Annotated in this window: 35 protein-coding genes and 1 pseudogene; 22 read left to right on the plus strand and 14 right to left on the minus strand. The window is 64.1% G+C overall.

Annotated elements, in window-relative coordinates:
• Nucleotides 1-75: 75 nt before the first annotated feature.
• The 4 genes and pseudogenes from P1T08_10550 to P1T08_10565 all read left to right on the plus strand — a co-directional run bounded on the left by P1T08_10550 (nucleotide 76) and on the right by P1T08_10565 (nucleotide 4497).
• Nucleotides 76-378, plus strand: a pseudogene (locus P1T08_10550) (rhodanese-like domain-containing protein).
• A 42-nt stretch (nucleotides 379-420) separates the two neighbouring features.
• Nucleotides 421-1503, plus strand: a complete 1083-nt coding sequence (locus P1T08_10555) for an AI-2E family transporter (protein MDF1596516.1) — start codon at nucleotides 421-423, stop codon at nucleotides 1501-1503.
• A gap of 2 nt (nucleotides 1504-1505) precedes the next feature.
• On the plus strand, nucleotides 1506-2633 hold the full coding sequence (locus tag P1T08_10560; GenBank protein MDF1596517.1) for a CaiB/BaiF CoA-transferase family protein: 1128 nt from the start codon (nucleotides 1506-1508) through the stop codon (nucleotides 2631-2633).
• A 79-nt stretch (nucleotides 2634-2712) separates the two neighbouring features.
• A complete protein-coding gene (locus P1T08_10565; GenBank protein MDF1596518.1) occupies nucleotides 2713-4497 on the plus strand; it encodes a long-chain fatty acid--CoA ligase in 1785 nt (594 codons plus the stop codon).
• On the opposite strand, the gene P1T08_10570 is transcribed toward P1T08_10565, so the two are convergent.
• Nucleotides 4490-4744: a hypothetical protein gene (locus tag P1T08_10570; protein MDF1596519.1), complete on the minus strand. Its 255-nt coding sequence runs from the start codon at nucleotides 4742-4744 to the stop codon at nucleotides 4490-4492. The genes P1T08_10565 and P1T08_10570 overlap by 8 nt on opposite strands.
• Before the next feature lie 7 nt (nucleotides 4745-4751).
• Between P1T08_10570 and P1T08_10575 the strand changes: the two genes are divergently transcribed.
• Together P1T08_10575 and P1T08_10580 are read left to right on the plus strand one after the other, a co-directional pair.
• Nucleotides 4752-5843, plus strand: coding sequence for a glycoside hydrolase family 3 protein (locus P1T08_10575; protein ID MDF1596520.1), 1092 nt, complete (start codon nucleotides 4752-4754; stop codon nucleotides 5841-5843).
• A 115-nt stretch (nucleotides 5844-5958) separates the two neighbouring features.
• On the plus strand, nucleotides 5959-6867 hold the full coding sequence (locus tag P1T08_10580; protein MDF1596521.1) for an SDR family NAD(P)-dependent oxidoreductase: 909 nt from the start codon (nucleotides 5959-5961) through the stop codon (nucleotides 6865-6867).
• Nucleotides 6868-6953: 86 nt separating this feature from the next.
• Here the strand turns inward: P1T08_10580 and P1T08_10585 are convergent, their stop codons facing one another.
• Entirely contained in the window at nucleotides 6954-8993 is a 2040-nt protein-coding gene (locus tag P1T08_10585; GenBank protein MDF1596522.1) for a prolyl oligopeptidase family serine peptidase, read from the minus strand.
• Between the two features lie 33 nt (nucleotides 8994-9026).
• Between P1T08_10585 and P1T08_10590 the strand changes: the two genes are divergently transcribed.
• Nucleotides 9027-10004, plus strand: coding sequence for a D-glycerate dehydrogenase (locus P1T08_10590; protein ID MDF1596523.1), 978 nt, complete (start codon nucleotides 9027-9029; stop codon nucleotides 10002-10004).
• Nucleotides 10005-10026: 22 nt separating this feature from the next.
• Here P1T08_10590 and P1T08_10595 read toward each other — a convergent pair whose 3' ends face one another.
• From P1T08_10595 to P1T08_10620, 6 genes are all read right to left on the minus strand, one after another.
• The gene (locus tag P1T08_10595; protein ID MDF1596524.1) at nucleotides 10027-10674 is read right to left on the minus strand and encodes a thiamine diphosphokinase; all 648 of its coding nucleotides are present in this window, start codon (nucleotides 10672-10674) and stop codon (nucleotides 10027-10029) included.
• Nucleotides 10675-10838: 164 nt separating this feature from the next.
• The gene (locus P1T08_10600; protein MDF1596525.1) at nucleotides 10839-12803 is read right to left on the minus strand and encodes a S9 family peptidase; all 1965 of its coding nucleotides are present in this window, start codon (nucleotides 12801-12803) and stop codon (nucleotides 10839-10841) included.
• A gap of 42 nt (nucleotides 12804-12845) precedes the next feature.
• Nucleotides 12846-14444 carry a 4-alpha-glucanotransferase gene (gene malQ, locus P1T08_10605; protein MDF1596526.1) on the minus strand — a complete coding sequence of 533 codons (1599 nt, stop codon included), beginning with the start codon at nucleotides 14442-14444 and terminating at the stop codon, nucleotides 12846-12848.
• On the minus strand, nucleotides 14434-17670 hold the full coding sequence (locus tag P1T08_10610; protein ID MDF1596527.1) for a BMP family ABC transporter substrate-binding protein: 3237 nt from the start codon (nucleotides 17668-17670) through the stop codon (nucleotides 14434-14436). The genes malQ and P1T08_10610 overlap by 11 nt, the downstream gene beginning before the upstream one ends.
• A gap of 97 nt (nucleotides 17671-17767) precedes the next feature.
• Entirely contained in the window at nucleotides 17768-18316 is a 549-nt protein-coding gene (locus P1T08_10615; GenBank protein ID MDF1596528.1) for a hypothetical protein, read from the minus strand.
• Nucleotides 18317-18547: 231 nt separating this feature from the next.
• Entirely contained in the window at nucleotides 18548-19768 is a 1221-nt protein-coding gene (locus P1T08_10620; protein MDF1596529.1) for an ATP-grasp domain-containing protein, read from the minus strand.
• Between the two features lie 73 nt (nucleotides 19769-19841).
• Here P1T08_10620 and P1T08_10625 point away from each other — a divergent pair, with 73 nt between their 5' ends.
• The 3 genes from P1T08_10625 to P1T08_10635 all read left to right on the plus strand — a co-directional run bounded on the left by P1T08_10625 (nucleotide 19842) and on the right by P1T08_10635 (nucleotide 23450).
• Nucleotides 19842-20468 carry a NifU family protein gene (locus P1T08_10625; protein MDF1596530.1) on the plus strand — a complete coding sequence of 209 codons (627 nt, stop codon included), beginning with the start codon at nucleotides 19842-19844 and terminating at the stop codon, nucleotides 20466-20468.
• A 219-nt stretch (nucleotides 20469-20687) separates the two neighbouring features.
• A complete protein-coding gene (locus P1T08_10630) occupies nucleotides 20688-21176 on the plus strand; it encodes a hypothetical protein (GenBank protein MDF1596531.1) in 489 nt (162 codons plus the stop codon).
• Between the two features lie 78 nt (nucleotides 21177-21254).
• On the plus strand, nucleotides 21255-23450 hold the full coding sequence (locus P1T08_10635; GenBank protein ID MDF1596532.1) for an APC family permease: 2196 nt from the start codon (nucleotides 21255-21257) through the stop codon (nucleotides 23448-23450).
• A gap of 103 nt (nucleotides 23451-23553) precedes the next feature.
• Here the strand turns inward: P1T08_10635 and polX are convergent, their stop codons facing one another.
• From polX to P1T08_10655, 4 genes are read right to left on the minus strand one after another with little or no spacing between them, the layout of a single operon-like run.
• Complete coding sequence (gene polX, locus P1T08_10640) at nucleotides 23554-25287, minus strand: DNA polymerase/3'-5' exonuclease PolX (protein ID MDF1596533.1); 1734 nt, start codon at nucleotides 25285-25287, stop codon at nucleotides 23554-23556.
• A gap of 13 nt (nucleotides 25288-25300) precedes the next feature.
• A complete protein-coding gene (locus P1T08_10645; GenBank protein ID MDF1596534.1) occupies nucleotides 25301-27373 on the minus strand; it encodes a transglutaminaseTgpA domain-containing protein in 2073 nt (690 codons plus the stop codon).
• Complete coding sequence (locus P1T08_10650) at nucleotides 27370-28314, minus strand: DUF58 domain-containing protein (protein ID MDF1596535.1); 945 nt, start codon at nucleotides 28312-28314, stop codon at nucleotides 27370-27372. Before P1T08_10650 ends, P1T08_10645 begins: the two co-directional genes overlap by 4 nt.
• A 1-nt stretch (nucleotide 28315) precedes the next feature.
• Nucleotides 28316-29284: a MoxR family ATPase gene (locus tag P1T08_10655; GenBank protein ID MDF1596536.1), complete on the minus strand. Its 969-nt coding sequence runs from the start codon at nucleotides 29282-29284 to the stop codon at nucleotides 28316-28318.
• 146 nt (nucleotides 29285-29430) lie between these two features.
• On the opposite strand from P1T08_10655, the gene P1T08_10660 reads away from it, so the two are divergent.
• Complete coding sequence (locus tag P1T08_10660) at nucleotides 29431-29607, plus strand: hypothetical protein (protein MDF1596537.1); 177 nt, start codon at nucleotides 29431-29433, stop codon at nucleotides 29605-29607.
• Nucleotides 29608-29626: 19 nt separating this feature from the next.
• Complete coding sequence (locus P1T08_10665) at nucleotides 29627-30568, plus strand: hypothetical protein (protein ID MDF1596538.1); 942 nt, start codon at nucleotides 29627-29629, stop codon at nucleotides 30566-30568.
• On the opposite strand, the gene aceE is transcribed toward P1T08_10665, so the two are convergent.
• Complete coding sequence (gene aceE, locus P1T08_10670) at nucleotides 30558-33245, minus strand: pyruvate dehydrogenase (acetyl-transferring), homodimeric type (protein MDF1596539.1); 2688 nt, start codon at nucleotides 33243-33245, stop codon at nucleotides 30558-30560. The genes P1T08_10665 and aceE overlap by 11 nt on opposite strands.
• Before the next feature lie 120 nt (nucleotides 33246-33365).
• On the opposite strand from aceE, the gene P1T08_10675 reads away from it, so the two are divergent.
• From P1T08_10675 to P1T08_10705, 7 genes are all read left to right on the plus strand, one after another.
• Complete coding sequence (locus P1T08_10675) at nucleotides 33366-33758, plus strand: DUF2237 domain-containing protein (GenBank protein ID MDF1596540.1); 393 nt, start codon at nucleotides 33366-33368, stop codon at nucleotides 33756-33758.
• A gap of 69 nt (nucleotides 33759-33827) precedes the next feature.
• Complete coding sequence (locus P1T08_10680; GenBank protein ID MDF1596541.1) at nucleotides 33828-34760, plus strand: pyridoxal-phosphate dependent enzyme; 933 nt, start codon at nucleotides 33828-33830, stop codon at nucleotides 34758-34760.
• A 91-nt stretch (nucleotides 34761-34851) separates the two neighbouring features.
• Nucleotides 34852-36747: a molybdopterin-dependent oxidoreductase gene (locus P1T08_10685; GenBank protein MDF1596542.1), complete on the plus strand. Its 1896-nt coding sequence runs from the start codon at nucleotides 34852-34854 to the stop codon at nucleotides 36745-36747.
• A gap of 1 nt (nucleotide 36748) precedes the next feature.
• Nucleotides 36749-38566, plus strand: a complete 1818-nt coding sequence (locus tag P1T08_10690) for an NAD(P)H-dependent oxidoreductase subunit E (protein MDF1596543.1) — start codon at nucleotides 36749-36751, stop codon at nucleotides 38564-38566.
• Complete coding sequence (locus tag P1T08_10695; protein MDF1596544.1) at nucleotides 38563-39468, plus strand: 2Fe-2S iron-sulfur cluster-binding protein; 906 nt, start codon at nucleotides 38563-38565, stop codon at nucleotides 39466-39468. The genes P1T08_10690 and P1T08_10695 overlap by 4 nt, the downstream gene beginning before the upstream one ends.
• Nucleotides 39469-39516: 48 nt before the next feature.
• Nucleotides 39517-40902, plus strand: a complete 1386-nt coding sequence (locus tag P1T08_10700; GenBank protein ID MDF1596545.1) for a GAF domain-containing sensor histidine kinase — start codon at nucleotides 39517-39519, stop codon at nucleotides 40900-40902.
• A gap of 29 nt (nucleotides 40903-40931) precedes the next feature.
• Nucleotides 40932-42236, plus strand: coding sequence for a radical SAM protein (locus P1T08_10705; GenBank protein MDF1596546.1), 1305 nt, complete (start codon nucleotides 40932-40934; stop codon nucleotides 42234-42236).
• A gap of 170 nt (nucleotides 42237-42406) precedes the next feature.
• On the opposite strand, the gene P1T08_10710 is transcribed toward P1T08_10705, so the two are convergent.
• Nucleotides 42407-43033 (minus strand): phosphoribosyltransferase family protein, encoded by a 627-nt coding sequence (locus P1T08_10710; GenBank protein MDF1596547.1) that lies wholly within the window; start codon nucleotides 43031-43033, stop codon nucleotides 42407-42409.
• Between the two features lie 136 nt (nucleotides 43034-43169).
• Here P1T08_10710 and P1T08_10715 point away from each other — a divergent pair, with 136 nt between their 5' ends.
• Genes P1T08_10715 through P1T08_10725 form a run of 3 tightly spaced genes read left to right on the plus strand, consistent with a single transcriptional unit; the run spans nucleotide 43170 to nucleotide 45887 of the window.
• Entirely contained in the window at nucleotides 43170-44117 is a 948-nt protein-coding gene (locus P1T08_10715; GenBank protein ID MDF1596548.1) for an ABC transporter ATP-binding protein, read from the plus strand.
• A 1-nt stretch (nucleotide 44118) separates the two neighbouring features.
• A complete protein-coding gene (locus tag P1T08_10720) occupies nucleotides 44119-45300 on the plus strand; it encodes an ABC transporter permease (protein ID MDF1596549.1) in 1182 nt (393 codons plus the stop codon).
• On the plus strand, nucleotides 45297-45887 hold the full coding sequence (locus P1T08_10725) for an ABC transporter permease (protein ID MDF1596550.1): 591 nt from the start codon (nucleotides 45297-45299) through the stop codon (nucleotides 45885-45887). The genes P1T08_10720 and P1T08_10725 overlap by 4 nt, the downstream gene beginning before the upstream one ends.
• Nucleotides 45888-45922: the final 35 nt, after the last annotated feature.

A 45922-nucleotide genomic window follows, 5' to 3' on the forward strand; every position in this document is an offset into this window, starting at 1 on the left:
GGCGTAGTAACCATCAGATTGGCAGAGCCCTCCTAATCAACCGGGAACCCCTACACCCCGCTCAATTCCGAAGCGCCCGATTACCCCCAGGAGGGCGCGTTGCGCGGCGGGCACATACCGGGCGCGGCCAGTGTCCCTTGGAAGCGGGCCGTCCATGAGGACGGCACCTTCAAATCGGCGATTGAGCTGCGTGCGATCTACGAAGGGGAACTCGGGATGAGTTCGGCCGATGACGTGGTCGCCTATTGCCGGATCGGCGAACGTTCGAGCCACACCTGGTTCGTGCTCAGGTACCTGCTCGGGTATCCCTCTGTTCGCAACTACGACGGATCGTGGACCGAATGGGGAAACCTGGTCGGAGCGCCGATCGAGAAGTGAATCCCCGACGCGGCCCGTCGCGGGTCGTATCCTGCGCCCTGCATGACCTATCCCGAACGCACTCCAGTTCCCGGTTGGTTTCGCCGGGCCGTGTGGTACGTGCTGTTTTCTCTGGCCGTGGCTGCCGGGATCTTCTGGCTGTTGTCCCGGATCACGGGTCTGATCCTCGCACTTCTGCTGGCCGTGTTCATTTCGTTCGCGCTCGAGCCGGGGGTCAAGTACCTCGCCGCCCGCGGTTGGCGAAGAGGAGTGGCAACGGCCTTCGTGTTCGTCGTCTCCGCCCTCGTGCTTGTGGCGTTCATCGCCATCATGGTCCCGGCCACCGTTGATCAGGGGAGCGCCATCGCCGCGGATCTCCCGAAGTACATCGATGCATTCACCGCTTCGCTCGACGATTGGCTCAACCTGGATATCTCGGACTCGATGTTCGAAGGGGGATCCCCGGACTTCCAGCAATTGCTCTCCGATTACGGTTCAAACGTTGCCTCGGGTGTGCTCGGCTTTGGGTCGGCGCTGCTGGGTGTAGTGATCAGTGGCCTGACCGTCGCCTTTTTCGCCTTCTACATGGTGGCTGAGGGTCCGAAGTTCAGGCGCGTGGTCTTGCGGGTGTTCCGCCCCGACCGCCAGCGAGAGATGCTCCGCATCTGGGAGATTGCCGTACAGAAGACCGGCGGATACGTGTACTCGCGGCTCCTGCTGGCAGCCGCCTCCGCTCTCTTCACCTGGGTGGCCCTGCGGATAATCGACGTTCCCAACGCGCTGGCACTGGCCATCTGGGTCGGCCTGGTCTCACAACTCGTTCCTGCCGTCGGTGCATACATCGCCGCCTTCCTCCCCGTACTGGCCGGCTTCTTCCAGTCGCCTGCCCAGGCCTTCTGGGTGGTTGTCGTGCTAGTTGCATATCAGCAATTCGAGAACTACCTCCTCGCTCCGCGGATCACGGCCAGAACGATGTCACTTCACCCCGCCGTGGCCTTCGGTTCCGCGCTAACCGGAATCGGTGTGCTGGGCCCGATCGGTGCGATCATCGCCCTTCCGGCTGCCGCCATCATTCAGGCGGTGATCTCTGGCTACCTCGAGATCCACCCGGTCGTCGGTGAAGAGCAGGAAGAAGTTCCGGCCTGACCATGGGACCGCTGGCCGGCGTGAGGGTCGTCGAGCTGGCCGGTATCGGTCCCGGCCCATTCACCGGAATGCTCCTGGCCGACCTGGGTGCCGACGTCGTCCAGATCGAGCGGACGGCGCAGGCTTCGACCTGGATCCCCGGCTTCATGGCCAGGGGCCGCCGCTCGATGGCGGTGGACCTCAAACACCCCGACGGACTCGACGTGGTTTTGCGGCTGGTGGACCGGGCCGACATCCTGATCGAGGGCTTCCGGCCGGGCGTCGCAGAGCGTCTAGGGGTCGGACCCGACGAGTGCTTCCGTCGAAATCAGGCCCTAGTCTACGGACGAATGACGGGGTGGGGCCAAGATGGCCCCCTCGCCAAGACTGCCGGCCACGACATCGACTACCTGGCCATGTCGGGAGCTCTCTGGCCCATTGGTCCCGACGACCGGCCACCACCTCCACCCCTCAACCTCATCGGTGACTTTGGCGGGGGAGCCATGTTCCTGGCCGTCGGTGTGCTGGCCGCACTTCACGAAGCGCGCACCTCAGGGGTCGGGCAGATCGTCGATGCAGCCATGGTCGATGGCTCCGCCCTCCTCACCACGATGTTTCACGAGATGCGGGCGGCTGGTCTCTGGGACGATGTGCGCGGCGGCAACCTCCTCGATGGTGGTGCTCCGTTCTACGACACGTACCAGACCGGCGACGGTCGCTATGTGGCGGTCGGAGCGCTCGAACCGCAGTTCTATGCGGCCCTCCTCGAAGGCCTAGGGCTGGCGGAGGCAGATCTGCCGGCTCAGATGGATAGGTCCGGATGGCCGGAACTGCGAGAACGGTTCTCCTCGGCTTTCGCCACGAAGTCGAGGGACGAATGGGAAGAGGTCTTCCGGGGGACCGACGCTTGCGTCAGCCCGGTCTTGACCTGGTCGGAAGCTTCCAGTCATCCGCACAACGTTGCCAGGGCGACCTTCGTCGAGGTGGCGGGGACGATGATGCCGGCACCGGCTCCGCGCTTCTCCAGAACACCCGCCGGGGAACCGGCCGCCCAGCCGCCACCGGGCGCCAACACCGATGAAGTGCTCACTGGACTCGGGTACGCGCCGGATCGAATTGCGGGGCTGCGGGCCGGCGGCGCCGTCGCTTGATTGGGCGCAGTTCCTCGGTCGCTACCATTCGGACATAGCGGGGTTTGCGGATCCCGGTCCCTGTCCCAGGAGGACGGTCATGCAGAAGTACACGAGCCCAGGTGAGACGAAGATCGCGTCGACTGACAACGCGGTGTCGGCGTTCATCAGTCGGGCGGAGTCGCATCCGGACTCCCCGGCCCTGGCCTATCGGGACGGCGATCGATTCGTGAACGTCTCGACCAAAGAGATGCTCGAAAAGGTCGAAACGCTGGCGGCGGGATTGATTGCCGACGGGCTAGAACGAGGTGATCGGGTAGCCATCTACTCGGCGACCCGGATGGAGTTCACCTTCGCCCAGTACGCCGTGTGGATGGCGGGTGGGGTGCCCGTCACCGTATACGAGACGTCCTCGGTCGACCAGCTGAAATGGATCGTGAGCGACAGCGGATCGAAGATGATCTTCTGCGAAAACGATGCCCTGAAAGCGAACTTCGATTCCGTGGCCGGCGACCTCCCCGGCTGCCGGTCGGTGTATGTGATCGACTCCGGTGGCCTGGACACGCTGGCGGCGGCCGGCGGTGAGGCGCGCGACCAGGTGGCCGGACGAGTCGCCGGAATCAGCCACGACGATCTCGCACTACTCATCTACACCTCGGGAACCACCGGAATGCCGAAGGGGTGCATGCTCACCCACTACAACTTCATTTGGGATCTCCGCCAGGTGGTCCAGGAACTTCATGACCTCTTTGCCGACGGCAACTCGAACCTCATGTTCTTGCCATTGGCACACAGCTTTGCCCAGGTCGTGCAGGTCGGGTGCATCACCACAGGTGTGACGATCGGTTATTCGACCGGTACTGCTCAGCTCGTCGAGGAACTTGAGATGTTCAAGCCTCGCTGGGTGTTCTCCGTGCCGCGGGTATTCGAAAAGGTGTTCAACTCCGCAAAGGCAAAGGCAGACGCCGACGGTAAAGGAAAGATCTTCGATTTGGCCGCCAAAGTGGCGATCTCCTATGCAAGGCAGGAGCAAGAGGGGTCCGTCAGATTCACAACGCGCCTGGCGCACGGCCTGTTCGACAAACTGGTCTACGGCAAGGTGCGCCACGTGTTCGGGGGGCGTCTCGTTTACGCGGTGTCCGGGGGAGCGGCGCTCGGCGAACGTCTCGGCTACTTCTACAAGGGCATCGGGGTGACCGTGCTGGAGGGGTATGGGCTCACCGAGACCACGGCCGCCACTTTCTTCAACCGGCCGGACGATGCTCGCATCGGGACCGTCGGGCGCCCCGCCTCCGGCGGCAGCGTTGCGATCGCCGACGACGGCGAAGTGCTGATCAAGGGTGGGTGCGTGTTCCGCGGCTACTGGAAGAACGAGCGGGCAACGGCAGAGGTGTTCGACGATGACGGCTGGTTCCATTCCGGCGATGTCGGCGAGATCGATTCCGACGGCTACCTCCGTATCACCGGCCGCAAGAAGGAGTTGATCGTCACGTCGGGCGGCAAGAACGTTGCGCCGGCGGTGCTGGAGGACCGGATGCGGGCACACCCGTTGATCAGCCAGTGCATGGTGGTCGGCGATGGGCAGCCGTTCATTTCTGCACTGGTCACGATCGATCCCGATGTCTATCCGGTCTGGGCCACCGAGCACGACAAGTCCGCCAATGTCATGGAGGTACTCGACGATGAGGATCTGCGGGGGGAGATTCAGAACGCTATCGACGACGCCAACAAGGCGGTCTCGAAGGCGGAGTCGGTGCGTACCTTCCGTATTCTCCCCGACGACTTCACGATTGAAGGTGGCGAACTGACGCCGACACTCAAGGTGAAGCGTGGCGTTGTCAACGAGAAGTACGCCGACGTCATTGAGGGCATGTACGTCAAATAGCAGGCATGCCCGGTAGCCAGCGCCCTCTGTGGCGGTCGGCGCGGTTGGTCTCGTTTGTCGCGGCGTCGTTGGTGCTGGCCGGATGCACCGCAGCCCAGAGTCCGGCCTCCAGCGCTGGTCCCACGCCGATTCCCGATGCCCGGACCACTACTACGCGCCCGGTGGCGGCGACCACCACCTCGGTGGCGCCTCTTCCATCTACCACGACCAGTCGGGACGCACGGGCATCTTTCGTCGAGGAGGCCATCGCCTCGATGAGCCTGGAGGAAAGGGCCGCCCAGTTGATGCTGGTGGAGTTCTCGGGAAGCGACGCCACTGCCGCGCTTGGACTCCTCAACGACTTCCCGCTGGGCGGGGTTCTCCTGAAGTCGGCCAACGGGAATTTCGTGTCCTCGGGCCAGGTGCAGAACCTGACGGCTCGCCTCCAGGAGGCCAGTGCCGTTCCCCTCCTCATTGCAGTCGACCAAGAGGGTGGGCGGATCGATCGGATCCAGTTCGCCGACGTTCAGCGGTTTCCGTCTGCCGCGGTGTTCGGCGCGCTCAACGATCGTGAACTCACCGAAGCTGCCGCCTGGGCGACCGGTGTTCAACTGGCTGCGCTCGGTATCAACGTCGACTTCGCCCCGGTGGCCGACGTGAACGTGCTCGGCGCAGGCAACCCGGCCATCGGGGACCGTTCCTACGGAAGCGATCCAGAGCTCGTGGCGGCCATGACCGTGGCCGCACTGCGGGGGTTCGAATCGGCAGGAGTGGCGGCCGCGGTGAAGCATTTCCCCGGCCACGGCAATACGGCGGTGGATAGCCACCTCGGCCTACCGGTGGTGATGACGGAGCGCGACGAGTGGGCGGCGACCGACCTGGTTCCCTTCGCCGCCGCGGTCGAGGCCGGTGCCCCGCTGGTGATGGTGGCCCACGTCGCCTATCCGGCTCTCGATCCGTCGGGACTCCCGGCTTCCATGTCGAGGGCAATCACCTACGACCAACTGCGGGTGGGCCTCGGGTTCGTCGGTGTCATTGTCACCGACGACCTGGCCAACATGCAGGCGGTGGCGGCCTGGGGACCGGGGGAGCGGGCTGTGCAGGCGCTGATGGCCGGATCCGACCTCCTCTTGAATCCCGGCGACGTGGAAGCGGCGGTATCGGCCATTCTGGCCTCGGTTGCCGATGGAGCGATTCCCGAGCAGACCATCGATGATGCCCTCTCCCGCATACTTGGCCTCAAGTTCGATCTCGGACTCGCCGACCGGCCGGATCCACCAGCGGTCGACGCGGCGATGCTCGACGCCATTGGAATGGTCGCCAACCGCGTGGCGGACGCCTGCCGGCGCGCCGGTCTCGACTGCTGAGGATGCGGTTGCATCCGGTACTGTGGAGTCGATTCTATCGGGGAGTCATCAGGTTTCGTTTTGGGGGAACTCTCATGAAGGCAACCGTGGGACCTGGTCCCGGAGAGGAACAACCGTGAGCGACATCACGTTCGACAACCGGGTGGCGATCGTCACCGGTGCCGGGGGCGGGCTCGGCAAGACCTATGCACTCGAACTGGCCCGGCGTGGGGCCAGGGTCGTCGTCAACGATCTAGGTGGCGGCGTCGATGGATCCGGTGGCGCGTCGGCCGCCGCCGACGCAACAGTGGCCGAAATCATCGCGGCCGGCGGTGAGGCGGTTGCGAACTACGACTCGGTGGCAACGCCGGAGGGTGGTGCGGCCATCGTGCAATCTGCGCTCGAGGCGTTCGACACCGTCGACATTCTCATCAACAACGCCGGAATCTTGCGGGACACGAGCTTCGCCAAACTCACTCCAGAGCATCTCAACCCGGTCATCGATGTTCATTTGAAGGGTGCGTTCTACGTGACGCAACCTGCTTTCGTGGTCATGAAGGACAAGGGGTACGGGCGGCTGGTGTTCACCTCATCTCCCTCCGGCATCTTCGGCAATTTTGGACAAACCAACTACGGCGCCGCCAAGGGTGGCCTGGTCGGGTTGTCCAACGTGCTCGCCATCGAGGGCGCAAAGTACAACATCAAATCCAACGTCATCGCCCCGGTCGCCAGGACCCGGATGACCGAAGATCTCCTCGGCCCGTTCGCCGACCTGGTCGCTCCAGAGCAGGTCATGCCGATCGTGGTCTACCTCGCCTCGGAGCAGTGTGAGCTGACCCATGAGGTCTTCTCAGTCGGCGGCGGCCGTTTTGCCAGGATCTTCACCGGCGTCAACGCCGGTTGGTTTGCCGGGCAGGGTGTAGTTCCGTCCATCGAAGACATCCGTGATCACCTCGACGAGATTCGCGACATCAGCGAATACACCATCCCGCTCAACAACCAGGAGGAGATGGGGTATCTGGCCGAGGCCTTTCAGCCGAAGTAGGCACGAGGCCATAGGCCATAGGGCAGTAGGCAGTAGACGGTAGGCAGCGGGACGTCCCTCCCGCTTGTGCGCCTACGGCGTTCGCCCTAACGCAGGTGGTGCAGGAAAAACGCGTAGATATCGGCGGCTTCTTCGATCACCTTGGCGGTCGGTTTCCCGAGTCCGTGTCCTGCGCGGGTCTCGACCCGTAGCAGCAAGGGCGAGGACGGATCCGCCTGCGCCTGCATGGTGGCAGTGAACTTGTAGGCATGCATTGGCACCACCCGATCGTCGGTGTCGGCGGTCGTAATCAGGGTGGGCGGATAGGTGACGCCTGCTTCGACATTGTGAAGAGGTGAGTACTCGATCAGGAACTCGAAGTGCTCTCTGCTCTCCTCAGCGTTGCCGTACTCCGGTATCCAGTAGCGACCGGCCGTGAAGCGGTGGTAGCGCAACATGTCGGTAACGGGGACGACCGGCACAACGGCCCCGAACAGCTCCGGCCTCTGCAGTTCGACGGCCGAGACGAGCAGACCTCCGTTGGAACCGCCGAGAATGCCGAGATGATCGGCGGAGGTGATACCTTCCTCGATCAGGTACTCGGCACAGGCAATGAAGTCGTCGAATACGTTCTGCTTGTTGACGAGCATCCCGGCCTGGTGCCAGGCCTGTCCATATTCGGAGCCTCCCCGCAGATTGGCGACGGCGAAGAGGCCGCCTGCTTCGAGGAAGGCGAGGCGGGCGGGCTGGTACGTCGGCGTGAGGCTGATGTCGAAGCCCCCGTAGCCGTACAGAATGGTGGGGGTTGCGCCGTCCGGTTCGAGATCGGCCAGGCCGATCAGGAACATCGGCACCCTGGTCCCGTCGGGGGAAGTGGCGAAGCCCTGGCGGGTGCGGAAGCGGTCGTCGTCGCGGCCGGATGCGGTCCACATCGTCCCCAGCGTTCCGGTTTCGAAGTCGTAGCGCAGCACGGTCGGCGGCTGGGTGAACGACTGATAGCCGATGAACAGGTCCCGGTCGCCGGGGCGGCCGGTGAGCTCGACGACGCTGCCGAGGCCGGGCAGCGGAGGTTCATCCACGAAGGCGCCCGAGGCGTCGTGAATCCGGATCAGGTGATGAGCGTGGTGCATCCACATCGTGATGAGCCGGCCGCCCGTCAGCGCTCCGTGTACCAGGGCATCTTCACCCTGGGGGACGATCTCGACCCAGTCGTCTCGGTCTGGATGGTTGAGATCGATCGCAACTATTCTGCCGAGCGGAGCGTCGAGGTCGGTGAGGATCAGGAACCGGCCATCGAGGTGCTCGATGAACTCGTACCGGGCGTCGAACTCGTCGAGGAGGAGCACGAAGTCGCCGTCACCGTCGAGCGGACGGTAGTAGAGACGATTGCGGCTGTCGGTGCCCTCCCAAACATGGAGTACGAGATAGCGACCGTCGTCCGACACGAACGGCATGAACCCGAGGTCGGGGGCGTCGGGGCGTGCATATACCAGCTCGTCCTGATCCTGGGCGGTTCCGATCAGGTGGGAGTACACGCGCTGATGCGTACTCGGTGGAGCGTCCGGTATCTCGTCCTCGGTCGGGAAGCGAGAGTAGAAGAAGCCGCGGCCATCGGGCAGCCAGGCAATCGAGGTGAACTTCACGTTGCGCAGGCGGTCGGGGAGTTCGGTGCCGGTCTCGACATCGAGGATGCTGATGGTTTGCCAGTCGCTGCCCGACTCGGCGATGCTGATAGCGAGCAGCGACCCGTCGTCACTCGCAGATGAATCAACGAGGGCGGTGGTGCCGTCCTCGGTGAGCGTGTTGGGGTCGAGGAGGACTACGGGTTCTCCTTTCAACCCGTCCTGCCGGTAGAGGACCGGCTGGTTCTGCAGGCCGTCGTTCTTGGTGAAGAACAAGCGCCGACCGCGCCGCACCGGCGCAGTCCAGCGCGGGAAGTCCCACAGCTCTTCCATGCGGCTCCGGAGGGCGGAACGGGCAGGCAGCCCTCGGAGGTGGGCGAAGGTGACTTCGTTCTGAGCGTCGACCCACGCCTGCGTTTCGGGGGAGTCGGGGTCTTCGAGCCAGCGGTAGGGGTCGGCAACCTGATTGCCCCAGAAGTCGTCCGTATCGTCGCCTCGTCTGGTGGTGGGGTAGGAGTAGGTCATGGGCGGCGAGTCTACGGGGCTACGATCGCTTGCATGACTGATCAGCCGGGAATCGTGGTGACCCGCCGCCCGCCGGGACGGGCGCGGGAAATGCTCGAGGAATCGTGCCGCGTAGTCCTCTGGGATGAGGATCGGGTCATGCCCCGGGACGAGCTGCTCACTGCGATCGCCCGGGCCGATGGCCTGTACTCGATGCTCACCGATGTGGTCGACGCGGAGTTGTTTGCAGCAGCGCCGGCGCTGCGGGCGGTCAGCCAGATGGCCGTCGGCCTCGACAATGTGGACCTGGCCGCCGCGACCATCCGGGGCATTCCGGTGGGTCACACGCCGGAGGTTCTCAACGAGACGACGGCCGACACGGTGTTCGCACTCCTGCTCGCCCTGGTCCGGCGGGTGGTCGAGGGGGCCGCCTACGTCAAGGAGGGACGCTGGGGGCCATGGCAGCCGGATCTATTGCTCGGAGGTGATCTGCACCACACGACCCTCGGGATCATCGGTATGGGCCGAATCGGATCGGCCGTTGCCCGGCGGGCCGGCGGGTTCGAGATGCGGATCCTCTATCACAATCGACGGCCGGACGAACAGGCCGCGGATCTGAACGCCTACTATCGGTCGTTCGAGGATCTGCTGGCCGAGTCCGACCATGTGGTCGTCATGGCGCCGCTGACCGACGAGACGTACCACCTGATCGATCGTCGTGCATTGGGGTTGATGAAACCGACGGCCACGCTGGTGAACGGCAGCCGGGGAGGCCTGGTCGACCCCGGGGCCCTCGAGGAGGCGCTCCGGGAGGGCTGGATCGCCGGGGCGGCCCTCGATGTGACCGAACCGGAGCCCATCCCGGCCGATCATCCGCTGCTGGCCCTCCAGAACTGCTTGATCATTCCGCACCTCGGTTCGGCGAGTGTGGCAACCCGCGCCGCCATGGCCGAGCTGGCCGCCGAGAACCTGATCGCCGCCCTGACGGGCCGCCGGATGCCGGTCTGCGCCAACCCGGAGGTGTACGAGTAGACGGATGGGGCACGGCATGCCGCTACACCGAGGCGTCACCCGTCAGGATTGCAAGCAAGGTTCCCTCCCGCACGCTCACCGTCGCCACCGGTTGTTCGAAGATGTTGCTCACGCCGCGGGTGGCACCCGGCAGCAGATCTTCGTCCTTGAGCTCCCAGCGGAGCCCCTCGGTCCGGATCCCACGTACCGGGCCGTGTACGGCCAGGAGCGAGATGTGGCAACCGGGAGCGCTATGAATCCGGGTCGTGCCGTGCACGACGTGGAGGCGGGCATCGCCGGTGAGCCACTCGACGTCGACATCTGAGAAATCGGCCGACGACACGAGCAGCGCATTGGCGAGAAAGTGGTCGAGCCTTCCTCCGGAGCCTCCCACGATGATGATGCGGTCGACGCCCATACGCATTGCGGCCCGCAGGGCGAGTTCGAGGTCCGTGTGGTCCTTCTCGGTCGGGTGCCGTTCGACGGGAGTCTCGCGGTAGGCGGACAGCGCATCCGCCGACACCGAGTCCATGTCGCCGACGAGGAGATCGACTTCGAGGCCGAGTCCCAGGGCCCGATCGAGTCCGGAATCGGCGGCCACGATGAACGCGTCGTCGGGGAGGTCCTCGATGACGTCCGGATTGACGATGTCGCCGCCGGCCAGGACGATTGCCGTTGTTGGTTCATCCATCGTGCGCTCAGCCTACGCCTCGTTCAGAGGCGGCGCCGTTCCGGGGTGTGCTGCCAATCTCCAATCGAGCAAGGCCCTGCCTGCCCATTTCGGGGTTCTTGACCACTCTCGGCGGTATTTGCGAATGACAAAACCGTCTTACGCGCGTAATCGCGAGTAAGACGTCACTCAGCGAGCCAACGAGCCAACCAATCGTGCACTTCCTTGTACCAGACCAGCGAGTTCTGCGGTTTGAGGATCCAGTGGTTCTCATCCGGGAAGTAGACGAGTCGGGCTGGAACGCCCTTGGCCTTCAATACGCCGTAAAGTTCGAGACTCTGCGTCACCGGCACCCGGAAATCCTGCTCGCTGTGGATCACCAGCGTCGGGGTGCCGTAGCCGGCCGCGTGGGCCGATGGGCTCCAGCGGTCGACCTGCTCTCGGTCTTCCCAGACCTCCGCTCCGCGGGAGCGGCCGAACCCGTAGGTCATGTCGGTGGCGTACATCCCAGCCAGGTTCGTCACGGCGGCGTGGGCGACGGCACAGGAGAACCGGTCGGTCTGGCTCATCAGCCAGGCGACCAGGTAGCCGCCGTACGATCCGCCGGTGATTGCCATCCGGTCGGCGTCCACGAAACCGCGCTCGATGAGGGCGTCGGTGGCTGCCATTACGTCGGTGGCCGGCTGGTCGCCCCAGCGGGCGTGAATCGACCTGGTGAACGCGTCACCGAACGATGTGGAACCGTGGAAGTTGACCATGGCGACCACGTAGCCGGGAGCAGCGAAGGCCTGTGCATTCCAGCGGAAGTGCCACATGTCGCCGAACGTGCCGTGCGGGCCGCCGTGGATCAGGTGAACGAGCGGCATGCGACGGGCAGGATCGAAATCCGGCGGGAAGACGATCAACACCTGCACGTCATCGCCGTCCGCGCCCTGGATCGTCATTTCTTCGGTGGCACCGAGGGTCAGACCGACCAGGATCTCGTCGGTGAAATGAGTGACGCGATTGAGGGAACCGTCCGCGCCGTCGATTCGTACGATCTCCGGCGGCTGCGAGAGGCTCTGGTGGCGGGCATAGATCGAACCGTCCGAGAGTGGGACCGGATTCGTCAGCGTCCCGGATCTGGCGATCACGTCGGGAGTACCACCTTCGAACCCGATGCGATACAGCGCAACCTGCCCCGCCTCCTCTGCCGTGATGACCAGGTCGTTCGAAGTCAGACTCGGAGCGATCGTGCCGATCGACGAATCCCACTCCTCGGTGAGGACGTGGTGCTCTCCCGTTGCCCGCTCGATCACGGCCAGCCGCTGCCGGTCGGCGTAGAAATCCGGTTGGCGCTGGAAGAGGTAGGCCAGGTGGCCTCCGTCCGGCGTGTAGCGGGGTGAGGTCGCATCACCGGTGAGTTCGGGGGTCAGGCAGCTCACCTCGCCCGTATCGAGTCTGGCGGCGTAGAGCCGCCAGATGGGCAACTCGTCGAGGTCGTCGACCTCCCAGGCGGAGAACGTGATCTCGGTGCCGTCGGGAGCCACGTCGTAGGCGCCGGCAGGCTCACCCTGGGTCGGGAGGCGCCACCACCAGTGCCGGCCGGGGGTGAGATCGGTCAATTCGCCTGAGGCGGGATCCATGACGAATGGGTGCCACATTTCTCCGCCGGTGAACCAGGTGTCCCAGAAGCGGTACACCCGCCGCTCGGTGGACCGGACCGACGACTTCGTCTTCTTGCGCTGCTCGACCAGAACCCGGGTGCCGGCGATGGTCGGGGCCTCGCGCAGCAGCTTGACGACGATTACCAGCCGGCCGTCGGGAAGCCAGCGTGGTCCCGTGGCGCCGAGTGGCAGTTGCGTCGGGCGAATGGCCTCGCCTCCGTCCAGGCGCAGGAGGTGGACCTGAGGGTTTCCGTCTGTTTCCTTGCGAACGAACGCGATCGACTTTCCGCCCGTGCTGATGGCGGGTGAGGTGGCGCTCTGCCCCGGATCCGTCAGCGGGCGGGGATCGCCGCTACCCAACAGATAGAGGACCGTATGGCCCTCGTTGGCGTCGAGGTCGTAGTGGGTGACCGGAACAACGACGGTGGATCCGTCCGGCGTAACTGCCGGGGGCTCGACCCGGGGGAGTCTCCAGAGATCTTCAGCGGTGATGGGACGGCTCATGGCATCGAAGGTAGCAGCGCCGGCGCCGGAGTTGGTAGCTGATCAGTCGCCAGACGCCGAACGTCCGGCGGTCTCGTTCAGTTGACGGAACCGGGCCCGAAGCTCCGGGCTGAAGGAACCTTCGGTCATTCGCCATCGCCAGTTGCCGGCCGGGACGCTCGGGAAGTTCATGCGTGCTTCGGTCCCGAGATCGAGAACGTCTTGCATGGTGGTCACCGCCCACGCCGCTCTCGATTCCCAGGCAGCCCGAATGAGGTCCCAGGCATAGTTCTGTCCGTCGACGCCGAGATACTCGAGGGCGAATGCCTTGTCGTCGTCACCGGCCGACTCGAACCAACCACGGGTGGTGTCGTTGTCGTGGGTGCCCGTGTAGACGACGCAGTGCTCGGGATACCGGTGGGGGAGGAAATCGTTCGTCTCGCCTGAGTCGAACGCGAACTGGAGGATCTTCATACCGGGCAGCTCGAAGCGGTCGCGCAGTTCGATCACGTCGGGGGTGATCTCGCCGAGGTCCTCGGCGATGATCGGCGGCTGTCCGAACTCGGCGGCCACCGCCTCCAGGAATCCGGCTCCGGGGCCCTCGACCCAGCGGCCGGTCTCTGCCGTGTCCTCACCGCCGGGCACTTCCCAGTAGGCGGCGAATCCGCGGAAGTGATCGAGGCGGACGACATCGACGAGATCGAGGACGGCTCGCAGTCGATCGAGCCACCAGGCGTATCCGGTTTCCTTGTGCACCTCCCACCGGTAGAGCGGATTGCCCCACAGCTGGCCTGTCGGGGAGAAATAGTCGGGAGGCACCCCGGCAATCACGGTCGGTCGGCCTTCGTCGTCGAGGGCGAACAGGTGGCGGTGCGACCAGACGTCTGCCGAATCCTCTGCAACGAAGATCGGGAGGTCGCCGATGATCCGGACGTTGCACCGGGCGGCCTTCTCCCGGATTTGCTCCCACTGGCGAAAGAACAAGAACTGGCGAAAGATGTGACGATGGATCAGGTCGGTGTATCGGGATCTGGTCCGGTCGAGGGCGGCCTGTTTTCGATCGCGCAGGTCGGCCTCCCAGGTCCACCACGGCTCGCCATCGTGAATGTCTTTGAGGGCCATGAACAGTCCGAAGTCGGTGAGCCAGCCGGCGTGTCGTTCCCGGAAGCGTTGCAGATCGTCTTCGAGATCCAGGTCGGAGCTCCGCGCGAAGGCGCGATCCAGGAGGCCGAGCTTGAAGGGGATCACCGTCCCGTAGTCGACGGCTTCGTTGCGCAAGTCGGGCAGTTCGGCGAGATCGGCCGCTATCAGCAGCCCGTCGGTCAGCAGCAGATCGGGGCTGACCAGATATGGATTGCCGGCGAACGCCGAAAAGCACTGATAGGGCGAATCGCCGTACCCGGTCGGCCCGAGCGGCAGCAGCTGCCACAAGCCGGTGCCGGTCTCGGCGAGGGCCTCGATCCAGTCGTGGGCGGCGGGCCCGAGGTCACCGATGCCGTACCGGCCGGGAAGGCTGGTGGGATGCAGGAGAATGCCGGATGACCTGGTGAGTTGCATGATCCGATTCTGCCCGCTCTCACACCCGGCGGACAAATGGACCCTGGTGTGTTCCGGTTTTTGGAGCTTCTCGCGGCAGGAGTCGCATCTGGGGTCAACCCCCACCAACCTCGAACTCGGCGGCGGGATATACCATTGGTGCCTCTTCGAAAGTCGTCAGGCACACCACCCGGTAGGTTCCCTCCACCATCGTGCCGTTGGTCGACCAGGTTTGCCCCGGCTCCAGAAAGAACGTTGCCTGGTTATCGGGGTCGGCGTAGGCCGGCATCGGGGCGGCCGCTGCGGGTGTCGGATCGAAGGGGACCTCCTCGAGCAACCGAAACACCGCAACCAGAATCGGTGCGTCGTGATGGTTGGCCAACCTCAGTCCCATCAACTCGTTGGCGAAGAGGGGTTCGGGCTCCTCGAAGCGGCAGCCTTCGGGTCCGAACACGACCGAACCGACCTTGTCGGCGTCGGCGATGTCGAACGGTGGGATCACAGTGCTCTCGCCGGAGGGCGCGGTCGGGACCTCGATGGCGCCGTTGATGATGGCCGTTCGTGCTTCCTCCAATCGAGGAAGGTGCTCAGTCAGAAATCCCCCGCTCTGGGAGTAGCCGACTCCTCCGTCTTTCAGCCCCAGGACCGTCCGCCCGGCTGTGAGCGTTCCGTCGAGGAACCCGGACACCGTACGAAAGATCGCTTCGTCGGTGCGTTTCATCATCGAGGTGAGCACATGGGGACGCGACTCGGCCGAGCCCGCCCAGTATTCGTCCTCGTCGGATCCGATCATCCACAAGTGGGTTCCCGTCTCCTTGCTCAATTCCACCGCGGCGCGATGTACCCCTACTCCCGACAGTCCGGCCGCGTGGTACACGACATCGGCGCCCTGCTCGTACAGACGGCGAGCGGCCGCTTCGCCGCCGTCGGGGTCGGCGAACCCTTCAAATAATCGATCGGAAACCCAGGTGACGAGAATCTCGATGTCTGGGTCGACCGACCTGGCCCCTGCCTCGTAGCCGGCCTGGAATTCCCAAAGCAACCTCACCGGGCCTCCTCCCACATACCCGATGGTCCCCGTTGTGGAGGTGAGGGCCGCGGCAACACCTACCAGATACGAACCTTCGGCCTCGGCGAATTCCAGATCCACGATGTTGGGCTGCTCGAGGAAGCTCGGATCGGTCCAGTCGCCGCCGTCGATCATCGCAAACCACACGGAGGGGTATTCGGGAGCCAGCGCCAAGGGGTCGCTGTAGGTAGCGCCACTGAGGATGACGAGATCAAAGCCGGATTCGATCAGCGAACGCGTCTCTTCCAGCGGATCGACCAGCGGAAGTAGGTCGAAGGCTTCGATGTCGAATTCCAAGGCGGCCCGATCGAGGCCGGCTGCCTCGAGATCCCCCCAGCCCCGGTCGCCCCTTCCCTCGAACACGAGGGCCACCTGTGGTGTCTCACCGCCCAACAGCACGATCGTCGCCAGAGCGGCCCCGGCCGCGATCGTCACAAACAATGAAATCAGAGAAGTGAGTCGCCTCCGGGCTCGCCGCACGAGCCTTCGCTCGGCTTCTCTTCGTGCCTCCTCGGCCAGTTGGCGTTCATCACGTCTGGCGATGCTCTCCATGAGGAATGCGCGTTCCAGGGCGGTGAGGCGCATCGAACTGCCGAGTTCCCATTGCTCGTACTGCTCGAGGCGGTTACCCGACAGCAAGTAGTCGACCTGGCGGTCCGCCGACACCCACTCGTCGACGGCGGCGGCAAACGCGCCGTGCCGGCGCAGGTCGTCCCGGCTGGAATCGATCCACTCGCGCAGCCGGTCCCACTCCCGCAGCAACGCTTCGTGGGCGACCTCCAGCGTGGGAGCGCCCGTGAGCGGGTCGCGATCGAACGTGATGAGCCGGTGGGTGGCAAACAGTTCGATGGCCGTTTCCACCGCCGCCGGGTCGACCTCGACCGACATCACTTCGCCGGCCGGAACCCGGCGCCGGGTTTCTTCCATGGATTCGCTGAGTGTCACCAGGCGGAGGAACACCTGGCGGGCCGCTTCCTGCTCATCCGGGCGGAGCCGGCCATACAGTTCTTCTGAGCGTCGGGTGAGGGCACCGTCGAGGCCGCCGATCTGACGGTAGGCGTCGAGGGTGAGCGTGCCGCCTTCCCGGCGTTCGAACAGCTCCGTGAGTGCGTACTGAAAAAGCGGCAAGCCGCCCGGCTGATGGGTGACGTCGGCGACCAACTGGGCGAGCAGGGCCGGCTCGAACGAAATACCGACGCTCGCCGCCGGACGAATCGCCGCCCGTTCCAGCTCCTCGGCAGTCAACGGCATCACATTGACGACGGTCCGGGTGAAGAGACTTCCAAACTCGGGATAGAGCAGCGGCCGGTCGTAGAAGTCGGCTCGCAGCGTGAGCACCACTCGCAAGCGGGAGTGGGGATCTGTCAGGGTGGTGACCAGGTCGTCGAGGAAACGCCGGCGGTTGGCCTCGTCGTCGACCAACGAGAACAGCTCTTCGAACTGGTCAAGCATCAGCACCAGTTGGGTCGACTCATCCGGAAGAACTCGCAGCACTGCTCGCAGCAGACCCAGGTCGTCGCTCTGGAGCTGATCCATCAAGCTGTCCGGGGGATGAGGGGCGGCCCGGAGCAGGGCTGCTTCCAGCTCTGCGTAGGGGTGGGCGCCCGGCATCATGCGGGCGATCAGCCAGCGCTCGGAGCCTGCGATTGCTCCGCGGCGAAGCGCAGGGATGAGGCCGGCCCGCACGACACTCGACTTGCCGCATCCCGATGGACCAACCACTGCAACCAGCCGGCTCGATTCGAGCACGGAGACGAGTTGGGTGGTCAGGGCTTCGCGCCCGAAATAGTCCAGCGCGTCGTCTTCTGAGAAGGCCTGGAGACCCTTGTAGGGGTTGCGCATGTCCGGGTCTCCAACCCCGGCCGCCGGCGGGAGACGTCGCTCCGGCGCCAGGCCCGGGTCCTGGAGCAGTATTTGCTCCTCGAGTTGCTCCTCGAAGCGAAGCAGGTCGATCGAGTCGGGATCGACGGTCAGCTGATAGCCGGGCGGACGGGTCACGATGACTTGCCCGGCCGGGTCGGTGACTCCCGGGGCGAGAGCGTTACGCAAGCCCGAAACGTAAGTCTGGAGAGAATGGTCGGCAGTGCGCGGGGGCGACTCGCCCCACAGCTCCCCGATGAGCCGATCGGTGGAAACGACCCGGTTGGCATGGAGTGCCAGCACTGCCAGGAGCGCTCTTTGCTTCGGTGGGCCGAGCGGAACCCGGGCACCATCGATGGTGACTTCGAGCGGCCCCAGGATCCGGTACTCCATAGACGACCTCGCCGCGTTGAGCTCCTTCATCAACCTACCTGCTGGGACCTTCGATGTGTTGATTGCATTCTCCCAATGGCAAGCTCCCGGTTGAACCGGGAGCTTGCTCGGGTGGCGGGGAGGCTGACTAGCCGTTGAACGCCTCACCACGTGCAATCCAGCGGGCCGAGTCGGCGGCCTGTCCACGGAGTGCCGCCTCCTGTTGTGCTGTTGCTTGTGCGGTGTAGCGGGCGGAGTCGGCGAGTTGTCCCTGGGTGAGCCCTAGCGTTGCTGCGGCCATTGCCTGATATCTGGCCGTGTCTGCTGCCCAGCTTCGTTGCAGTGATGCTTGCTGTGCTGTTGCTTGTGCGGTGTAGCGGGCGGAGTCGGCGAGTTGACCTTTCACGATCGCCTGGGTTTGCGCTCGGGCCTGATAGCGGGCCGTGTCTGCCAGCCAGCTCTGCTGGAGGCTGAGCGCTTCCGCTTGGGCCGTGTAGCGGGCTATGTCGGCCAACTGGCCCTGGGTCAACGCAACCGGCCCGGGCGACGAGGAGGCCACTGCCCCTATCGCCACGCCGACCACGACGGCAGCCGCCACGAGGTTGACGAGGGTCCATTTCCGCTTCGACGGTTCGACGACCGTCTGCTTTCCGACCCTGGGACTGGTCTTCTGCTTGTCGAGTACCTGGGTAGCCATTGTCCTCTCCTCTTCGAGTCGTGCTTCCACCCTCACCATGCCGGAGGTAGCTCGCCGGACACTCCACGAGCGCTCTACGGACGCTCTACGAGCGCGAAGAATGGGCGCCCGGCCAGGCTGGCGGTGCGCTTCGTCGTGTTCACGGTCGGGTTCTGGGTGGTGCTGCGGACACTCACGTCGGCGATCCGCACGGTCGTGTTGCCGAGGAGCGCCGTGAGCTCCCTGACCAGATCAGTCGATGACGAACTGGAGGGCGGCGTGCGCCGTTCGCAGCGCCTGTTCCACCTCGAGCGGCGTGGCGCCCTTGGCGAATAGGAACCCGAGATAGCGATTGCCTTCCGGTAGCGGCCGGATCGTATCGCCGGTGTGCATCGAGATCTCCAGGTCCGTGATGCCGGGAACGGCGAGCGCCTCCTCGTGACCCGTCACCGAGCGGAGAATCCCGGCCCTGGGGATAGGCAGCATCATGACGCCCGACGCCAGACCTTCACGGTGGAGGCCTGCCACCGGCATAGCGAGTGCCCTGCGCAGGATGAGCGTCTCGAGTGAGGTACCGAGCAGGCCGAATCGCAACGAACGCCCGCACAGGCCGCCGATCGAGCGAGCGGCCACCTCGAGGAGTACGACGCGCGCGCCGTCGACGCGTAACTCGGCGTGAATTGGGCCTTCACGCAACTCGAGCGCTGCAACTGCTCGTTCGGTCACCCGGATCACCTCCTCGATCATTTCCGGGTGCAGCCGGGACGGTGTTACGAGGATCGTCTCTTCGAAGTACGGGCCGTCGAGTGGGTCCGGCTTGTCGAAGACTGCCAGCACCTGGAGGTTTCCGTCCGCGAGAAGTCCTTCGACGGCGACCTCGACGCCGGGTATGAAGCGTTCCACCAGGATGGGCTCGCCGGGTGAACGACCTTCGGTGATCAGGATGCGGCGGATTTGCTCGGCGGCGGCCGGAGCTTCTGATGGGTCGTCAACCCGGATCACGCCTTGTGAGGCGCTGAGACCGAGGGGCTTCAACACTGCCGGCGCCCCCAGATCGGCGACCGTGGCTTTCGCCTCGTCTGCGGTGTTCACTACTCCGAAGGCAGGCTGGGGGACTTCCGCCTTCGCCAGTGCCCTGCGCAGCATGGCCTTGTTTCTCGTGGCGGCTACACCGAACGGGGAGTTGTGGGGCAGTCCGAGCAACCCGGCGGCCAGTGCGGCTATCTCAACACCCTGGTCATCCGCGGCGACGATGGCGTCGATCGGGTGTCCGTCGGCGTGTGCGACGATCCGCCGCGCGGACATCTCAGGTGAGGTGCAATCAATGAGAACACCGGCGCTCTGAGCGCGGTCGGACAAGGGCGGCACAGCCTCCGAGGCAATGGTGATATCGGCTCCGAGTTGGGAGGCGGCATCGATGAACCCGGCGGCGCGATAGGTAGCGGTCGGAAGGATTAGGACGACGTGGGCCATGGCCTGTGCACCCTACCGGCGTGCGCAATGCATGCGAACCGGTACCATGCCGGTTTCGCCAATGGGGAACGGGATGACTGACACGATTCTTTCGATAACTGAAGATGCTCTGCGCATGATTCAACAAATCCGTGACGCCGAACCCGGCGATGATGAATTCGCCCTGTTCATCGAAGTCACCGGCATGCAGGCCACCCAGTTCAACTATGAGCTCAGCTTCGTGCCGGTTGTCGATGCTCAACCAACGGATCTCGTCGAAAGAATCGATGACCTGGCGCTCATCGTCCGGCAGGCCGATGCCGACAAGCTGCGGGGCGCCACGATCAACCTCGGCGACGATCCCATGAACCCCGGGCTTGCCATCGACAATCCGAACAACCCCGTCAGCCCGACGATGCCGAGCGCCGATAAGGCCCAACTCTCCGGCCCGCTCGTTGAGCAGGTGCAGCACGTTCTCGAGCACGAGGTCAACCCGGCTATCGCCTCACACGGCGGAGCCGCCCGGTTGATCTCCGTGGAGGACGACACCGTGTATCTGGAGTTGATGGGCGGTTGCCAGGGCTGCGGTATGGCAACGGTGACGCTCAAGCACGGGATCGAGCGGATCATCACTGAGGCCATTCCGGAGATCGCCAAAGTCGTCGATGTGACGGATCACGCCGGTGGCAGCAACCCCTACTACCAGCAGGCCAAGAAATAGCCTCGCAGGCCTATGCGGATGAGTTCTAGATTGCCGTCTGAGAGGCAATGACAATCGCGCTCCTGCGCAACCAGACGATCCCGTGATGGTTTCGAGCCGCAACCATTCGCCGGCACCGTTCAGTGAAGAACCGGACGTCGATCCTCGGCAGTACATTTGGCCCTGTTCAGCGACCTCGTCATGTGGTTGGCTGGAGTAACAACCGGAAAAGGATCCGCCGTGCAACGTGATGTATTCCACTACGAGACCGTTGGGATTCCCTACGAGGCCGCCAGGCGGTTCATGCGTGACGATCCTGCCCGCTTGTTCTCACCCGCCCTGGACGGCACTTCGGTCGAGAATGATGCAGTGGCCGGCATGCTCGAGATCGACCTCGATGGGATCATCATGGGGGCGGATGTGACCCTCGAGATCGGCGACTTCGAAGAGGTCGTTGCGCCCCTCCCGCTGTCGAAGCGCAAGATCAGCTGGCACGCCTCGGAGCATGCCGGCGTCTACCCGATCCTGGTCGGAGAGCTCGAAGCGTTTCCGGCGGGCGCTGGTCGAACCCAGATCACCTTCACGTGCCACTACCGACCTCCCCTGTGGGCAGTCGGGGCTGTGGCCGATACGGTGTACCTGCACCGGGTGGCGGAGGAGTGTCTCGATCGGTTCTTCGCCCGGCTCATCGAAAGCCTGGAAGGCGCCGTCGAGCACCTGAACAACTAGACCCATTCGGGCGTACCACAAACCCCGGCAGCTACCATCGCCCGGACTAGGGCCGTACCGTCTGACTAGGACGCCTGTTTGACCACGCTGCAGCGCCATCTGAGCCTCCCGGCCGTTTTCACCGTGAGCCTTGGTGCGATGATCGGAAGCGGGATCTTCGTCCTGCCGGGCCTGGCCATTCAACTGGCCGGGCCTGCCGCCGTTCTTGCGTACATCCTGGCCGGTCTTGTGGTCGTTCCTGCAGCCCTCAGCAAGGCAGAAATGGCAACCGCCATGCCGATGGCCGGTGGCACCTACCTGTTCATCGATCGGGCCATGGGCCCGCTGATGGGAACGATTGCAGGATTCGGAGTTTGGTTTGCCCTTGTGTTCAAGGCTGCGTTCGCGCTGGTCGGATTCGAGGGTTACCTCGATTTTTTCGTTGATGTCCCGGTTCAGTGGGTAGGAATCGGTCTGGGGGTTCTGCTGACCGGAATGAATGCCACGGGGGTGCGGCTGTCCGGCCGGTTCCAGACGGTCATCGTGGCGGCGGTGTTGGCCGTCCTCGGGTTCATCGTCGTGGTCGGGGCCGGATCGATGGATGTCGACGCATTCACGCCGTTCGCTCCTGAGGGACTCGGCGGTCTCATCGCAGCAACCGCACTCGTGTTCGTATCGTACGCGGGGGTTACCAAGGTCGCCTCGGTGGCCGAAGAAGTGAAGAACCCATCCCGGTCCCTTCCGATCGGCATGCTCGGCTCGATCGGACTGATGCTGGTTCTCTATCCGGCTCTGTTGATGGTGATCGTTGGGACGGTGCCGCTTGCCACGATCGGTTCCGATCCGGCGCCGATGGTGGCCGCCGCCCGGCAGTTCACAGGATCGCTCGGCCAGGACATCGTGGCGGTAACCGCCATTCTCGCCCTCGTCAGCATGGCGAATGCCGGCCTGCTCAGCTCGTCGCGATATCCGTTTGCGATGGCCCGAAACGCGCTGGCGCCTCGCTTCTTCGAGCGGGTTGGTAAACGGAGCGGAACACCGACCGCATCCGTTCTGGTGACCGGGTCGATGCTGATCCTGTTGATCGCCACGGTCCCGCTCATCGAGCTCGCCAAGCTTGCCTCCGCCTTTCAAGTGCTCGTGTTTTCTCTGGTCAATCTCTCTGTGATTGCTTTCCGCGAGGCGAAGGTCCCGTGGTATCGGCCGGGATTCAAGTCGCCTTTCTACCCGTATATTCAGATCGCCGGCATCGCCGGTGCCCTCGTGCTGTTCACCCAACTTGGGTTGTTTCCGGTCGTCGGGGCTGTGGGAATCGTCATGGTTGGGGTGATTTGGTACAGGATCTTCGGACAATCGCGCGTGTCCCACGAGAGTGCTCTCCTCGATGCACTCCGACTGCGGGCGACGAGCCGTCTCGTCGATTTGACCCGGGATGCCCTGAGCCTCCCAGGCCGTGACCACATCCTGATTCCGGTGTCCGACGCGATCGTCTCGAGTCGTCTGCGGGCCTTGCTCCGGCTGGCGAACGGCCTCGTCGCCGATGATGGTCGGATCACCCTGGCTCGCGTCGATCGCGATGTGAGGGGTGCGTTGTGGTGGAAGCGGGCCAGGTTCCCGGAGGCCAGCGACCCGTTCCGGATCGGGGTCAGGCGTATCGCTGATGAGCTCGGGATTGATGTTGGTGTGGTCCGCCCGCGTGGTGCGGATGTTCGCGCCGCGCTCAACGACTACCTCGCCAGGCATTCAGTGGACCTTGTGCTGACCTACCAGTCGGAGCCCGGTAGGCGACGACGGGGCTTCTCTGCTGATGTCAGGTGGCTTCAGGAACACGCATCCTGCGACGTGGCGATCTTGCATGGTGGTGAGGTCGTGGATCCTCGCCGCATCACGGTCATGGGGGCGGGTTCGCCCTATGACGTCATGAAGATCGATGTCGGAAACCGGTTTGCGACTGCTCCAGGTGCCGCGATTTCCTTTGTACACGTCCTGCCGGAGGACGCCACCGATCCACAGGTTGACGCTATCAAGGGTTATCACATGCAACTCGAGGGACTCTGCCGCGCTCCAACCTCGAGTGTTGTGGAGCGGGCGCCCGACTTCCTGGAAGCGATCGCGGCGCGAGGCCGCGGCTCCGATCTCGTGATCCTCGGCGCCTCCCGGAGGACGACCGGGCTTGGAGCGGAGTTGACGGACAGCATCGCCGAGGCGGTCCAGGCCCCGGTATTGGTGGTGTCCTCACGTGAGCCGGGGACTCCCGGCTTTCTCCGGGCAAATCTGGAGCGGTTGATCTACTGACGCCAGGTTTTTTCCGCAATGCAATGGACCGTGACGCGCCACAGTATTGCTGAGAAACCTTCCAGGATTTTCTGCGCAATGCAATGGACCGTGACGCGCCGCTCTATTGCGGAGAATCGATCCATTCGAGGAAACGCTCGATGGGCCACGTGTTGACCACCCGGTCGGGCGTCAACCAGCCGCGCTGCGCGTTGGCGACTCCCCACTCCATCCGTCGCATCTCGGAGGGATGGTGCGAGTCGGTCGAGATCACGAAGTGAACGCCCCGTGGGATTCCGGCCCGGATCACTTCCGGCGCCGCGTCGAGCCGTTCGAGAGCGCCGTTGATCTCGAGCGCGGTCCCGGTCAGGGCGGCGGCTTCGAGTACTGCTTCGACATCGAACTCGATACCCGGGCGGCGCCCGATCATCCGGCCGCTCAGGTGGCCGATAGCGTTGACCGCCGGGTTCTGCATGGCAGTAATGAGCCGGATCGTCTGGTCATCGGCGGAGCGGTCGAAGTGGTCGTGGACGCTGGCGACGCACCAGTCGAACCCGGCAAGGAATTCGGCGTCGTAGTCGACGCCCCCATCGACTGAGATGTTCAGCTCGCATCCATGCAGGATCCGGAGATCCGGATACTGTTTCTGCAACTCTGCAATTTCAGCTCTCTGCTGCAGAAGCTCTGCGCGGGAGACTCCGTTGATCGTCAGGTCTTCGCCGTGGTCGGTTATGGCGAGGTATTCGAGACCGTGCTCGTGCGCGCCGCTCACCATGTCTCCGAGTGAGGCACGGCCATCTCCGGAACGGTCGGTGTGGTCGTGGAGGTCGCCGCGGATATCGTCGAGCTGCACCAGGGTTGGAAGGTTCCCGGCTGCGGCCAGTTCAATCTCACCAATTCCTTCACGCATCGGTGGTGGAATCCATTGGAGCCCGAGGGACTGATAGATGTCTTCCTCGGTCGCCGACGCCACCACGTCACCGGTTTCTATCGCAACCAGCCCATACTCGTTGAGGGTCAGCCCGCGGGAGAGCGCGATTTGCCGAACCGCGATGTTGTGAGCCTTCGAACCGGTGAAATACTGTGTGGCGGCTCCGTACTCCTGCGGTTCCACGACCCGCACGTCCACCTGGAGGCCAGCGGCCGTTACAAACGACGTCTTGGTCGCTCCATGGCCGAGGACCTCGGCGACGATCGGCAGGTCCGGTACGTATCCGCTGACGGCATCCGGATCAGCTGCCGCCACCACCACGTCGACGTCTGCAACCGTTTCGCGAAACCTGCGCAGGCTGCCGCAAAACTGGGCAGCAACCACGCTCTCCATTTTGCTGAGCTCCTCCACCAACGCGGCGGCCACCGGCCATGCTTCCGCGATGGGAAACCGCAACTCCTTGCCCCGCAATCCGAGCTGTTCGATTGCTCGTCCTATCTTCTCTTCTTTGGCCGGACCGAATCCGGGTAGTTCGCGGAGGAGTTGCTGATCGAGCGCAGCTTCGAGCCCTGCGAGGTTCTCTATCCTCAGCTCGTCTCTCAGTCGTCGCGCCGTCTTTGGCCCGATACCGGGAATCTTGGTCATTCGCACGAATTCAGGCGGATATGTAGTGCGGAGAAGCTCGAGTTTCTCGGACCGCCCGGTCGACACGAACTCCTGGATCTTGGCGGCCGTGCTCTTTCCGATGCCTTTGAGTGCCACCAGTTCCGCTTCCGACATGTTCACCACGTCGCCGGACTCGGCCTCGACGGAGCGCCGTGCGTTCTCGTAGGCGCGCACCCTGAACGACTGTGGGTCGCCCTCATCGAGAATCGTCAGTTCGGCGAGTTCGTCGAGCAGGGCAAGGATGTCGCGTTTGGTAGCCACGCGGCGGAATCTACTACCGGCGTCGCCCCGTGCGATGGGCAGCCAGCAGTTCCGAGACCTCCCTGATGTCCGCCTCCTCGATCTCCCCGCCACCGTAGGCCGCCACCGTTATCAGTTCGCCCGCGCGACGCGCCCCCGCCATCCCTGCTTGTTCGAGCGATTCGAGGTACTCGAGTGGTGTGTCGGAAGGCGGCCGAATCAGGCCACGGTGTGCTCCGATGTCCTCAAAGGCGGCCAGGGTCTTGTCGGCCCACGATCGACGCCGCGCTCGTCTCCGTTCGGCACCAGTGCTCCAACCAAGCAGCCCGAGAACGACCACCACGGCTCCGAGGCCGGCTACGCGCAGCGACCGCCCGACATATGACGGTAGGGAGTCGATCCGGCCGGCCAGGTAGTCGAGTAATCCGCTACCGGCCCGGCTGTTGGAGCCGCCGTCATAGAGGGGAACCCGGGCCGTCGGGTCGAATCCCTGCCAGCCGACTCCCGGGAAGTACACCTCGGCCCAGCTGTGGGCATCGGATGCTTTCACGTCGTACAAACCGGTGAATGGATTGCGTTCTCCAGGCGTGTAGCCGATCACCAGCCGCGCCGGGATGCCGAGGGACCGGAGCATCACGACCAGACTCGATCCGATCTGCTCGCAGAATCCCTGCTTGTCGACAAATAGAAACTGATCAACGGCATCGGCGCCGGGTGTGAGTGGCGGGGCGTCGAGGTTGTAGGTGGTGTTCTCGCTCATCCATGATTCCAGAGCGAGGATCTTGTCGTAGGTGGTCGGCGCGGCGGCCGTCACATTCCTGGCGAGTTCTAGGACCCGGTCCGGCACGTTCGGCAGCTGCAAGTAGCGGTCGACACCTGAATATGAGAGGCGAAGCGGATCAGCCGATCGCAACATATCCTCATCGACCCGGGCCATCTCGCTCACGACGGTGTAGATCGAGCCTCTGCCGAGATTGACGCCGGTACGCAGGGTTCCGTCCTCGAGCTCGAATAGCGAGCGCTCCGTGAAGAACACATCATCGATCCGGTAGGCGCCGAAGATGAGATTGGGGCCCGGCCGCTCGATGTAGAACGTTTGAACGAAGCGATCAGACCCCGGCCATCCCGCCAGATCATCGCCAGCCGTGGTCAAAGGCCTGATCGACCCGTCGCCTGAGATCGGCACTGCGTCGCCATTCGAGGAGGTCCACGTTCGCCCATCCCAAACATCGAAGGTCTGTCCTCGCCAGAACGCCGGGGCAGGGGCTCTGACCCGCATCACCAGCGTGTCGTCCGGACGACCTCGCAATGAAGTATCGAGAGAGTCGGCAAATCCGAAATAACCGAACGAAGCACGATCAAAGAGATCGCCGGACCCATCACCGCTGCCGCCGAGCGATGGATTCGAGAACCCTCCCGGCTGCATCAGACTCGAGATGATCGACAGTTCGGCCGGGAAGGCGATCGGGTTCAGCGTCCTGGCGGCCGGCATCAGAAGGAAGGCGGCCGCCGCACAGGCCAGGACTGCTCCCGCCGGTCCGGCCACCGAACGGGCGTTGGACGATGTCTCGCCCAGCGGTACTGCAGTCTGGAGGCGAGACATATACGCCATGTACAGGCTCGAAATCCCGCCGGCTGCCCAGAGAACGATGAAGACTCCGACACCCATTCCCACGGAGAGCACGGAGGCGACGGCCAGCATCACGAGGCTCGAAGCCAGCGAGAACATCAGGTCGCGCCGGGCGGGTAGATGGAGCGAGTGGAGGAACTGCACCCAGAGAAAGAGTTCGGCTAGCGGGATCTGCACATCGATCGCGGACACGATCTGTGCGGCTCTGATCTGCCCGACGAACCCGGCGAGCGCCACAACCAATCCAACCGCGATCCCGAGCTTGAGCATCGCTGATTCTCGATGGCGCCGGTGATACGACCACCAGAACGCCAGTGGGATACCGATGAGTGAAACTCCGATTGTGGCCGGGCCGACCAGCCCTTCGTTGATGATTCCGATGGCGGCGATGAGCACGGTGGCCAGAACTGCGGACCGGAGCGGTTTCGATGATTCGGGATCGGCGACGGGTGCCGATCTCCAGAACGGCGTGTTCATCCCGCACCGCCCGTTTGGTTTCCCACCCGGATGACCTCGGCCCCGGCCGGAAGGGGACCGGCAGGAGGTACCCCCGGCATGGCCCCCGCCAGGCGACGGCCCGCCTCCCGCATAGATCCCACATCTCCGATCACCGGTCCCTGCGCGGTGAACGTTGAAAGGGTGACCGGGAGCCCGTCCCTCCTGGCCGTCTGGATCAGGCCGGCAGCCTCGCCGGCGCTTTGTTCGGCATCAGAGCCGCTCACATCGACGATCAGCGCCAGATGGGGACGTTCCGGAGGTTCCAGTTCTTTGACGACCAGATCTGGCCTTCCGGCGCTCGCTCGCCAGTGCACCATGCGCATGGCATCACCGGGCGTGTACTCGCGAAGGCTCCGGACCATGTCTCCAGGCCCGGTGCCCCCTGCTCCTGTTCCATCTCCGCCGGCTCCACCCGCCAGTCGATCGGGCAAGCGCGTCGGGATCGGCTGCGGTGCCACGTAGATAGGATCAAGCAGGTCCACGGTGATCTTTCTGCGCGCCGCAAAGAGGTCGAACGGCGCTGCACACCAGAGCTCAATCGTCAGCTGGTGGAGAACCCCACGCGTGGGAGCGCTCACGGGGATGACCCCCTGTGACGGCGGTTGCGCCCACACCGCAGGGGTCGTCAGCGCAGGGATCTCGAGCCGTACGCCTGCCCGCGGCCGATCGATCCGAAGGGCCAGAGCAAACGGCCGACCGGCGACCGCGTCGACCGGACCTGAAGCGTCCAGCACGATTGAGCGAACGAGCACAAGCGGCCAGATGGCTCCAACTGCCAGGGCGCCGGCGACGAGCGAGGCGAGCACCGCCAACCAGCCCGCACCCGTAGTCTGCGCCGCCCCGAAGATCCCGAGGTTCAGGACGATCAGAGCAATGCCGCCCCGGGTCGGGAGAAAGCGGGCCCGATCCCTCCAGGACATGTCAGCCCCTGGGCACGGCGAGCTTGGCGAGGATCTCGTCGATGACCGCCGTGGCGGTCCGGAGGTCGCCGCCGGACAGGATGATCCGGTGCCCCAGAACCGCGGCGGCCACGCGTTTGACGTCATCGGGTGCGACGAAACTGCGTCCAACGATGGTGGCGTGTGCCTGGGCGACCCGCAACAACGAGAGGCTGGCACGAGGTGAGGCTCCCAGCGACACCATCGGGTGCGAGCGGGTGGCGGCCGTGATGTCGAGAACATAGTCGGTCACCGCCGTGTGCACCGGTACCCGGTGGACCTCGGCGATGGCGTTCGCCAGTGCCGTGGGGTCGGTGACGGGTTTGAGTCGGGCGAGGGCAGCCGTACCGCCGTGACCGAGGAGCAATTCCCGCTCCGACTCGCGTCCGGGCAGGCCCAGTTCGAGCACGAGTGAAAACCGATCGCGCTGTCCTTCGACCAGTGGAAATGTACCCGCGTGCTCAAATGGATTCTGTGTGGCGATGAGGAGGAATGGATCCGGCAGGGCATGGGTGTGGCCGTCGACCGTAACCTGCCGCTCCTCCATGGCCTCCAGTGTGGCCGCCTGTGTTCGCGGGGTAGCCCGGTTGATCTCATCCAGAAGGACGACGTTGGCGAAAAGGGGTCCGGGCTGGAACTCCCAGGTCTCAGACTGCCTGCGGAAGATCGTCACCCCGGTCAGGTCGGCGGGGAGGAGATCCGGCGTGCCCTGGACTCTGCGGAATGTGCCACCGACCGATCGAGCTATGGCCTTGGCCAGCAGGGTCTTGCCGACTCCCGGAACGTCTTCGATGAGAAGATGGCCACCCGACAAGAGCCCAGCCAGCGCCAGGCGCGCCTGGTCCGGCTTCCCACGCAAGGCGAGCGTGACGTTGGCAAAGAGGTCGGCGGCGACCTGCGCCGCCCGCCCGCTGATCGGGGGCGGGGGAGGAAAAGGACTGACTGATTGCACTCCACCTGCATCGGCACGGTAGATGGGGTCATTTAGTGATTAGGGTTCGAGATCGGTCAAGGCCGGGTGAAGCGTTGTCCCTCGACTCGATACCGCGCGGTGGCCGGCGGGTGTAAGTTTTGCGGTATAAGGGTCAGGAGGAGGAAGTGCTACGCAAAGGTACCCGGGTGAAGGAACTCACCAAGAAGACCGGGCAGAGGCCGAGGACCGGCCAGGTGATCGGCTTCCATCACGACTCGGTCGAGGTCGAGTGGGACGATGGCCACCGTTCGTCCCTGGCGGGGGCGCTGCTGGTGCCGCAGGAGAAGTCGAAGGCCGGCTGAGCGCGATCGGAAGCCGGGCATGATCGAGGTATTGCTGCTCCTCGCCCTACCGGCCTCGGGGAAGTCCGAGATTCGCCGGTACCTCGACACGCTTTCAGCCGGGGAGCGGATGGAGACGTTTGGTCTCAGGCCGATGGTCCAGCTCGACGATTTCCCATACGTTCACCTGATGCGACGGATCTCAGAGGAAGCCGAGCACCTCGGTGTGGCCCCACCTTTCTTCGCAGGCCCCGGCCCTTTCATCGATCAGCGCGATTGGGGCACACTCATTCACCTCATCAACCAGGACTACGCGGCGCTCAGCGGGCCGGGGTCGCAAGAGACATCCGCCGGCCGGTGGCTCGTTCGCAGGATGGTCAACGCCAGAGAGGCGGCCGGCGCCGGCCCCTCGTTCGACTTCCTGGATACGGCCGTGGTCCGGCATATCGAGGAATCGATCGACGGCGAGGCAAGGCTGTTGCTGGAGGAGGTCTCGGCGCGACGGTTGGAGCCGGGTGGCACGGTGCTGATCGAGTTCGCCCGCGGTGGACCGGCCGGGTCAAGTTGTCCATTGCCAGCCCCGTTCGGATATCAGTACTCACTGTCGTTGCTGGCGGCCCCGATACTCGAGCGGTCGGCGGCCCTCTACATATGGGTGACGCCTGAGGAGAGCCGGCAAAAGAACCGCGAACGCTCGATTCCCGGCGAGGAAGGCTCGATTCTGCACCATGGGGTCCCCGAGCAGGTCATGATGGACGACTACGGGATGGACGACTTCCGCTGGCTCATGTCGCAGTCCCCATTGGATGGCACGATCGAGGTGAAGTCGGGAGACCGAATACTCGAGCTACCGGCGGCCGTATTCGACAATCGGGGCGACCTGACCTCGTTCCTGAGGGAAGATCCGGCGTCCTGGAGTGACGAAGATCTGGCCGGGCTGCGTGCCGGGCTGGCGGATGCGTTCAGACGACTCAGCGAGTGAACGGATCCGCCAGATCCGGGTCGATGCTGTAGCGCTTGATCGCGTCGGCGACCCGTTCGATTGGTATCACGCCATCCTGAGCGAGTGCGGAGAGGACAGCGACTGTGACGTGACCCGCATCGGTCTCGAAGAAGCGGCGGAGCGCTTCCCGGGTATCCGAGCGGCCGAAGCCGTCGGTCCCGAGCACGGAAAAGGTTCCCGGCACCCACCGTGCCACCATGTCGGGCACAGCCTGCATGTAGTCCGTGACTGCGACGACCGGCCCTCCGACGTTCTCCAGCAAACGGGTGACGTACGGAACCTGCTTTTCTTCCTCCGGATGCAGCCGATTCCAGCGATCGATCGACATGGCCTCTTCGCGCAACTTCTTGTATGAGGTCGCAGACCACAGCTCTACGCCCACGTCGTAGTGCTCGGCGAGTTCCTCCTGGGCCTGGCGAGCAGCCGCGTGGGCGCTTCCCGAGAACAGGATGGCGGCACGGTGGGACGTGTCGTGCGGAGCCTCTTGCCACAAATAGAGCCCGGCCATGATGCCGTCTTCGACTCCGACCGGTTTGACCGGTTGGATGTGGTTCTCGTTGTAGATCGTGAGGTAGTAGAACACATCGTCGTTATCGCCATACATCCGGTCGATGCCTCTGCGGATGATCGTGGCCATCTCATAGGCGAAAGCCGGGTCGTAGGCCTCACAGACCGGCACCGCAGAGGCGAGGAGCAAGCTGTGGCCGTCCTGATGCTGGAGACCTTCGCCGGCCAGCGTGGTTCTTCCCGCCGTGGCTCCCACCAGGAAGCCGCGGGCGCGGCTGTCGGCGGCCGCCCAGATCAGATCTCCGACCCGCTGGAACCCGAACATCGAGTAGAACGTGAAGAAGGGAACCATTGGAACGCCGCGAGTTGCATACGAGGTGGCGGCGGCGGTGAAGCTCGCCATCGACCCTGCTTCTGTGATGCCCTCCTCGAGGATCTGCCCATCCTTGCGTTCCGTGTACGAGAGCAGCAGTTGGGCGTCGACTGGTTCGTACTTCTGACCGTCTGAGGCGTAGATCGCAAGTTCCTTGAAGAGGGCATCCATCCCGAAGGTCCTTCCCTCATCGGGAATGATCGGCACGACTCGTGGACCGAAGTTCTCGTCCCTCGTCATGTTGCGGAGCAGCCGTGTGAAGGCCATCGTCGTCGACACCTCGTTCTTGCCGGAGCCGCCGTCGAACTCGGCAAACGCTTCGGGGGCAGGCAACTGGAGCGGGCGGCGGATTTCGACGCTACGGGAGGGAAGCGAACCATCGAGCGCACGACGTCGCTCCATCAGATAACGATGCTCAGGTGACCCTTCCTCAAAACGCAGGTACGGAGGCTCGTCATGCTCGCCCAGCGCCGGCACAACGTCCTCGAGAGAGAGCCTGGATCTGAGCTCCATCAGTTGGGCGATGTTCAGCTTCTTGATCTGGTGGGTGGCGTTACGGCCTTCGACATCCGGACCGAGTGTCCATCCTTTGATCGTCTTGGCAAGAATCACCGTCGGGGCGCCGGTCAGTTCGGTTGCGCGCTTGTAGGCCGCGTAGAGCTTCTTGTAGTCGTGGCCGCCGCGCCGGAGAGCCCAGATCTCGTCGTCGGTCATGTGTTCGACCATATGGCGAAGTCGGGGATCCGGACCGAAGAAGTGTTCACGCACGTAGGCGCCGTCGTGCGCTTTGTAGCGCTGGTAGTCGCCGTCGACCCGACGTTGCATGTTGTCGACCAGGACGCCGTCCGTGTCGGCCGCCAGCAGTGGATCCCAATTTGATCCCCAGATGACCTTGATGACGTTCCATCCTGCCCCCCGGAAGATCGCCTCGAGTTCCTGGATGATCTTGCCGTTTCCGCGGACCGGTCCGTCGAGGCGCTGGAGGTTGCAGTTGATGACCCAGGTCAGATTGTCGAGCTTCTCTCTGGCGGCGAGGGTGATCGATCCGAGGGATTCGGGTTCGTCCGTCTCGCCGTCGCCGAGGAAGCACCAGACTCGCGACTGGCTGGCATCGTCGATCCGCCGATTGTGCAGGTACTTGAGGAACCGGGCGTGGTAGATCGAGTTGATCGGACCGAGGCCCATCGAAACGGTGGGGAACTCCCAGAACTCCGGCATGAGGCGGGGATGGGGGTAGGACGAGAGCCCGTTGCCGGCAATCTCCCGACGGAAGTGGTCGAGTTGCTCTTCGGTGATGCGGCCTTCGAGGAAAGCACGGGCGTAGATACCCGGCGCGGCATGACCCTGGAAATAGACCGAATCGCCCGGGAGACCGTCTTCCTTCCCGCGGAAAAAGTGGTTGAACCCGACGTCGTAGAGGGCTGCCGACGAGGCAAAGGTGGAGAGATGACCGCCGATTCCCTCAGCCTGAAAGTTCGCATTGATGACCATCACTGCCGCGTTCCAACGGATGGCACGACGAATGCGACGCTCCATCTGTTCATCGCCGGGAAACCATGGCTCGGCCTCGGGTGGGATCGTGTTGATGTACGGCGTCGACACCATGACCGGCACATCGACACCGATCTCGCGAGCGTGCTTGATCATCCGGCTGAGGAGATACTTGCCCCTCCCGGCGCCGGAGTGACCGACGGCGGCGTCGAGCGAGTCGAGCCACTCGAGCGTTTCGGCCGGGTCGGAGTCGGGAAACTGCTGGATGAAGTCGTCGATGATCATGGTGCCCCTCGAAGCGGTGTTCGCAAAGAATACCCGGCCCGGAAGGATGCGCTGAGGAGTCGTCGATACTCCCGGCCGCCTGGTTCGGATCGCTCGTCGGTGATGAGCCATAATGCCCGGGTGAACGACCTCAACGTGCTGGGCGGGACTCTCGAGTCATGCGGGACCGATCCCATGACCGGTTTTCACCGTGACGGTTCCTGCAGAACGGGGCCACACGATCCCGGGAGCCACACCGTCTGCGCCGTCGTGACGCAGGAGTTCCTCGAGCACCAGCGTGGTATCGGGAACGATCTCAGCAGTCCGATGCCGCTTTACCGGTTTCCCGGACTCGTGCCGGGCGACCGCTGGTGTGTGACGGCCGCCAACTGGTTGCGTGCGCACCTCGACGGTGTGGCCGCTCCGGTGGTGCTCGCCTCCACGCATGCTCGCGCTCTCGAAATGATCCCGTTGGCCGTCCTCCAGGAACACGCCGTCGATGTGCCAACCGACCCGGGGAGTCTCGAGAGCTGACCGGCTCCTCGACCGGGCGGTCGGAGGCAACCCTCATTCCTGGCGAGCCGACCTCGTACACTCACGACTATGGACCTGCCCACCATTGATGACGTGCTGGCGGCAGCCGACCGCATCGAGCCGTATGTTCATCGCACGCCCGTTTTCACGTCGGCAACCCTGGATCGAGAGCTCGAATCATCGGTGTTCTTCAAGTGTGAGAACCTCCAGAAGGTCGGAGCGTTCAAGGCACGAGGCGCGACGAACGCCGTTGTCGCTCTCTCTGATGACGAGGCCGCCCGCGGGGTGGCGACGCATTCGTCCGGCAACCACGGTCAGGCACTGGCTTACGCGGCGTCCGTGCGCGGTATCCCAGCCTGGGTGGTGATGCCGGACCACGCCCCTGCCGTCAAGGTGGAGGCAGTGCGCGGCTACGGAGCTGAGGTCGTGTTCTGCAAGCAGGCAGAGCGAGAGGAGAGGACGCAAGCGCTCATTGCGGAAACGGGTGCGAACCTCATTCATCCCTATGACAACGCACTCGTGATCGCCGGCCAGGGAACGGCGGCGCTGGAGCTCATCAACGATGTTCCCGATCTCGAGTTCGTGGTGGCGCCGGTCGGTGGCGGAGGCCTACTGGGTGGTACCACGGTGGTCGCTCGTGCCATCGACCGAAGGTTAAAGGTGGTCGGAGGGGAGCCGGAAGCAGTCGACGATGCCTTTCGATCAATTCGGGACGGCGTTCGGCATTCCGCCGTGGCGAATCCTCAGACCCTGGCGGACGGGCTGCTGACCGGACTCGGGGAACGCAACTTCGCCCTCCTCAACGGCAACGTCGAGATCGTCATCGTTGACGAAGATGAGATCGTCGAGGCGGCGCGGTTCTTCCTGGAGCGGATGAAGATGGTGGTCGAGCCGTCCGGCGCGGTCTCACTGGCGGCGGCCAGGAAGATGAACATCGCAGGAAGCCGGGTCGGCGTCATCGTCAGCGGGGGCAATACCGACTTTCGCTGGCTGTCCAGATGACTTCTCCGCAATGTAATGGCGCGTGACGCGCCATTACATTGCGGAGAAACCCAAACAGTCGCGCTAGCGTCGACGCGGAAGGAGGTGCAGCGTGACCCGTCGATACGATCGGCTGACGCAACCGTTGGTCAGGGAGGACGGCCGGCTTCGCCCGGCAACATGGGACGAGGCGCTCAACCGCGCCGCCCTCGGAATCCAGGAGGCGGTCGACCAGCACGGTGCGACCTCGGTCGGGATGTTCAGCTGCTCGAAAGCCACCAACGAGATGAACTACTTCGCGCAGAAGTTCATGCGGGTGGCCGTCGGCAGCAACAACATCGACTCGTGTAACCGCACCTGACACGCTCCCAGCGTCGTCGGTCTGGCGACGGTCTTCGGAGCAGGAGGCGGAACAAGCTCCTACGGCGAGATCGAGAACACCGATCTCATCATCCTCTGGGGTTCGAACGCCCGCGACACACATCCGATCTTCTTTCACCACCTCCTCAAGGGTGTGAAGCGCGGAGCGCGCCTGTACGTCATCGATCCGCGTCGCTCTTCGTCGGCCCGGTGGGCCGACTTGTGGCTGGGCATCGACGTCGGCTCCGACATTGCGCTGGCAAATGCGGTCGGTCGCGAGATCATCGCCGCCGGTCTCGCCAACGAGGCCTTCATCAGCACTGCCACCGTCGGGTTTGAGGACTACCGGGAGTCTGTTGAGCGATGGACGCTCGAGCGCGCCGAGGCGGTCACCGGCGTGCCGGCAGAGGGCATTCGTGAACTCGCCCATGCCTATGCCACGGCCGGCACCGCCCAGCTGTGCTGGACCCTTGGAATCACCGAGCACCACAACGGCTCCGACAACGTTTTCGCACTCATCAACCTGGCCTTGCTGACCGGGCACGTCGGTCGCTATGGATCGGGCCTGGTGCCCATCCGGGGCCAAAACAACGTCCAGGGCGGCGGTGACATGGGTGCCCTTCCCAACAAGTTGCCGGGTTTTCAGGACGTCGAGGATGGAGAGCTACGTGCCAGATTCGAAGCCAAGTGGGTGAGCAGGATTCCCGATCACAATGGGTGGAACATAAGCGAGATGTTTGACGCCATGGAGCGGGGTGACCTTCGCAGCCTGTACGTGATCGGCGAGAACCCTGCCCAGAGCGAAGCACAGGCTGTGCGGGCGCGCACGCTGCTGGAGGGACTCGACTCGCTGATCGTGCAGGATCTCTACCTGACCAAGACCGCCGAAATGGCAGACGTCGTGCTTCCGGCGGCCGCTTCGTGGGCCGAGACGGAAGGCACCGTGACGTCGTCCGAGCGGCGAGTGCAGCGAGTACGAAAGGCCGTGGATCCGCCCGAAGGAGCGCGAGCCGATACCGACATTTTGTCCGAACTGGCCGGACGGTTCGGGAAAGACCTGGGTTCCTCGGCTGCCGAGGACATCTGGAATGAGCTACGCGAGCTCTCCCCGATGCACGCCGGCATGAGTTACGCACGCCTCGAGGCCGAGGGCGGCTTGCGGTGGCCCTATCGTTCGGAAGATGATCCGGGCGCACTGTTCCTTCACGGCCGCTTGTGGGCGGATCCGCCCGAAGGCCCCCCGGCCCCGTTCACTCCGGTCGAGCATGCCCCGCCCGTCGACGAGCTAACCGACGAATACCCGATCCGGTTGACCACCGGCCGGCACCTCGAGTCGTACAACACCGGCGTTCAAAGTAGCCGGATGGACTCGCCCAAACGGCAGGGCGGATGCATCGATCTCGACCCCCGCGATGCAGAAGGGCTCGGACTCGAGGATGGGGAGGTGGCGCGGATCGTGTCGCGGCGCGGTGCAATCGAAGCGCCTGTCCGGGTGGACCACAATCTCCGGCCGGGCCTGGCCTTCATGGCTTTCCATTTCCCGGACGAGGTCGACGTCAACATTCTGACCATCGACGCCTGGGACCCACGCTCAGGAACCGCCGAGTTCAAGGCTTCGGCCATTCGGATCGAGAAGATAGGAGCCTGAATTGGATCTCCACTTCGCGCAGGCCGAGGCAACTGCAGCAGAGCGGTCCGTGATCGACCTGTTCATGGAGGGCCAACCGTCGGCGAACGGATTGACCGAGGAGACCAGGCTCGAGCGGCCGCGCAGCAGGGAACTGAGGGAACTGCTCCTGCCCGGCCTCCACGCTCTCCAGTCTGGGATCGGATGGATCAGCCATGGAGCTCTGAACCACTTGTGCGAGGCCCTCTCCGTGCCTCCTGCTGATGCGTACGGGGTCGCTTCGTTCTACAGCATGCTGGCGTTGTCTGAGCAGGCGCCCGATGTTCTCCATGTGTGCGACGACATCGTCTGTCGCTCCAATGGGGCGATGGAGCTCATTGATGAATGTGAACGCGTTTTCGGTCCTGAGGGAACCGGTCAAGCGGTCGGCTGGCACCGCAGCCCCTGCCTGGGCAGATGTGATCGGGCACCGGCCGTTTTCGTGCAACGAACAGGAACCGACGATTTCGATCATGGTCCTGTGCACGCCGATTTGTCCGGCCGGCCGCTCGACGGTTTAGCCGAGCTCGCCCGCATGAACCTCGAACTCGGGATCGACCGATCAACCACGCCGCAGGGACCTGCCGAAGTCCGGCTGCTGCGACGCATCGTCCAAGGGGTCGATCCGGCCTCCCTCGAGTCGTACCGGTCCAACGGCGGGTACGCGGCCCTCGAACAGGCGCTGGCGATCGGTCCAGCCACCATCCGGGCTCTCATTGCCGCCTCGGGATTGACGGGGCGCGGTGGGGCCGGGTTTCCCACCGGCCGCAAGTGGGACATGGCGGCAGCCGAACCGGCCCCCCGCTACGTAGTTGCCAACGCCGACGAGTCGGAGCCCGGCACGTTCAAAGATCGGCTGCTGATCGAAGGGGATCCATTCGCCCTGATCGAATCACTGACGATTGCTGCGCTGGCGGTGGGCGCCTCCAAAGGCTTCGTGTACCTGCGCGGTGAATACCCGCTGGCCAGACAACGACTGGCCGCCGCGCTGGTCTCCGCCCGTTCTGCCGGCTTGCTCGGAGACGGCATCCTCGGCTCGGGCACGTCGTTCGACATCGAGTTGCGGGTAGGCGCCGGCGCCTACATCTGCGGCGAGGAAACGGCCCTGTTCAACTCGATCGAGGGATACCGTGGAGAACCCCGCAACAAGCCACCCTACCCAACGCAGGCCGGTCTCTTCGGCCGCCCAACCGTGGTGAACAACGTCGAGACCCTGCTCAATGTCCCCATCATCATCACGGGGGGACCCGAGGCGTACCGTGAACTCGGAACTGATCTATCGACCGGCACGAAAGTCTTTGCGATCTCCGGGCATGTAGGTGTTCCCGGGGTCTACGAGGTCCCGTTCGGAACCACACTGCAGGACCTCCTGGCCCTTGCAGGAGGGATGCGCAACGGATCATCCCTCCGGTCGGTCCTCCTCGGCGGAGCCGCCGGGACCTTCATCGGACGCGAAGCGCTCGAAATGCCACTGGCGAACGAGAGGGCGGCTGAATATGGGGCATCGCTGGGATCTGGAGCCGTCGTCGTGTTCGACTCCGCCACGGATATGGCAGATATCGTCGCCAGGATTGCCGCCTTCTTCCGCGACGAATCGTGTGGTCAGTGTGCACCATGCCGGATCGGAACGGTGCGACAGGAAGAACTGCTGGTGAGGGCGCGCGCCGGGTTCGATGCAGCTCCTCTGATCCGGGAGGTTGGTCAAGCGATGACCGATGCGTCGATCTGCGGACTCGGCCAGACCGCCGCCAACGCGGTGCGATCTGCCATCGACCTGGGCCTGATTCGAGGTGGCGTATGATCGAGTTCACACTGGACGGGAAGCCGGCCATTGCTCCGGACGGGGCCACTCTGCTCGAGGCGCTGGCCGGCAACGGTGTCGGGACGCCGACGCTGTGCTATCTGCCGCAGGCGAGCGCTCCCAACGTCTGCCGGGTTTGTGTCGTCGAGGTGGCAGGGAACCGTCCCCTCGTCCCGGCTTGTTCCCGCCCACTCGAGGAGGGGATGGTGGTCGATTCCGATAGCGCCCGGGTGCGCCACGCCAGGAAACTCGTATTCGAGATGCTCGCCTCGTCGGTTGACCTCTCGCTCGTCTCCGACGAGGCCCGCCAATGGATGGAAGAGTACGAAATCGATCCCGACCGCTTCCAGACGGCGCTCCCGGCCAATCAGACTTCCGCTCCGAGCCGGCCCGGCCGGCATCAGGACCCGGACGGTCTTTCCTTCGCCCGTCACCAACCGCCTGCCCTCATTCAGGACAACCTCTATGTCCGGGACTACGCCAAGTGCATCCTGTGCTACCAGTGCGTACAGGCGTGCGGCCCCGAGGCCCAGAACACCTTTGCGATCAGCGTTGCCGGGCGCGGCTTCGACGCACGAATCGCCACCGAGTTCGACGTGTTCCTGCCCGAATCGGCCTGTGTCTATTGCGGGAACTGCATTGCCGTATGTCCAACCGGGGCACTCGTGCCCAAGACCGAGTTCGATCTCAGGGCGGCGGATGAGTGGGATGAGGATCGACAGTCGGTGACCAGGACCGTTTGTCCCTACTGCGGGGTCGGATGCAACCTCGACCTGACGGTTCAGGACGGGGCCATCGTACGGGTCGATGCCCCGGTTGATCATGACGTCACGGTGGGCAATCTCTGTATCAAAGGTCGCTTCGGGTGGACCCATGTGGTGGGCGGGTCGGTCGCCGACTAACCACGCCCACGATATGCACTAGCGTGCATACGAAACCCCGGGAAAGAGATGCAACAGACCGACGTCGAAACACGCCTGAAGAGGCTCGAGGAACTCTGCTCCGCACTGCAATCAGATTTGCCTTCCGATGCCAAAGCTCTCGTCACCGAGATCAACGCGCTCGCTGCAGAGGTCGAGGTCAACTATCGGGATCTCCTGGCTCTCGATCAACTCGCTGCGCACGTTGGCGGCGGACTACTGCTCGACGAAGTCCTCGACGATATCTACAACGGGTTCCGCGATGTGATCCCGTACGATCGTATCGGCTTCTCGCTCATCAACGACGGAATCGTCACGGCGCGCTGGTTGCGCTCGGAATCCGAGTTGGTTCGCCTCGGGGCCGGGTACGCACTACCGATCGAGACGACGAGCCTGGCCGGGATCCTGGCGGAGGGGAGACCGAGGATCATCAACGATCTTGGTTCGTACCTCGCCACCCGGCCTGAGTCGGAGTCGACCCGGTTGCTCGTCGAGGAGGGCGTGCAATCGTCGCTGACCTGCCCCCTGCTCATTGACGGGAAGGCAGTCGGGTTCCTCTTCTTCTCGAGTTTCGAGCCGGGGGCCTACTCAGAGATCCACACGAACACGTTCGAACGCATCGCAGACCAACTGGCTGGCGTCATCGAAAAGGGGAAGCTGACCAGTCAGCTCGCCGAGCGGGCGGCGGCCATCGAGGAGCAGAACCGGCAACTCCGAGCACTCGATGACATCAAGAACACCTTCATCGGGATGGTCAGCCACGACTTGCGGAGCCCCCTGGCCACCATTCAGGTCACGGCCGACCTCCTCGACGAGGCCGATTATCTTGCCCCCGTCGAGCGAAAGATGCTCATCAAAGACATCAAAGAGCAGTCGGGCTACATGCTCGCCCTCGTCAACGAATTACTGGATGTAGCTCATATCGAGTCGGGCAGGCTCGAACTGAATAGAGAGACTTTCGATCTCGAAGCGCTCGTTGCCGACTCCGTGAATCGACACGGATACCTGGCAGGCCCGAAAGATATCCGGGTCGTGCTGGTCGAGAGCAGCCCGGCGGTGATCGAAGCCGATCGGACCCGGATCCGCCAGGTCCTCGACAATCTGCTGTCGAATGCGATCAAGTATTCCCCGATGGGCAGTGTTGTCTCGGTGACGCTCACGATTGAACATGATGTGATCCGGGTCGGTGTCACGGATGAGGGCCCCGGCATATCGGAGGCAGACCAGGTACGGCTGTTCGAGTACTTCGAGACCGCCGAGGCCAAACCAACCGGCGGCGAAACCTCAACCGGGCTCGGCCTCGCCATCGCCAGGAAGATCGTAGAGGCTCATCAGGGGACGCTGGACGTCGAGAGCACACCCGGTCGGGGTAGCACGTTCTGGTTCGAGTTACCGCCGACCACGGTGGACCCGTAGGTGAGGATCGAACGTAGGATGGGGGTCCAGTGAGAATCCTGCTCATCTCCTCCTACGAACTCGGTCACCAACCATTCCACGTCGCATCGGCTGCAGCCGCCCTGCGTTCGACCGGGCACGAGGTGCGGGTCTGCGATCTCAGTCTCGAGCCGCTCAGGGAACCCGATGTTGCGTGGTCCGAAGGGGTTGCCCTGGCAGTCCCGATGCACACGGCGATGAGGATTGCATTGGGCGCCGCGCAATCGGTGAGAAAGATGCGGCCGGACATTCCGTTGTGCTTCTTCGGCCTTTACGCCGGAGCATCCGATCTCCCCATCGGAGCGGTCGCTCTGGCAGGGGAGTATGAGCCCGACCTCATCCGGTGGGCGGCTGGATTAGGAGCAGGGGCGGTTGTGAATCTCCAGAAATCGGCAATACGGTTCGCCCCCGATCGTTCCGACCTCGCTCCGTTGACGGCCTATGTGGGGCTCGAGCTGGCCGGACGGCGTCGTACCGCGGGATCAACCGCGGCAACGCGCGGGTGCCGCTACCGGTGCCGGCATTGCCCGGTGCCGGTTGTCTACGACGGCAAGTTTCGGCCCATCGACCGTCGGATCGTTCTCGAAGACATCGACCGGCAGGTGGCAGCAGGAGCCGGGCACATCAGTTTCTCCGACCCGGACTTCCTCAACGGGCCCGCCCACGCGCTCCGGGTTCTCGAGGAGGCACGCCTCCGGAATCCTGAGCTCACCTTCGATGTCACAATCAAAGTGGAACACCTGCTGCGGCACCGCCACCTCCTTGGGCGGATGGCGGAGCTCGGTGTTGTGTTCGTGGTCTCGGCCTTCGAGACCACCAACGACGAGATACTGCACATCCTCGACAAGGGACATACGGCGTCGGATTTGGCAGAGGCCGTCCACTTGTTGCGTGCCTGTGGCATCGACGTTCGCCCTACCTGGCTTCCTTTCACCCCATGGTCGACCTTGGAAGACCTGGTCGAGATGCTCCGGTTCATGGATCGCCACGATCTCGATGTTGATCCCATCCAGCTGACGATCAGGCTATTGATACCGTCCGGATCTCTGCTGCTGGACCTCCCCGAGTCCCAGTGGAAACCTGGTCCTTACGATGCCGAGGCGTTGAGCTACTCATGGATTGCGGCCGACCCGGTCCTCGACGCTCTCCAGTCCCGCCTGGTACGTCTCGTTGATGGGGCAACCGGTCTCTCTCGGGACGAGGTCCTCGCAACCATGACCAGGGAGATCCTGGCTGCGGCCGGGATCGACGAAGAATCCGTACGGCTCTCGAGCGGCGAAGGGAGGCCACGGCTCACCGAACCGTGGTTTTGCTGAGCGGAGCCCTCCGACCGCCAGTTGGGCGGTCTGCGGACCTAGTGGTCTGTCTGCTATTTGATGACCGGGGTAGGCAGTGCCACGAACCCTGCCACAGCGGGGATCGTCCGGCAGGAGACCAAGTCACCAAATCCGCGACGGACCACTAGCGGTGTGTTACTCCTCGCGACTCAGCCGTCCTCGAGCAACCGGAGCACTTCTTCATCAGTCGTCTGGGTGAAGTCTCGATACCAGAAGCCGACGGCGCGCAGGTCTCTCGGTGCGGAAACCGTTTCGACGCCATCTGCCAGGGCTGCGAGCGCCTCTATCGTGTCTCTGGCCCCAACCGGCACGGCCAGTATCACCCGATCGGCATGTCGGCGGCGAGCAGCCAGGACGGCTGCTCTGGCCGTGAACCCGGTGGCCAGACCATCGTCGACGACGATTGCCACCCGCCCTTCCAGAGCCACCTCTGGTCGTTGGCGACGGTACCGGTCGACGCGCCGCTGGAGTTCTGCCCGCTCGCGCGCTTCGACGGCCGACAGCTGTGCCTCGCTCACTCGCAGGTACCGCATTAGATCGTCGTTCACCACGCGCACTCCGTGCTCGGCGATCGCCCCGATTCCGAGTTCCGGCTGGCCGGGCGCTCCGAGCTTGCGAACGACGATGATGTCGAGCGGACATTGGAGGTGGGTGGCGATTGGTTTTCCAACCGCGACGCCTCCGCGCGGGAGGCCGAGCACGACCGGGTGCTCGGCGCGATATTCACCGAGTTCCTGGGCGAGTTGCCTGCCGGCGTCAAAACGATCGTGAAACACCGTTTCACCAGTATCGCCCGCTGGGCGCAGCGTCACAAGACCGCGGGGAGGTGAATGGAACGGTAGTTTGTGTGGCGGGAGCGACGGCATCACAACCTCATGGCATCGTCGGCCTGCTCAGCAAAGGGAGACAGAGATGGTTGATACGACCCGGGTTCTCGACTGCCGGGACCTCCACAAGAGCTATGGCGAGCGGAAGGCCGTCGATGGCGTCGGCTTCCACATCGATCTGGGTGAGACTTACGGGTTGCTGGGGCCCAACGGTGCAGGGAAGACCACAACGATTTCGATGGTCTGCGGCCTCCTCAGGCGAGATGTCGGCGAAGTGAAGGTGGTCGGCGAGGCAATCGATGTCGGACAGACGCACGCCAAGCGGTGGATCGGGTATGTCCCGCAGGATCTGGCGATATACCCCGATCTCACCGCGGAGGAAAACCTCGCCTTCTTTGGCAGGCTGTACGGGCTCACCGGGAAGGCCCTGAAGAACCGAACGGACGCGGTGCTGGAGGTGACCGGGCTGTCCGATCGCCGGGCGGACAAGACGGACGAGTACTCCGGAGGCATGAAGCGGCGCCTCAACATCGGCATCGGCCTCCTTCATGAGCCGAGCCTCTTGATTCTGGACGAGCCGACCGTCGGCGTCGATCCACAGAGTCGCAATGCCATTCTGGATAGCGTGGAGCAGCTTTCGGGCGAAGGCATGGCTGTGCTCTACACGACGCACTACATGGAGGAAGCCGAGCGCCTCTGCGACCGGGTTGGAATCATCGATCAGGGTCAGTTGAAGGCTGAAGGAACGCGACGCCAACTCGTCGAACTGGTCGGTCAGCACGACCGGATTCGCGTAATCGCAGAAGGCGATGTCGATGGTGCCGCCGCTGCTGCCCGATCCGTCGACGGCGTGGAGGATGTGAGCAAGGTAGACAATCGCCTTGACATCCTCACTGCCGATGCCCGGGTCATCCTTCCTGCCCTTCTCCTGGTCATGTCGACCGCCGGTGCCGCGGTCAAGAGCGTCGACGTGGTTGAACCCGACCTCGAAGCCGTGTTCCTGCACCTAACCGGCAAGGCATTGCGAGACTGACATGCGCGCCGCACTCATCATCGCCGCCAAGGATCTCCGGCAGAGACTGCGGGACCGCTCGGCCATCATCATGGCAGTCATCGCTCCGTTTGCACTCGCAGCCGTCTTTGCCCTGTTGATACCTTCCGACCAGGGGTTCCATACCGACTACGCCGTCGTCGACCTCGATCAGGGTCCCGTGTCCGCGCTATTGACCGGACAGGTACTGCCGGGCGTCGCCGACGCCGGATTTGCCGACCTCACGGCCGTGCCTGATCGGGAGGCGGCCGCCGGCATGGTCGAGAGCGGCGAGATGGGTGCGGCGTTCATCATCCCGGCCGGGTTCTCGGAGGCAATCCAGCGCGGCAACGACGCAACGCTCACCATCATCGGCAACATCGATTCTGCGCTGGCCACGCAGATCGCCGAGGCCATTGCGACGCGGTACGCGGAAGAGGTCAATGCCGTCTCGCTGTCGGTAGCGGCCGCGCTCGGCGGGTTCACGACGGTGCAGTCGGACGCGTTGGCCGGCCTCTCCGCGCGCGCCGCGGTGTTCGAACCATCAATTCTGGTCGACGAAGTCGAAGCCGACTCCAAACAGATGTCGGACAAGACGTTCTACTCAGCGTCGATGGCGATCATGTTCCTCTTCTTCACGGCTCAGTTCGGCATTCTGAGCCTCCTCTCAGAGCGCCGCCAGGGGACGCTCCCGCGCCTCGTGGCGGCCCCGGTCGGCCCGTGGGCCATCGTCATCGGAAAGGCTCTCACCGGATTCGTACTCGGTGCGATCGCTATGACCGTGCTGGCCGTTGCCTCGACGCGGCTGTTGGGGGCCGATTGGGGCGACCCTCTCGGAGTCGCTCTCCTGGTGTTGGCGGCCGTCGTCTCCGCGACCGGAGTATCTGCCATGGCGGCGACCATGGCGAAGACTGAGGAGCAGGCATCTGGATGGAATGCCATTCTGGCCATGTCGCTGGCCATTCTCGGTGGCACGTTCTTCAGCCTCGACCGGGCTCCGGAGTTTGTGTCGCGACTGAGCTTCATCACCCCTCATGCCTGGTTCCTGCGTGGACTCGATGAGCTGGCTTCGGCGTCGGGGACGGTCGTTGATGTTCTTCCTGCAGTTGGGGTCATGCTCGCCATCGGCATAGTGACGGGCTGGATCGGACTGCTCCGCGCCAGGCAACTGGTGGTGGGCCGATGAAGGCGCTCACCATTGCGCGGGTCAACATGACGCGACTTTCACGAGACCGCCTCGGACTGTTCTTCATCGTGCTGCTGCCGTTCATCATCATCGTCGTCATGGGAGCGGCTTTTGGTGGTTCATTCAATCCGCAGTTGGGCGTCCTCGGTCGTGCGGGAGGCTCATTGGGAACCGACCTCCTCGAGACACTCGAGACGGGTGAGGTCGACCTCGTTGAGTTCGACGACGAAGCTGCGCTCATAGACGGGGTGGCGCGCAACCGGGTCGATGCAGGGCTCGTTGTGCCGTCTGACTACAGCGAGCTCGTGCACGGCGGCGGTTCCATCGAGCTTCGGTACTACTCCCCGCCGAACACATTTGGAGGGACGCTCAAGCAGTCAGTTGAGGCGGCGATCGCCGAGCAGAGCGCATCGGTCCGCGCCGCCCGGTTCGCGGCGGCGGAGGGTATCGGAGATCTCGAGAGCAATCTGGTCATGGTGGCGTCGTTGCGGGACCTGGTCCCCGGAGTTCGGGTCGATGTTCGCACAGCCGGCGAGTCGGTTTTCCGGCGCTTCGGAATTGAGCGGGGTGTAGGGGTTCCCGGTTGATTAGGAGGGCTCTGCCAATCTGATGGTTACTACGC

Source organism: Acidimicrobiia bacterium (assembly GCA_029210695.1).
Classification (GTDB): domain Bacteria; phylum Actinomycetota; class Acidimicrobiia; order Spongiisociales; family JAHEDJ01; genus JAHEDJ01.

Excerpts from the sequence above, each read along its gene's own strand:
- P1T08_10575 (MDF1596520.1), top strand. The coding sequence starts at position 4,752 with ATGAGCCTGGAGGAAAGGGCCGCCCAGTTGATGCTGGTGGAGTTCTCG.
- P1T08_10595 (MDF1596524.1), bottom strand. The coding sequence starts at position 10,674 with ATGGATGAACCAACAACGGCAATCGTCCTGGCCGGCGGCGACATCGTC.
- P1T08_10600 (MDF1596525.1), bottom strand. The coding sequence starts at position 12,803 with ATGAGCCGTCCCATCACCGCTGAAGATCTCTGGAGACTCCCCCGGGTC.
- P1T08_10650 (MDF1596535.1), bottom strand. The coding sequence starts at position 28,314 with ATGTCCTGGAGGGATCGGGCCCGCTTTCTCCCGACCCGGGGCGGCATT.
- P1T08_10570 (MDF1596519.1), bottom strand. The coding sequence starts at position 4,744 with ATGGCCTCCTCGACGAAAGATGCCCGTGCGTCCCGACTGGTCGTGGTA.
- P1T08_10645 (MDF1596534.1), bottom strand. The coding sequence starts at position 27,373 with ATGAACACGCCGTTCTGGAGATCGGCACCCGTCGCCGATCCCGAATCA.
- P1T08_10590 (MDF1596523.1), top strand. The coding sequence starts at position 9,027 with ATGACTGATCAGCCGGGAATCGTGGTGACCCGCCGCCCGCCGGGACGG.
- P1T08_10725 (MDF1596550.1), top strand. The coding sequence starts at position 45,297 with ATGAAGGCGCTCACCATTGCGCGGGTCAACATGACGCGACTTTCACGA.
- aceE (MDF1596539.1), bottom strand. The coding sequence starts at position 33,245 with ATGATCATCGACGACTTCATCCAGCAGTTTCCCGACTCCGACCCGGCC.
- P1T08_10680 (MDF1596541.1), top strand. The coding sequence starts at position 33,828 with ATGGACCTGCCCACCATTGATGACGTGCTGGCGGCAGCCGACCGCATC.
- P1T08_10700 (MDF1596545.1), top strand. The coding sequence starts at position 39,517 with ATGCAACAGACCGACGTCGAAACACGCCTGAAGAGGCTCGAGGAACTC.
- P1T08_10625 (MDF1596530.1), top strand. The coding sequence starts at position 19,842 with ATGACTGACACGATTCTTTCGATAACTGAAGATGCTCTGCGCATGATT.
- P1T08_10610 (MDF1596527.1), bottom strand. The coding sequence starts at position 17,670 with ATGAAGGAGCTCAACGCGGCGAGGTCGTCTATGGAGTACCGGATCCTG.
- P1T08_10715 (MDF1596548.1), top strand. The coding sequence starts at position 43,170 with ATGGTTGATACGACCCGGGTTCTCGACTGCCGGGACCTCCACAAGAGC.
- P1T08_10620 (MDF1596529.1), bottom strand. The coding sequence starts at position 19,768 with ATGGCCCACGTCGTCCTAATCCTTCCGACCGCTACCTATCGCGCCGCC.
- P1T08_10720 (MDF1596549.1), top strand. The coding sequence starts at position 44,119 with ATGCGCGCCGCACTCATCATCGCCGCCAAGGATCTCCGGCAGAGACTG.
- P1T08_10565 (MDF1596518.1), top strand. The coding sequence starts at position 2,713 with ATGCAGAAGTACACGAGCCCAGGTGAGACGAAGATCGCGTCGACTGAC.
- P1T08_10585 (MDF1596522.1), bottom strand. The coding sequence starts at position 8,993 with ATGACCTACTCCTACCCCACCACCAGACGAGGCGACGATACGGACGAC.
- P1T08_10555 (MDF1596516.1), top strand. The coding sequence starts at position 421 with ATGACCTATCCCGAACGCACTCCAGTTCCCGGTTGGTTTCGCCGGGCC.
- P1T08_10665 (MDF1596538.1), top strand. The coding sequence starts at position 29,627 with ATGATCGAGGTATTGCTGCTCCTCGCCCTACCGGCCTCGGGGAAGTCC.
- P1T08_10695 (MDF1596544.1), top strand. The coding sequence starts at position 38,563 with ATGATCGAGTTCACACTGGACGGGAAGCCGGCCATTGCTCCGGACGGG.
- P1T08_10615 (MDF1596528.1), bottom strand. The coding sequence starts at position 18,316 with ATGGCTACCCAGGTACTCGACAAGCAGAAGACCAGTCCCAGGGTCGGA.
- P1T08_10560 (MDF1596517.1), top strand. The coding sequence starts at position 1,506 with ATGGGACCGCTGGCCGGCGTGAGGGTCGTCGAGCTGGCCGGTATCGGT.